General features: G+C 72.6%; 30 protein-coding genes. 19 read left to right on the forward strand and 11 right to left on the reverse strand.

Translation table 11 applies throughout. The features are described from left to right. Nucleotides 1-316: 316 nt before the first annotated feature. A complete protein-coding gene (locus tag AB0J10_RS30680) occupies nt 317-1,342 on the reverse strand; it encodes a Ku protein (protein WP_363066186.1) in 1,026 nt (341 codons plus the stop codon). A gap of 49 nt (nt 1,343-1,391) precedes the next feature. Between AB0J10_RS30680 and ligD the strand changes: the two genes are divergently transcribed. The 8 genes from ligD to AB0J10_RS30720 all read left to right on the forward strand — a co-directional run bounded on the left by ligD (nt 1,392) and on the right by AB0J10_RS30720 (nt 11,648). Beyond that, on the forward strand, nt 1,392-2,276 hold the full coding sequence (gene ligD, locus AB0J10_RS30685) for a non-homologous end-joining DNA ligase (protein ID WP_363066188.1): 885 nt from the start codon (nt 1,392-1,394) through the stop codon (nt 2,274-2,276). 29 nt (nt 2,277-2,305) lie between these two features. Beyond that, a complete protein-coding gene (locus AB0J10_RS30690; RefSeq protein WP_363066242.1) occupies nt 2,306-3,205 on the forward strand; it encodes an ATP-dependent DNA ligase in 900 nt (299 codons plus the stop codon). A gap of 76 nt (nt 3,206-3,281) precedes the next feature. Further along, nucleotides 3,282-3,713, forward strand: a complete 432-nt coding sequence (locus AB0J10_RS30695; protein ID WP_363066190.1) for a nuclear transport factor 2 family protein — start codon at nt 3,282-3,284, stop codon at nt 3,711-3,713. A gap of 432 nt (nt 3,714-4,145) precedes the next feature. Next, complete coding sequence (locus tag AB0J10_RS30700; protein WP_363066192.1) at nt 4,146-6,170, forward strand: HEAT repeat domain-containing protein; 2,025 nt, start codon at nt 4,146-4,148, stop codon at nt 6,168-6,170. A gap of 363 nt (nt 6,171-6,533) precedes the next feature. Further along, nucleotides 6,534-7,238 (forward strand): hypothetical protein, encoded by a 705-nt coding sequence (locus AB0J10_RS30705; RefSeq protein ID WP_363066194.1) that lies wholly within the window; start codon nt 6,534-6,536, stop codon nt 7,236-7,238. Further along, entirely contained in the window at nt 7,235-8,662 is a 1,428-nt protein-coding gene (locus AB0J10_RS30710; RefSeq protein ID WP_363066196.1) for a HAMP domain-containing sensor histidine kinase, read from the forward strand. Before AB0J10_RS30705 ends, AB0J10_RS30710 begins: the two co-directional genes overlap by 4 nt. 26 nt (nt 8,663-8,688) lie before the next feature. Further along, nucleotides 8,689-10,185: an FtsW/RodA/SpoVE family cell cycle protein gene (locus AB0J10_RS30715; protein ID WP_363066198.1), complete on the forward strand. Its 1,497-nt coding sequence runs from the start codon at nt 8,689-8,691 to the stop codon at nt 10,183-10,185. Then, nucleotides 10,182-11,648 (forward strand): penicillin-binding transpeptidase domain-containing protein, encoded by a 1,467-nt coding sequence (locus AB0J10_RS30720; protein ID WP_363066200.1) that lies wholly within the window; start codon nt 10,182-10,184, stop codon nt 11,646-11,648. Before AB0J10_RS30715 ends, AB0J10_RS30720 begins: the two co-directional genes overlap by 4 nt. 37 nt (nt 11,649-11,685) lie before the next feature. Here the strand turns inward: AB0J10_RS30720 and AB0J10_RS30725 are convergent, their stop codons facing one another. Beyond that, nucleotides 11,686-12,294: a Uma2 family endonuclease gene (locus AB0J10_RS30725; protein WP_363066202.1), complete on the reverse strand. Its 609-nt coding sequence runs from the start codon at nt 12,292-12,294 to the stop codon at nt 11,686-11,688. Between the two features lie 108 nt (nt 12,295-12,402). Further along, nucleotides 12,403-13,506, reverse strand: coding sequence for a ferritin-like domain-containing protein (locus AB0J10_RS30730; RefSeq protein ID WP_363066204.1), 1,104 nt, complete (start codon nt 13,504-13,506; stop codon nt 12,403-12,405). A 129-nt stretch (nt 13,507-13,635) separates the two neighbouring features. On the opposite strand from AB0J10_RS30730, the gene AB0J10_RS30735 reads away from it, so the two are divergent. The 5 genes from AB0J10_RS30735 to AB0J10_RS30755 all read left to right on the forward strand — a co-directional run bounded on the left by AB0J10_RS30735 (nt 13,636) and on the right by AB0J10_RS30755 (nt 19,939). After that, on the forward strand, nt 13,636-14,571 hold the full coding sequence (locus AB0J10_RS30735; RefSeq protein WP_363066206.1) for a diiron oxygenase: 936 nt from the start codon (nt 13,636-13,638) through the stop codon (nt 14,569-14,571). Nucleotides 14,572-14,742: 171 nt separating this feature from the next. Further along, nucleotides 14,743-15,471: a helix-turn-helix domain-containing protein gene (locus AB0J10_RS30740; RefSeq protein WP_363066208.1), complete on the forward strand. Its 729-nt coding sequence runs from the start codon at nt 14,743-14,745 to the stop codon at nt 15,469-15,471. Between the two features lie 285 nt (nt 15,472-15,756). Beyond that, complete coding sequence (locus AB0J10_RS30745; protein WP_363066210.1) at nt 15,757-16,032, forward strand: hypothetical protein; 276 nt, start codon at nt 15,757-15,759, stop codon at nt 16,030-16,032. Between the two features lie 39 nt (nt 16,033-16,071). Beyond that, nucleotides 16,072-18,801 (forward strand): PQQ-binding-like beta-propeller repeat protein, encoded by a 2,730-nt coding sequence (locus AB0J10_RS30750; RefSeq protein WP_363066212.1) that lies wholly within the window; start codon nt 16,072-16,074, stop codon nt 18,799-18,801. 526 nt (nt 18,802-19,327) lie between these two features. Continuing rightward, nucleotides 19,328-19,939, forward strand: coding sequence for a hypothetical protein (locus AB0J10_RS30755; protein ID WP_363066214.1), 612 nt, complete (start codon nt 19,328-19,330; stop codon nt 19,937-19,939). Nucleotides 19,940-20,207: 268 nt separating this feature from the next. On the opposite strand, the gene AB0J10_RS30760 is transcribed toward AB0J10_RS30755, so the two are convergent. From AB0J10_RS30760 to AB0J10_RS30780, 5 genes are all read right to left on the reverse strand, one after another. Then, nucleotides 20,208-21,449, reverse strand: a complete 1,242-nt coding sequence (locus AB0J10_RS30760; protein ID WP_363066216.1) for a styrene monooxygenase/indole monooxygenase family protein — start codon at nt 21,447-21,449, stop codon at nt 20,208-20,210. Between the two features lie 65 nt (nt 21,450-21,514). Further along, nucleotides 21,515-22,138 (reverse strand): ATP/GTP-binding protein, encoded by a 624-nt coding sequence (locus AB0J10_RS30765; RefSeq protein WP_363066218.1) that lies wholly within the window; start codon nt 22,136-22,138, stop codon nt 21,515-21,517. Then, nucleotides 22,119-22,559 carry a DUF742 domain-containing protein gene (locus AB0J10_RS30770; protein ID WP_363066220.1) on the reverse strand — a complete coding sequence of 147 codons (441 nt, stop codon included), beginning with the start codon at nt 22,557-22,559 and terminating at the stop codon, nt 22,119-22,121. The genes AB0J10_RS30765 and AB0J10_RS30770 overlap by 20 nt, the downstream gene beginning before the upstream one ends. After that, on the reverse strand, nt 22,556-23,038 hold the full coding sequence (locus AB0J10_RS30775; RefSeq protein ID WP_363066222.1) for a roadblock/LC7 domain-containing protein: 483 nt from the start codon (nt 23,036-23,038) through the stop codon (nt 22,556-22,558). Before AB0J10_RS30775 ends, AB0J10_RS30770 begins: the two co-directional genes overlap by 4 nt. Further along, complete coding sequence (locus tag AB0J10_RS30780) at nt 23,035-26,310, reverse strand: nitrate- and nitrite sensing domain-containing protein (protein WP_363066224.1); 3,276 nt, start codon at nt 26,308-26,310, stop codon at nt 23,035-23,037. The genes AB0J10_RS30775 and AB0J10_RS30780 overlap by 4 nt, the downstream gene beginning before the upstream one ends. A 371-nt stretch (nt 26,311-26,681) precedes the next feature. On the opposite strand from AB0J10_RS30780, the gene AB0J10_RS30785 reads away from it, so the two are divergent. Continuing rightward, nucleotides 26,682-27,494, forward strand: a complete 813-nt coding sequence (locus tag AB0J10_RS30785) for a protein phosphatase 2C domain-containing protein (protein ID WP_363066244.1) — start codon at nt 26,682-26,684, stop codon at nt 27,492-27,494. Between the two features lie 54 nt (nt 27,495-27,548). Here AB0J10_RS30785 and AB0J10_RS30790 read toward each other — a convergent pair whose 3' ends face one another. Beyond that, nucleotides 27,549-27,992 carry a MarR family transcriptional regulator gene (locus AB0J10_RS30790; RefSeq protein ID WP_363066226.1) on the reverse strand — a complete coding sequence of 148 codons (444 nt, stop codon included), beginning with the start codon at nt 27,990-27,992 and terminating at the stop codon, nt 27,549-27,551. Between the two features lie 381 nt (nt 27,993-28,373). Continuing rightward, nucleotides 28,374-31,217: a M4 family metallopeptidase gene (locus tag AB0J10_RS30795; RefSeq protein ID WP_363066228.1), complete on the reverse strand. Its 2,844-nt coding sequence runs from the start codon at nt 31,215-31,217 to the stop codon at nt 28,374-28,376. Nucleotides 31,218-31,366: 149 nt separating this feature from the next. On the opposite strand from AB0J10_RS30795, the gene AB0J10_RS30800 reads away from it, so the two are divergent. Next, complete coding sequence (locus tag AB0J10_RS30800) at nt 31,367-32,398, forward strand: helix-turn-helix domain-containing protein (protein ID WP_363066230.1); 1,032 nt, start codon at nt 31,367-31,369, stop codon at nt 32,396-32,398. Nucleotides 32,399-32,622: 224 nt separating this feature from the next. On the opposite strand, the gene lon is transcribed toward AB0J10_RS30800, so the two are convergent. After that, a complete protein-coding gene (gene lon, locus AB0J10_RS30805) occupies nt 32,623-35,025 on the reverse strand; it encodes an endopeptidase La (protein WP_363066232.1) in 2,403 nt (800 codons plus the stop codon). 437 nt (nt 35,026-35,462) lie between these two features. Here lon and AB0J10_RS30810 point away from each other — a divergent pair, with 437 nt between their 5' ends. The 4 genes from AB0J10_RS30810 (at nt 35,463) to AB0J10_RS30825 (ending at nt 42,166) form a co-directional block, all read left to right on the forward strand. Then, nucleotides 35,463-36,158, forward strand: a complete 696-nt coding sequence (locus AB0J10_RS30810) for a spermidine synthase (protein WP_363066234.1) — start codon at nt 35,463-35,465, stop codon at nt 36,156-36,158. 83 nt (nt 36,159-36,241) lie between these two features. After that, nucleotides 36,242-36,985, forward strand: coding sequence for a response regulator transcription factor (locus AB0J10_RS30815; protein WP_363066236.1), 744 nt, complete (start codon nt 36,242-36,244; stop codon nt 36,983-36,985). Next, nucleotides 36,982-38,073, forward strand: a complete 1,092-nt coding sequence (locus tag AB0J10_RS30820; protein WP_363066238.1) for a HAMP domain-containing sensor histidine kinase — start codon at nt 36,982-36,984, stop codon at nt 38,071-38,073. Before AB0J10_RS30815 ends, AB0J10_RS30820 begins: the two co-directional genes overlap by 4 nt. Before the next feature lie 292 nt (nt 38,074-38,365). After that, on the forward strand, nt 38,366-42,166 hold the full coding sequence (locus tag AB0J10_RS30825) for a multifunctional oxoglutarate decarboxylase/oxoglutarate dehydrogenase thiamine pyrophosphate-binding subunit/dihydrolipoyllysine-residue succinyltransferase subunit (protein WP_363066240.1): 3,801 nt from the start codon (nt 38,366-38,368) through the stop codon (nt 42,164-42,166). Nucleotides 42,167-42,283 lie beyond the last annotated feature (117 nt).

The raw sequence follows: 42,283 nt of genomic DNA on the forward strand, positions 1-42,283 counted from the left end.
TGGGGGTTTATGGCGTGCGCCGTAATGGTGCTGTCGGTCCCGCGGGGGGGGGGGGCCGCGGCCGTGCTGGGGGGTTGCGGGGCCCCGCCCGCGCACCGCCGGGCGGGAGCGCGGCGGGCGCGGGAGGTGGCTCGGCCGGCCGTCCGTGCCGGTGCGCCCTGCGCCGACGGGCGCGCGGGCCCGGGACCCCTTCGCCGGCGGTGTCCGCGCCCGGGTGCCGCTCTCCCCCACCCGAACGAGCCGGACCCCGACACGCGTGGCCCGAAGCCGTGCCCCGGGTGGCCGCGTCCGGCCGCGAGCGTCCGGGACGGAGCTCTCAGGACGCGCGCTTCCTGGCGGCGGTCTTCTTCGCCGCCGTCTTCTTGGCCGAGGACTTCGAGGACGCCGTCCTCGACTTGGCCGCGGCCGTCCTCTTCGCCGCCGTCTTCTTCGACGCCGGACCGGCCGCCGTCTTCTTCGCCGCAGCCTCCTTCGCCGCGGCCTTCTTCGGCGCCGCCTGCTTCGACGCGGCCTTCTTGCGCGGCTGCAGCTCCGTGACCGGCGCGGAGACCTCCGCGGCCTCGTCACCGCGGGCCTCCTTCGCCGCGCGCACGCTGCTCTCCAGTGCGGCCATCAGGTCGATGACCTTGCCGCCGCCCGCCGGAGCGGGCTGGGGCTCCAGTTCGACGCCCTCCGCCTTCGCGGCGATCAGCTCCTCCACCGCCTGCCGGTAGTCGTCGTGCAGCGAGTCGAGGTCGACGTCGCCGAGCGTGTCCATCAGCGCGTCCGCCAGGTCGAGTTCCGCGTCGCGGATCGTGACGTCCGTGTCGGGCGCGACCCCCTCCGGCCGGCGGACCTCGTCGGGCCAGAGCAGGCCGTGCATCGCGATCACGTCGTCGACGACCCGGAGCATGCCCAGCCGCTCCCTCCCCCGGAGTGCGAACTTTGCCAGTCCGACCTTCTTGCTCCGTTTGAGGGCCTCCCGCAGCAGGGTGTACGGCTTGGCCGCGGGCACGCCGTTCGCCGCGAGGTAGTACGCGCCGTCGATCTGGAGCGGATCGATCTCCGAGGCCGGGACGAAGGCGACGATGTCGATCGTCTTCGTGGTCGGCAGCGGCAGCGAGGCGAGGTCCTCGTCGGTGATGGGGATCATCGTCCCGTCCGCGTCCTCGTACGCCTTCCCGATCTCCGCCTGCGGCACTTCCTGGTCGTCCAGCTCACAGACCTTGCGGTACCGGATGCGCCCGCCGTCCTGGGTGTGGATCTGGCGGAAGGAGACCGAGCGGCTCTCCGTGGCGTTCACGAGCTTGATCGGAATGCTGACCAGCCCGAAGGAGATCGCGCCGTTCCAGATGGATCGCACGTTTCATCCCTTTCATCCGACATATAGGGATTCATGGGATTCTCATCGTATGACGCCCATCACCGAGGTGGAGGGGCGGCGTCTGGCCCTCAGCAATCTGGAGAAGGTGCTCCATCCGGCCACCGGGACCACCAAGGGCGAGGTGCTGCACTACTACGCCACGATCGCGGACGCGATCCTCACTCATCTGCGGGACCGGCCGCTGTCCTTCCTCCGCTATCCCGACGGCCCGGACGGCCAGTTGTTCTTCACCAAGAACCCGCCACCCGGCACCCCCGACTGGGTGGAGGTCACCGAGGTGCCGCGCTCCTCCCGCGATACAGGCGAGCAGGTCGTCGTCCGGGACCTGCCGTCCCTGATGTGGGCGGCCAACCTGGTCGTGGAGTTCCACACGCCCCAGTGGAAGGCGGACCGGCCCGCCTGGGCCGACCGGATGGTCCTGGACCTCGACCCCGGGGCTCCCGCCACCGTCGTGGAGTGCTGCGACGTGGCGCTGTGGCTGCGGGAACGGCTGGCCGCCGACGGCCTGGACGCGTACGCCAAGACCTCCGGCTCCAAGGGCCTGCACCTTCTGGTGCCGCTGGAGCCGACCCCGTCCGGCCAGGTCTCCGCGTACGCCAAGGGCCTGGCCGTGGAGGCGGAGGCGGAGCTCGGGGAACTGGTCGTGCACCGGATGGCGCGCGCCCTGCGGCCGGGCAAGGTCTTCGTCGACCACAGCCAGAACGCCGCGGCCAAGACCACCGCCACGCCCTACACCCTGCGCGCCCGCACCGAGCCGACCGTGTCCGCGCCCGTCACCTGGGACGAGGTCGAGGGCTGCGGGTCGCCCGACGACCTGGTCCTCCGTCTGGGCGACATCCCGGCGAGGCTCGACCGGTACGGGGACCTGCTCGCACCCCTGGCCGACCCCGCCGCGGCGGGCGCACTGCCATGACCGCCGCCCGGGGGGCACTGCGGCCCCCGATGAAGCCCGCGCTCGCCGAGCCGGTGGCCACGCTGCCGCGCGGTGAGGAGCTGGCGTACGAGCCGAAGTTCGACGGCCACCGGATGCTGATCTTCAAGATCGACGGCACGGCCGTGCTCCAGGCCCGCTCGGGACGCATCGTGACCGCCGCCTTCCCCGATCTCGCGACGGCCGCGCTCGCCCTGCCGGACGGGACCGTCCTCGACGGCGAGGTGGTCGTCTGGAGCGGGGGCCGGATCGACTTCGCCGCCGTGCAGCGCCGGGCGGCCGCCACCGCGGCGCGGGCCGGGCTACTCGCCCGCCGGATGCCCGCCTCCTACGCCGCGTTCGACCTCCTCGGGGAGGCCGGCGAGGATCTGCGCTCCGCTCCCTACGAGCGGCGCAGGCAGCGGCTGACCGCTCTGCTCGCCCCCCTCGGGCCACCCCTCCAGCCGGTGCCGATGACCACGGACCCCGAGGTCGCCGCGGCCTGGTTCGAGACGCTGCCGGCGGCGGGGATCGAAGGGCTGGTGGTGAAGCACCTGGGTCGGCCGTACCGGGCCGGTGCCCGCGACTGGCGCAAGCTCCGCCACACGGAGGTGCACGACGCGGCGGTGACCGGCTTCACCGGCCCCCCGGCCCGCCCGGCCGCACTGGTCCTGGTGCTCCCCGACGACGACACCCCGGTGGTGTCCAGCCCGCTGCCCCCGGCCCTGCGCTCCCACGCGGGACGACTGCTCGCGGGGCGTGCGGCGGAGCAAGGGGAGGGGGAGCCCCGAACGGCGACGGCGATCGGTATCGGCGAGGTGCCGTACCGCGCGGTGGAGCCCGGGCTGGTGGCCGAGGTCGAGCGGGGCACCACCCGGCACACCGTCGTCACGGTCCACCGGCTCCGGGACGATCTCATTAATCAAGTTTGACTAAAGGCGCCACCGGGGATACCGTATCCACTAGTCAAGCTTGACTAGCCTGTCGTCCCTGCGCGAAGGAGCGTGTGTGCCCCAGCTTCCCGACACCGGTTATCTCCCGACCCCCGACGAACTCGCCGCGATCCGGGCGTGGTTCACCGAGTACGACGCGGCGGCAGCACGTCGCGACATCGAGCGGATGGCGGACATGGCCGTCTTCCCGCTCAATCTGGTCAGCGACGACTCCTCGGGCAGCGGTGCCTCCGCCCAGTGGGACCGCGAGCAGTTCGTCCGGACCATGACCCGGGTCATGGGGGACGGATCGGAGGACATCGCCTTCGAGTCGGTGCGCACGCCCGTCTTCCTCGGCCCGGCGATGGTGGTCGTCTTCACCGACTCCGCCATGACCGCGGGGGGCACGACCCAGCAGCTGCGGTACGCGGACGTCCTGATCAAGCGGGACGGACGGTGGGCCTTCCAGACCATGCTGCAGAGCGGCTGGGGTGACAACCTGCGCTGAGCCGTCACGCACGCACCGCACGGCCGCACCCGCAGCCGCATCACCGGCTGGGGGTGCGCTCGTGCGGCCGGGTGCGGACGGGGCGCACTCCTCTCACCCGCGCGCGGCCGCGGGCCCCACGCGCCCCGGAGTTCGGCACCCGCCGGGCTGCCGGCAGAAGGACGAGGGGGCGTGAACGCCCGTACGCACCCTTCGGTGTGACGCGCGGTCCGATCGTCCCGCCGGCACCACACCCACCCGCGCCCCGCCCCACTCCACCGGCCACCCGCCCGCTCACCTCGCCGGTCACCGTCGACCGGCGATGCCCGGCGGGTCCGACCCTCCCCGCTGCCCGTCCGACGAACGTGTTCATCCGGCTCACTTGCGCGGGGTGGGTTACCGCCGTCCTGGTGCACACTCTCCCCAGGCATCCGGCTCACGGAAGGGAACGGCGTGTTCACGGGGATGGACGAGGTCGACTGGGCCTCGATGGGGCATGCGTACGGTCCGGCTGACGACGTACCGGGACTGCTGAGGGCGCTCGCCTCCGCGGATCCGGCCGAGCGGGAGACCGCGCTCGACGGGATGTACACCGCGGTGCACCACCAGGGCGACGTGTACGACTCCACGCTGGCCTGTATCCCCTTCCTCCTGGAACTCGTCGCCAGCCCCGAGGTGCAGGACCGCGGCGCCATCGTGGAGTTGCTGACCAGCATCGGCGGCATCGACCTCGACGACGACGAACTCGACCCGGAGGACGAGGAGTTCGAGGACGCGGCGAACTACGCGATGGCCGCCGCCGCGGTGGCCGCGGGGGCCGACGTCTTCGTCGGGCTGCTGGGCGACCCGGACGCCGGGGTCCGGCTCGCGGCGCCGTGCGCCCTCGCGATGCTCCACGGCGACCCGGCACGGGTGCTGGCCCTCCTGAGGGACCGGCTGGAAGGGGAACGGGACACCGAGGTACGGCTCGCGCTCGTCGAGGCCGTCGGGCGGATCGCGCTGCGCCACGAGGCGCTGCGGGCCGAGTCGGTGAACTGGCTGACCACACTGCTCACCCCGGGCCGGCCGCCCGGATTGCGGCTGTCCGCGCTGACCCAGCTGGCACGCTGCGCGCCCGGCCTCCTGCCCGACGACGTGGCGTCGACGGCGACCGCGCTGCTGCGGGCCACGGACGAGGCCGCGGCAGGCTCCGGCGCCGGGGCGCGGGCCGGATCCGGGGCGGAGGCGGCGGGGGGTGCCGGCGGGCCGGGCGCGCCCTGGGCGGACGACCTGCTGCGGACGCTCCACTCCGCGCTCGGTGACCGCGTCGACGACCGGATCGCGCTGCTCACCGGCCAGCTGACCAGCGCCGATCCCGACCAGCGCACGGACGCCGTGTGGATGTGCCACGGGCTGATCCGGGCCTGGCGCGGGCCGTACGACGAAGTGGTACGGCTCGTCGGCGCGCAGCTCGACGACCCGGATCCGCTGTTGCACGGCGCGGCGGCCAGCCTCCTGGAGAGCCTCTTCGGGCTGGCGCTGCCCGCGGCCGACGCGCTCGCGGAGCGGGTGAGGTCCACCGGCGCGGAACGGCCGGCGGACCGCCGCGCCCTCGTCGCCCTCGCCCGGCTCGGTGACGCGCGCGCCGTCCCGGCGCTCGCCCGCGCACTGGAACAGCCGGATCCGCCGCGCGACGCGGCGTTCGCCGTGCCGTACCTCGGCGCACGGGCCGCGCCTCTCGTGCCGGTACTGCGGCGACGGCTCGGCGAGGTGGCCCTGGACGAGCAGCTCTACGACCGGGCGGCACCACTGCTGACCGGACTCGCCGGTGTGCGGGCGGCCGAGGCGCTGCCCGAGGTGCTGCGGGTGCTGCGCGGCGCGCCGGCGCGGGGCGGCGAGTGGGTGACCGAGGCGGCACTGCGGGCCCTCACGGCCTTCGGGACCGCCGCCCTTCCGGCCGCGCCGGAGCTCCGCGCACTGCTCGGCGGCGCGTCCTCGCCCCCGTCGTCGTCCGTCGTCGCGGCCGCGGCGCGGGCGCTGTGGGCGGCGACGGGGGACGCGGCCGCGGTACTGCCGGTGCTCCGCGAGCTGCTCACGGCGGACGGTCCGGACGAGCGACGCGCCGCCGCCGCGGCGCTCGGCGCGGTCGGCCGCCCGGCGGCCGACGCGGCGCCCGCGCTCAGGGCCCTGCTCGCCTCGCCGGAACGCTGGCTCCGGATGGACGCGGCGATCGCGCTGTGGCGGGTCACCGGCGAGGCCCGGGAATCCCTGCCGGTGCTGCGGACCGCATGGGAGGAGAACCGCTACGGGCGGGTCGAGATCGCCGAGTGCCTCGCCGAGATGGGGCCCTCGGCGGGGCCGGCCGCGCCCCTGCTGCGTGCGGAGCTCGCGCGGCCTCGGCGGCACAACGTGCTGGACGGGGGATCCGGGAGCCACGACATCGAGCAGGACGAACGCCTGCTCACCCTCTGCCGCGCGGCGCTGCGCCCTCGCGCGTGACGCCGCGCCCCGGCAGCCCCGCCGGTGGTGCCTGGCGCCGTACGTCTGTGCGGAGCTCCCGCGGCCGAGGTCCCGGCCCGTGTGGGGTTAGCCGTGATCGAGACCGCCGCCGGGGGCGGTGCGGGCTCCCGACCATCGCGGCCGGCCCCTGCGGCAAGGACGGCGGGGCCGGGCACGCGGCAGGTCCGGCGTACGGCGTCGCGGGCCTTGGGGCGCGTTTCGGAGGTCCTGAGCGGGCCCGGAGCGTCCGGCCCGGACGGACGCGTCACCCCAAAACAACCTGAGGCCACCCGCAAGGCGCAAAAAGGACTTCCGTACCCTGGGGGACGGCCGTATTCGAACCGACTTCTCCCAGGACTCCTGTTGCCACGCCGTCGCACCCCCCGCCCCGCGCTCGCCGCCGTCGCCGCAGCCACCGCGCTGCTGCTCGCCGGCTGCGACGACGCGGGCGGACTGGAGAGCGCCGGGGCGACGCCGACCGCCGTCGGACCGGTGCGGCTGTGGCCGGAACTGCCGGAGATATCGGCACCGCCGGTCGACTACGGCGAGAGCGACACCGAACACGTCCCCGGAATCGCCGTTCCCGGCGGTGACGTGCACGCCGTGGACCCGATCGCCGTCGTCCAGGCGGAGGTGGCCGCCCACCCGGGCCGGGTCAGCGGCCCCGAGGGGCTCTACGAGCAGACGGCTCGGCAGATCCGCGAGTGCCGGACGAAGCCGTCGAAGTGCCCGGTGCTGAAGCCGTACTACCGCGATCTCACCGGCGACGGGAAGGACGAGCTGATCGTCGGCATCTCGATGCCCGAGCAGCAGACGGCGATCCGGGTGTACATGCCGGAGAAGGGCGGGCTGACGCGCATCATGTCCGACGCGGAGGCGATCGTCGGCGTCGAGCTCGCCGGCCGGGACCTGATCCTGCGGGCCGTGTCCGCGGGCATTCCCGGCTACGAGTACCGCACGGCATGGTCCTGGGACGAGCAGCAGCGGGCGATGCTCCCCGCGCGCGACGAGATCGTCCGGATCAAGCCGCCCCGGCCCGCGACCGAGTCGTCGGCGGACGCACGATGACCGACACCACGCCGGTCCGCCGCGGACGGCCGCGGCGCCGCCCGAGGCTGCGCAGGCCCGCCTGGACCGCCACGCTCACCTGGAAGGCCGCAGTCTTCATCACGGTGATGTGCTGCGCGCTGGCGGCTCTGCTCGGTGCGCTGGTGCATGTGTCGGTGACCCGCCAGACCGTCGACCAGGCGCGCGAGAAGGCGCTGTCGAGGCTGGAGGACGTGACCGAGGCGTACGAGGCGGGCGAGCCGATGGGGCGGTACGGCGCCCTCGACCCGCAGGGACTGCCGTCCGGACTGCGGGCGCTGGCGCTGCGCGGGCAGCGCGGCACCGTGGTCTCGAACGTCGACGGCCGGCCGACGATGTGGGCCGCGGGCCCGGCGGACGGCCGTGCCCTGGCGGTGCGGATCGACTACACGCTGAGCGCCCAGACCATCATGGGCCTCGACCGGGCCATCGTCGGCTCCTCCGCGCTGGCCATCGGCGTGACACTGCTGGCGGGAGCCTTCTCGGTGACCCGGGTGACCCGCCGGCTGCATCTGACCGCACAGGTGGCGCGGCGGATCAGCACGGGTGATCTCGACGCGCGCGTCAACGACCCCCGTACGAGGGACCCCGCGCGCTGCGAGGACGAGGTGGCCACGGTCTCCGGCGCGCTGGACGCCATGGCATCCACCCTCCAGGGCAAGCTGCTGAGCGAACAGCGCTTCACCGCCGACGTGGCACACGAGCTGCGCACCCCCCTGACCGGCCTGTCCGCCGCGGCCGAGCTGCTGCCGCCTGGGCGCCCGTCGGAGCTGGTGCAGGACCGGGTGCGCAGGATGCGGGCGCTGACGGAGGACCTGCTGGAGATATCGCGGCTCGACGCCGGCCGGGAGAAGGTCGACCTCGACATCCACGAACTGGCGCCGCTGACCGAGCGGGTGGTGCGGATGGCGCGCTCCACCGGCTCGGAGACGGATCTGCTGGTCGTCCGCGGCGCGAGAGTCGAGACGGACAAGCGGCGGCTGGAACGGGTGCTCGGCAACCTGATCACCAACGCCCACAAGCACGGCGCGGGACCGGTGGTGGTGACCGTGGACGGGCCGGTGGTGTCGGTCCGGGACCACGGCACGGGATATCCGGAGTACCTGCTGGAGCACGGGCCGCAGCGGTTCCGTACCGAGTCGGGCGGCAAGGGCCACGGTCTCGGTCTGACGATCGCGGTGGGGCAGGCGGCGGTGACGGGGGCGCGGCTGGAGTTCCTGAACGCTCCGGGGGGCGGGGCGCTCGCCCGGCTGACGCTGCCCGAGTACGTGCATCTGGCCGGCCATCCGGACGCCGGGTCGCGGGCCGCGCCCGACACGGACGGCGAATCCCCGGCGGTGCCCGGCACGGACGCCGCCCCGGGCATCGACATGCAGCACTCGAAGTCCATGGATAAGCGGACATAAGACCCCTGCTTGCTACGTTGCGTCGCATGACCGCAACGGCAGCGGAGGCTCCCCCGCCCGAACGACCCCGTCCGGCGCGACGGCGGGGCGTCGAGCTCTCGCTCCTCGTGTGCGCCGTCCTCATCTCCGTCCACGGCTACGCCGAGGTGGGCCTGGCCAGGAGCGGAGCCGTTCCGCCGGACGCCCTCGCCTACGGTGCGGGGCTCGGTCTGCTCGCGCTGCTCGCCCACCTCGCCGTGCGACTGCGGGCGCCCTACGCGGACCCGCTGCTGCTGCCGATCGCGGTCCTGCTCAACGGGGTCGGACTCGTCCTCATCTACCGCCTCGACCTGGAGACCCCGGCCGACCGCGCCGCCCCGGCCCAGCTGATCTGGTCCACCCTGGGCGTCGCGCTGTTCATCGCGGTCGTCGTACTGCTGCGGGACCACCGCGTGCTGCAGCGCTACGCGTACCTCTCCGTCGTCACCGCGCTCGCCCTGATGATCGTGCCGATTCTCTTCCCCGCGGTGAACGGCGCCCGGATCTGGATCCGGATCGAAGGTCTCTCGTTCCAGCCGGGCGAGTTCGCCAAGATCCTGCTGGCGGTGTTCTTCGCGGCGTACCTGGCCGCGAACCGCCATGCACTCGCCCACACGGGCCGCCGGATCGGGCCCGTGCGACTGCCCGCCGGCCGGGTGCTCGGTCCGGTCGTGGCCATCTGGTTGATCAGTGTGGTCGTACTGGTGCTGGAGCGCGACCTCGGCACCTCGCTGCTGTTCTTCGGGCTCTTCGTGGTCATGCTCTACGTCGCCACCGGCCGGACCGGCTGGATCGTGGTGGGGCTGCTGCTCGCGGGCGTCGGGGCGTTCGCCGTCGGCACCCTGGAGCCGCACGTGCACAGCCGGGTCGAGTCCTGGATCGATCCGTACGCGTCCATCGCGGCGGGCGACGGGCCGAGTCAGCTCGCCCAGTCGCTGTTCGCCTTCGCCTCGGGAGGGGTCCTGGGCACCGGTCTCGGCGCGGGGCACTCGATCCTGATCGGCTTCGCCGCCAAGTCCGACTTCATCCTGGCGACGGCCGGCGAGGAACTGGGGCTGGCCGGGCTGACGGCCCTCTTCCTGCTCTACACGCTGCTGGTGGCGCGGGGCTACCGCGCCGGGCTCGACCTGCGCGACCCCTTCGGCAAACTCCTCGCCGTGGGCCTCGCCGCGATCGTCGCCGTACAGGTCTTCGTCATCGCGGGCGGGGTGACGGGCCTCATCCCGCTGACCGGTATGGCCATGCCGTTCCTGGCACAGGGAGGTTCGTCCGTCGTCACCAACTGGATGATCGTGGCGCTGCTGATCCGGCTGAGCGACTCGGCCCGTGAGCCGCACCCGGAGCCGGTGGAGGCCGGGGTGATCGCAGCCACCGCGGCCCCGGCGGGTCCGCCGGGGCCGCCTGGGCCGGAGTGTTCGGCAGGAACAGAGGCGGAGGCGGCGGGGGCGGCGGAGGCGACGGCACGGACGGATCCGCCGGAACCTGCCGCGGAGGGCGCGCGATGACGCGGTACATCCGGCGCGCGGCGGCGCTGAGCCTGTTCCTGCTCGCCGCGCTGTTCGTGAACGCCGTGCGCGTCCAGGTGCTGCAGGCCGACGGCCTCAACGGCAGCCCCGCGAACCGCCGCCCGGCCATCGCGCGCTACGACGAACCGCGCGGGAACATCGTCGTCGGCGGCCGGCCGGTCACGGGTTCGAAGGACACCGGCGAGCAACTGCGCTACGAACGCACCTATCTGGACGGCCCCCTGTACGCGCCGGTCACCGGCTACTCCTCGCAGACGTACGGCACTACCCTGCTCGAGCACGCGGAGGACGGGGTGCTGTCCGGCACCGACCCGATGCTGGCCCCGCTGCCGTTCTGGAACGAGTTCACCCGCTCCGAGCGGCCCGGTGGCAAGGTCCTCACCACCATCCGTCCCACCATGCAGCAGGCCGCGTACCGGGGGCTCGACGGCAGGCGCGGGGCGGTCGCGGCGATCGAGCCGTCGACGGGGAGGATCCTGGCGCTGGTCAGCAGCCCCTCGTACGACCCCGGGCTGCTGTCCGGCAACAGCGCCGAGGTCACCGCGGCGTGGCGGCGGCTCAACGGGGCGGAGAGCCATCCGATGCTCAACCGGGCCATCCGGCAGACGTATCCGCCCGGCTCCACGTTCAAGATCGTGACGGCCGCGGCGGCGCTGGAGGCGCGGGTGGTCACGGACTCGGACGCCCCCACGGACACACCCGACCCGTTCGTCATCCCCGGCACCAGGACGACGCTGCCCAACCCAGTGCCGGGCTGCCGCAAGGCGTCCCTGGTGTACGCGATCAAGTGGTCGTGCAACACGGTGATGGCCAACCTGGGCGCGAAGGTGGGGCTGAAGGGGATGCTGGAGGCGGCGGGCCGCTTCGGCTTCAACGACGATTCGCTGCGGATCCCGTCCGGCGTGGCGGCGTCCAACTTCGACCGCCGCATGAGCGTCGACCAGCTGGCGCTCTCGTCCATCGGCCAGTTCGACACCACGGCCACACCCCTGCAGATGGCGCTGGTGGCCGCGGCCGTCGCCAACGGCGGCGAACTGGCCCACCCGTACCTGGTGGAGCGCACGACCACCTGGGACGGGGACACGGTCAGGGAGACACCGCGCCGGTCCTACCGTCGCGCGATGTTCCCGGCGACCGCGCTGGAACTGCGGCGGATGATGGTCGAGGCGGCGGAGCGGGGCACGGGGACCCGGGCCCTCATCGACGGGGTGACCGTGGGCGGCAAGACCGGCACGGCGCAGCACGGCGTCGGCAACGCGGGTACGCCGTACGCCTGGTTCATCGCCTGGGCGCAGCACCCTGACGCGCCGCGGCCCGCCGTGGCGGTCGCGGTGGTCGTCGAGGACCCGGAGGCCGCGGGCGGCGAGATCAGCGGCGGCGGCGACGCGGCACCGATCGCGCGGGCGGTGATGGTCGAGGCGCTGAAGGCGGCGAAGCCCTGAGCGACGGGCCCGGCGGCCCTGACCGGTGCGGGGCCGCTCAGGCGCGGGGCCCCCGTTGGTTGATCGCGGTCAGGTCGATCTCGATGGGAAAAGGACGATCGACCTTGAGTGTCTGGTAGAAGATGTCGACCGGCACATACGCCGCGGTGGCCGGGTCGAGTTCGTACACGTACACCACGGGCAGTCCGTCGCTCTGCTCGACGCGCCAGGAATGCGGAACGCGGGCCTGGGCGTACTTGCGGGGCTTGACCTCACGATCGCGCTCCAGCGAGTCGGCCGAGCCGACCTCGACGGCGAGGACGACGTCCTCGGGCGTGAACCACGTCTGGCCGGGACCGCTGTCCGCCTCGACCGGAACCACGAGGACATCCGGCTCCGGCCGGTTCCGCCGGTCCAGTTTGATCGTCATCTCCCGGAGGGCCTCCAGGTGGTCCGGTGCCTGGTCCATGAGCGCGTTCTCCAGAAGACGCACGGCGCGCGAATGGAATCGGGTCCGCGGACTCAGGGAGACGAGGCTCCCGTCGATCAACTCCGTGTGCGGAGGAAGGTCGGGAAGCCTGTCCAGGTCGTCCGCCGTCCAGCCGTCCGCCGGCGGGCGGGCCCACTCGTACTGGTCGTCCAGCCCGTACTCGCGTGCGGCGCTCATGATCGCTCCCATGCGGCGGAGTCCGCCTGGTACGACCGGCGTGCCCAGGCGGTTTCCCGGAGCATCGTCCGAGCGGGTGATCGACGGCCGTGGCACGAGCGGCCGCGCTCAGTCCGCCCCGTCCGCGATCGCCCCCTCCACCTCGGCCACCCGCTCCGCCTCCTCCGCCGCGAAGCGCTCCCGGTCCAGGCGCTCCGCGAGCTCCTCGTCCTGGGTCATCAGCAGATCGAGGTTGGAGTCGCCGAGTTCGAAGACGCCCATGTCGACGTACGCCTTCTGGAGCCGTTCGCCCCAGAGACCGATGTCCTTGACGCAGGGCACGATCCGGCTGAAGAGCAGCTTGCGGAAGAGGTGCAGGAACTCGGACTGCTCGGTGTACTCCTCGGCCTCCCGGCGCGGGATGCCGAAGTCCTCCAGGACCTCCAGCCCGCGGATCCGGTCCCGCATGAGGTAGCAGCCCTCGATGACGAACTCCTCGCGCTCGCGCAGCTCCGCGTCCGTGAGCTGCTTGTAGTAGTCGCGCAGAGCCATGCGCCCGAAGGCGACGTGCCGGGCCTCGTCCTGCATCACATAGGCGAGGATCTGCTGGGGAAGCGGCTTGTCGGTGGTGTCGCGGATCATGCCGAACGCGGCGAGCGCCAGGCCCTCGATGAGCACCTGCATGCCGAGGTACGGCATGTCCCAGCGGGAGTCGCGGAGGGTGTCGCCGAGCAGGCCCTGGAGGTTGTCGTTGATCGGGTACAGCATCCCGATCTTCTCGTGGAGGAAGCGGCCGTAGATCTCGGCGTGCCGGGCCTCGTCCATGACCTGCGTGGCCGAGTAGAACTTGGCGTCGAGGTCGGGAACGGACTCGACGATCCGCGCCGCGCACACCATCGCGCCCTGCTCGCCGTGCAGGAACTGGCTGAACTGCCAGGAGGAGTAGTGCCGGCGCAGATCGCCCTTGTCCTTCTCGGTCATCCTGGCCCAGTGGCGCGTTCCGTAGAGGCTGAGGGCCTCGTCGGGGGTGCCGAGGGGGTCGTAGGGGTCGACCTCGAGATCCCAGTCGATGCGCTTGGCGCCGTCCCACTGCTTGTCCTTGCCCTTCTGGTAGAGGGCGAGCAGTCGGTCTCGGCCGGAGCCGTACTCCCAGCTGAAGCGGGCGGCACCGGTGGCCGGGACGGACCAGACGGGTTGCTGGGGCGGGCTGGTGTAGTGGTCATACGTCGACACGAAAGGCTCCCTCGCCTCGCACTGACGAACTGACGGTCTGTCGGCAGACTCACACGTTGGTAGACGAGCAGTCAACAAGTCCCGCGCAGGGGATTGACGGGCTTACTGACACGCAGTCTCATAATTGCCATGACGACTGTGACCGAACGCGATCTCACGCTCCTCCGCGACGCCCTCGGGCCCCTGCGGGACCGCGAACAGGTCGCCGCGCGCCTGCTCGAGTCCTCGGCCAAGCACTCCTTCGACCCCGATGAGGAGCTCGACTGGGACGCCCCGATCGAGGAGGGCAAGTGGTTCTGGCCGCCGGAGCTGGTGTCCCTCTACGACACCCCGCTGTGGCGGCGGATGCCGGAGGAGCAGCGGATGGACCTGGCCCGGCACGAGGCGGCGTCCCTCGCCTCGCTCGGCATCTGGTTCGAGATCATCCTGATGCAACTGCTGGTGCGGCACATCTACGACAAGCCCGTGACCAGCAATCACGTGCGCTACGCCCTCACCGAGATAGCGGACGAGTGCCGCCACTCGATGATGTTCGCGAAGATGATCCAGAAGGGCGGGGCCCCCGCCTACCCGGTACCGCGGGTCTACCACAACCTCGCCCGCGTCCTGAAGACCGTCTCCACGACCCCGGGCTCCTTCGCGGCCACGCTGCTCGGCGAGGAGATCCTCGACTGGATGCAGCGCCTGACCTTCCCGGACGAGCGCGTCCAGACCCTGGTCCGCGGAGTGACGCGGATCCATGTGGTGGAGGAGGCGCGGCACGTGCGGTACGCGCGTGAGGAACTGCGCCGCCAGATGGTGACCGCGCCGCGCTGGGAGCAGGAGTTCACCCGGCTCAGCTGCGGCGAGGCGGCCCGGGTCTTCTCCGTGTGCTTCATCAACCCCGAGGTCTACGAGAACGTCGGCCTGGACCGCCGCGAGGCCGTCGCCCAGGTGAAGGCGAGCGGACACCGCCGCGAGGTGATGCAGTCCGGCGCCAGGCGGCTCACCGACTTCCTCGACGACATCGGCGTCCTCCGGGGTCCGGGCCGCCGGCTGTGGAAGAGCTCGGGTCTCCTCGCCTGAGGGCGGCCGGGGAGCGGGGCGGGGCGGGTTGTGCCCCCGGCGCACGCTCCCTCGCCCGGGACCGGCACGCCCGTCCGGCGCAAGCGGCCCTCCCCGGCCACACCCGTCCGGACTCCGGCCACCGGTCCGGACGGCACCCCGGCTCCGGGAACCGGCGGTTAGGCTGCCCGTATGACCTCCAGTGCTCCCGCGACGCGCGCGTACCGGCGCCTGAGTGTGGAGGAGCGGCGCGGCCAGCTCCTCCGCGCCGCCCTCACGCTGTTCGCACACCGGGCGCCGGAGGACGTGTCGCTCGACGACGTGGCCGAGACCGCCGGGGTGTCCCGGCCGCTCGTGTACCGGTACTTCCCCGGCGGCAAGCAGCAGTTGTACGAGGCCGCGCTGCGCAGCTCCGCCGACGCGCTCGTGCTGTGCTTCGCGGAACCGCCCACCGGGCCGCCGACCGAACGGCTGGGCCGGGTACTGGACCGCTACCTCGACTTCGTCGACGAGCACGACACCGGGTTCAGCGCGCTGATGCGCGGCGGGAGCGTCGCCGAGACGTCCCGGACCAGCGCGATCGTGGACGAGGTGCGCCGCGCGGCCGCCGAGCAGATCCTGGTCCACCTCGGCGTACCGCAACCCGGCGCGCGCGTGCGCATGATGGTGCGCACCTGGATCGCCGCGGTGGAGGCGGCCTCGCTGATCTGGCTGGACGAGGACAAGCGCCCGTCCGCCGGGGAGCTCCGGGACTGGCTCGTCGACCATCTCGTCGCCCTGCTCGCGGCGACCGCGGCCACGGACGAGGAGACCGCGGGCGTCGTCCGGGAACTGCTCGCCCTGGAGACCCCGTCCGGCCCGGTGGGGACGCTCGCCCGGCGTGTACTGCCCCTCGCGGGCGGCGCGGGTCATTTGCTCTAGCGGGCCGCCCGCTCCAGTCGTCCCGGCCAGGCGGGGGTTGCCGGGAGCGTCGCGGAAGCCGGTGTCGCGTGGCGGAGGATCGCCCTCCTGAGGGGCTGCCCGGGTGGCCGCAACGCAGTGAGGCGCCGGGCGGGGCGTCGCGCGGCTGTGCACCCGGCACTGGTGTCCCGACCCCTCCTGCGCGGGTTCCCGACACGTCCGGCGCAGGTCCGGGACCGGTCCGGCACGGGGCCCGGGCCCCGCCCCGGAAGGGACGGGACGTCGCCCCTGCGCGAGACTGGACGGGTGAGAAGCGAGAACACCCCCTTCGTCGGCGGCCCGCTCGACGGGCGGGTCCTGCCCGTCCTGGTCGGTCCCACCGGCAACCCACCCCTCTGGTACGAGGTACCGGTGCCGGACGAGGACGGCGGCCCGCGCACCGTGCACGCCTACCGCCGGGTCGCCGCCGGGCACTCCAGGCGGCTCGGACTGCCGCGCGGCTGGAAGTACGAGTACGCCCCGGAAGGGCGGGAGCGCCGCAGGCTCAACTGGCCCTGGTCGAAGCCGAAGCGGGCCGAATAGGATCAACGGCGTTCGACGACCACGGGGGGAGCTTCGCCGATGGAGGCACTGCGGGAGGCGCTGCAGGACGGGGATCCACGCCGAATCGGCCCGTACACGACGCTGGCGCGGTGCCGCACGACCGCGATCGCCGTCCAGTACCTGGGGCGCGACGAGACGGCAGGCGGTGAACCGGTGGTCCTCTCCCTCGCCCGCCCGGAGCTCGCCGCGCTGCCGGTGTTCCGCTCGCGATTCTCGGCGGAGGCGCGCACGGCGGAGCGCCTGGCGGGAGGATGGGTCACCGCCCCCCTCGACGCGTCCACGGACGCCGAGCTGTGGACCGCATACGCGTACGAGCCCGCAGTGACACTCGACGAGGCGATCGTCCTCGCCGGGCCGCTCCCGGAGCGTGCCGTACGGACGCTGGGCGCGGCGCTCGCCGAGACCCTGTCCCGCGTCCACGCGACGGGCGCGGTGCTGCACGGTCTCACCCCGGAGACCGTCCTGCTGGCCTCCGACGGGCCCCGGCTGTCGGCCTTCGGAGCCCTGGGCGCGGCCGCGCACGCGGAGCCGGCCCCCGGCGGCGGGCTGTCCGTACGGCTGGGCTACCTCACCCCCGAGCAACTCGCCGGCGAGCCGCCCGGCACGGCCTCCGACATCTTCGTCCTCGGCCTCCTCCTCGCCTACGCCACCACCGGGACCACGCCGTTCCCGGACGGCCGGGCCATCGCCGACGCGGCACCCGAACTGGGCGGCGTTCCCGAAGGGTTGCGCGACGTGGTGGCGTCCTGCCTCGCCAAGTCCCCCGCCGACCGGCCGACCGCGGACAGCGCCGCGGCGACGCTCGCCCCGGAGGGCGCGGCCGCGCAGGCGAAGGAGGGCTGGCTGCCGGAGCCGGTGCTCACGGCCCTGGCCGGTCAGGCCGAGGCGGTGAACCGGCTCGCCCGGGGCGGCGCCGCGCCTCCCGAGCCGGACACAGCCGTCGAGCACGCGGTGCCGCCCGGCGACACGGAGGGCACGAGGGCTTCCCAGCGGGACCCCGGCACAAACGAGTGGGCGTCCGCCACGACACCCCACGGCACCACCGGCGCCGCGCCTCCCGAGCCGGACGCGGGCGGGAGCGGCCGCGCGCTGCCCGCCGCCCCGTCCGGCGACGCGACCGGCGCCAGCCCTGACTCGCAGGACTCCCCGGGCGCGGGGCCCGAAGACGACCGCGGCCGGAACAACCCGACCCTCTCCCCCGCCGATGTGCGCCGCGTCGGCAGCGTGACGGCGGCGCCGGCCGTCCCCCGTGGCCGGAGCGCCCCGGAGGATGCCGCGGCCGGCCGGGCGGGCTCGGTCGCGCCGGGTGCCTTGCCGGTCGGCGAGCCCCGTCCCGCGACCACCACCGTGCCGGATGCCCCATCGGCCCACGGCATCGAGCCGGTCGCCGCCGAGCGGAGTGCTCTCCCTGCACCGGCTCCTCCGGCACCGGGGGCGCATGCCGGATGGGCGCTCCGGCTCCCGGACACGGCGCCTGCCACGCCGGACGGCGGCGACGCTCCCAAGTCCGCCCTCACCGCGTCGGTGCTCGCGGCCAAGGCCGGCGCGGAGCGGCGGGCGCTGGTTCTCGGAGCCGCCGCGGGCGCCGTCGGGCTGCTGGTCGGGGGTGGCGTCGGCGCGGCACTCGCGGGCGGGGACGAGAAGGCCCCGGTCTCCCGGCCCGGGCCGGCGCCGGCGGCGAAACCGCTGCCCGGTGTGCCGCCGACGCCGCTGTGGGTGTACCGCCATGCGGGCGCCGGCTCGGCACAGGTCACCGCCTGGCGCGACCGGGTGCTGGTCGTGTCCGACGGCAAGGGCTGCACGGGTGTGGATCTGCGCACGGGCCGCCGGTTGTGGACCCAGCCCGCCGCCGCGAGCGCGGGACACCGGCCCGTGGTCGCGGGCGACGGCCTCTTCGTCGTCGGTGCGACGCACTTCCTCTGGCTGTCGCCGCAGGACGGCACGGTCCGCCATCGGATCGCGGCGCCCGCCCACGTCAGCACAGTGACGGCCACCGAGGGACCGGTGGTCTGGTTCACGGGCACGGCGGGCGCCGGGACGTTCCTCGTCGCCTACGACGCCGTCGCCCGGAAGGAGCTGTGGCGGGCCCAGGTCCCGAACGGCCGCGGCCGGAACGCCGTACCCCGGTACCAGGGCGTCGCGGTCCGTCCCGACGGGCTCCTCGTCCGGCAGGACGCCGGCTCGCTCACCCCGCAGCAGCAGAAGGCGAACAAGGGGCGCGGGCTGTTCGCCCTCTACGACAGAACCGCCGGCAAGCGCCTGTGGGGCAGGTACTTCGGCACCGTCCCCCAGAACGCACCCGTGTTCGGCGACCCCGCGGGCCGGCTGTTCGCACTGGTGGGGCCGGATCTGCACGCCTACGACACCCTCAGCGGCAGGCAACTGTGGCGGGCCGCCGGCGCGGCGGGCGAGGGGAACGCCCACGACGGCACCCTCTTCGTCCCGACGGTCGGGCACCGGCTGTTCGCACTCGACGCGGCGTCCGGCGCCACGCGGTGGACGCGGTCCACGGAGGCCGGCGGCGGGGGCGCCCGGCCGCGTGTGCTGCTGTCCGCGGGCGGGCGTACCGCGCTGGTGCTGGAGTCCACGCAGGTCACGGCGTTCTCCACGACCGACGGCACCCGGTTGTGGAAGTTCCAGGACGCGGGCGGCGCTGATCCGGTGACCGACTACCAGGGGGTGGTGGCCGGTGGCACCGCCGTCGTGTGGCGCGACCGGGCCTTCTACGGACTGCCCCTCGGTCGTTGAGGACCGGGCGGGGCGGCCAGCCGACACGCCGCGCTGCGGACGGGACCGCCCGCAGCGGGTGACGGTGTTGGTCCGGTCCGGCCACTCGGGCGGCCCTTGTACCGGCCGCGCCGCATCATCGCCGAGGAGTCCGTGGACAACCGGAGGTGATGAGGTGTCAGACAGCACGCTGCGAGCTCTCCGCGTGACGGCACTGGTCGCGGTGGCGGCGCTCGGTGCCACGGGACTCGGGCCGGCCCCACCCGGTCCGGCGGCCGCCGGACCGACGGCCGCCGGGGAAGCGTTCCCGGGAGGTGCGGCCGCGGCACCCGCCGCCGTACCGGAGCCGTCCTGGAGGCCGTCCGCACCGGGGCCGTCCGCGGGACCGGGTGCGGCACGGGACACGGGTCAGGACGACGAAGGCACGCAGCCCGGCGGCACCGCACCCCTGCCAGGGGCACCAGGGAACCCCGCCCGGGCACCTGGAGGACCGGCCGCGGTACCCGGAGAGCCCGCATCGGCACCGGGGAGGCCGGCGATCGGGCCGGTGGTCGGTGCGGTACCCGCAAGGGTCTCCCAGGCCCTCACCCGGCTGCAGGGTCTCTTCCGGCAGGCGGCGGAGGCGAGCGAGGCGTACAGCGCCTCCAGGGACATGCTCGTCGAACAGGCCGCCGAGACCAGACGGCTCAGCACCGCCCTGGCCGATGCGCGCGGCGCCCTCGCCCGCAGCCGGGACGAGGCGGGGAGGCTGGCACGCCGCCAGTACCAGGGCAGGACGGAACTGTCCCCGTACCTCCGGCTCCTGCTCGCCCGCGACCCCCGGAGCGCCCTGGAGCAGGGCCGTCTCCTGTCGCGCGCGGCGGACGGCAGTCGCGCGACGATCGCGCGGCTGGAGAGGCGAGCGCGCCGGGCGGACACCCTGGCTGCGGCCTCCCGACGGGCCTTCGACGAGCATCGCGCCCTAGCCGAGCGGCAGCGCGCACAACGGGACGCGCTGCGGGACCGCCTGAACGACGTGGAGGAGGTGCTGGCCTCGCTCTCGCCGGAGGAACTCTCCGTCCTGGCTGCACCGGACCGCCCGGCAACGACGCCCGCGCCGGTCACTGCGGCGCCGCCCGGTTCACCGAGCGCGTCCCGGCCCTACAGCGGAACGCCTTAGCCCACCACGGAGTCCGCACCTGGTGGCCGGCCGATCCGTCGGCACCGGCTCCGCCGTGCGGGGCGTGCTCGCGGGGAACCGCCGAGAGACGGACACGGGCCGCGGCGGACCGGGCACCGGCCCGACCCGGCCGGCGCCGAACCGGGCGCTCCGGCCCTCACGGCCGGAGCGCCACCGGCTCCGGAGAACCGCCGGGAGGCCATGGTGGCCCGCGGACGGGCTCCGCCCCGGTCCCGGGTGTCCGGGACCGGGGCGGAGCCGTCGGGCATCAGGCCGTCGCGCCGCCGACCGAGGCCAGGTACGCCGAGGTCTTCTCCGGGTCGAAGAAGAAGTTCTCGAAGTCCGACGGGTCGTTGAAGCCGTTCGCGAAGCGGTCGGCGACCGGCTGGAGCTGCCCCGCCGCGCCGATCAGGTCGAGTACGTGCTCCGGCGGGACGCCCAGCATCGCGTTGGTCCACTTGGTGACGTGCTGAGCCGTCTCCCAGTAGCGGTCGAACGTCGTCCGCATCCAGTCCTCGTCGAACGGCTCGTCGCCGCGCTCCACGATCGAGTCGAGGTAGGAAGCGGCGCACTTCGAGGCCGAGTTGGAGCCCTGGCCGGTGATCGGGTCGTTCGCGACGACGACGTCCGCGACGCCGAGCACCAGGCCGCCGCCGGGCAGCCGGCCGATCGGGTTGCGCACCGTCGGGGCGTAGCGGCCGGCCAGCGTGCCGTTGGCGTCCGTCAGTTCCACCTTCGTCGCGCGGGCGTACTCCCACGGCGTGTACTTCTCCATCAGCTCCAGCGTGAGGGAGAGGTGCTCGGCGGGGTCCTTCACGCCCTGGAAGACATCGAGCGGGCCGCCGGGGATGCCTTCCCAGAACAGGATGTCGGCCCGTCCTGAGAGGGTCAGTGTCGGCATGATGAACAGCTCGCCCACACCCGGGACCAGGTTGCAGCGGACCGCGTCGAACTCGGGGTGCTCGGGGCGCGGTCCGAGACCGTGGACGTAGGAGACGGCCAGGGCGCGCTGGGGCTCGCTGTACGGGGAGCGCGAGGCGTCGCGGCCGAACATGGAGACGAGTTCGCCCTTGCCCGCCGAGACGAGCACCAGGTCGTAGGTGCGGGCGAAGTAGTCGAGGTCGGAGACGGCCGCGCCGTGGATCACGAGCTGGCCGCCGCGCTGGGCGAAGGTCTCCATCCAGCCGGCCATCTTCAGCCGCTGGTCGACGGACTGGGCGTAGCCGTCGAGCTTGCCGACCCAGTCGATCAGCCGCTGGGACTCGGGACCGGCCACGGAGACTCCGAGACCCTCGATCCGCGGGGCCTGCGACTCCCAGAAGTTGATCTGCAGATCGCGCTCGTGCTGGAGCGCGGTGTGGAACATGCACTGCGTGGACATGACCCGGCCGGACCGGATCTCGTCCGCCGTGCGGTTGGACATCAGGGTCACTTCGTAGCCCTGGGACTGGAGGCCGAGGGCGAGCTGGAGTCCGGACTGACCGGCGCCGACTATGAGGATCTTCCGCATGGCGCGTCTCTTTCTGGACGTACGGGGATGGAGACGTACGGGAATGGGGGGGGGACGACGGGGAGCTATTCGGGAGTGACGTCGAGCGCGTGTCCCACGAGTGCGAGCAGTGACTCGATCACCGTGATCCGGTTGCGTGCGTCCATGATCACAACCGGGACGTGCGGGGGTACCGTCAGGGCCTCCCGTACGTCCTCGGCCTCGTAGGACGGAGTCCCCTCGAAGTGGTTGACGGCGACGACGTACGGGATCCCGCAGCTCTCGAAGTAGTCCAGGGCCGGGAAGCAGTCCTTCAGCCGCCGGGTGTCGGCCATCACGATCGCGCCGATCGCACCGCGGACCAGGTCGTCCCACATGAACCAGAACCGCTGCTGGCCCGGGGTGCCGAAGAGGTACAGCACGAGGTCGTCGTCGAGCGTGATCCGTCCGAAGTCCATCGCGACGGTCGTGGTGAGCTTCTCGGGCGTGGCGGTGAGATCGTCGGTCTCCTCGCTCGCCCGCGTCATCAGCGCCTCGGTCTGCAGGGGCGTGATCTCGGAGACCGAGCCGACGAAGGTCGTCTTGCCCACGCCGAAGCCCCCCGCGACAACGATCTTGGTGGCGATCGGTGCACGGGTGTGGTCGTTCTGCCAGGCCTGTACGTTCTCGTCCTCCGCGGCGGTGGGGAGGTCAGAGACGGCGGAGTCCACTCAGCACCCTTTCGAGCAGCGCGCGGTCCGGGCGGCCGTCGCCGTGCCCGGTGCCGTACACGCGTATTCTTCCTTGGTCCGCGAGGTCGCTGAGCAGCACCCGGACCACGCCCAGGGGCATCTTCAGCAGCGCGGAGATCTCGGCGACCGTCCGCATCCGGCGGCAGAGTTCGACGATGGCCCGCATCTCCGGCATGACACGGGACGTGAGGTTGCCGTTCGTCAGCTCCTTGCTTCCCCTGCCTCCGGCGGGGAGACCCCATTCGTCGCCCGCCTCCAGGGCCGCGACGAACGTCTCGACGAGGAGCACGTGGCCGAAGCGGGTGCGGCCTCCGGTGAGCGAGTACGGGCGGACGCGGGCGGGGCGTTTGCCCTCACCCCGCACAGGAAGCCTGGGGGCCGGTTGGGCGGCGGACGTCACTTGGCGCTCTCCAACGATTTGCGCAGCTCACTGCGGACTTCGGGGGTGAGTACGTGTCCTGCGCGGCCCACGAAGAGCGCCATGTGGTACGCGACGACGCTCATGTCGCAGTCCGCGGTGGCGTCCACGCCGAGCAGCGAGCCGTCGCTGATCGACATCACGAAGAGGCTGCCCTCCTCCATCGCGACCATGGTCTGCTTGACACCGCCGCCGTCCATGAGCTTGGCCGCGCCGATGGTGAGGCTGCCGATGCCCGAGACGATGGTGGCGAGGTCGGCGCTCGAACCGCGCGGGCCGTCCTGACGGGATGCCGCGGTGGGGGCGGCGTTGTGGGCCGGGTCCGAGGAGAGCAGGAGAAGCCCGTCGGACGAGACGACGGCGACGGAGCGTACTCCCGGCACCTCCTCGACGAAGTTGCCCAACAGCCAGTGAAGGTTACGGGCTTCGCTGCTCAGCCCGAAGGTTCCTGTCGCGGTCAACTGTGTGCCTCCTCGACGGTGTCCCCCGATTCCTCGCTCTGCGACTGCTGTTCCGTGCCGTGCGTCCGGGTGGTGTCGGCGAACTCCGCCTCCACGTCGCGGCGGCCGTCCTTGGCGCCCTGGTGGAATCCGCCGAGCCGACGGCGCAGTTCCTCGGCGTCGACGGACCTGCGGCGCTCCTTCTGGACACCGAGCGGGGCCACGACCTTGGGAGTCCGCTTGGGCAGCCCCTTGTCGGTGACGGGCTCGGCGGGGTCGGCGGTCTCCGCGACGGCACCGGTCCCGGGCGTCCCGTGTGCGGCGGCGTCCGAGCCGTCGGCGGCGCTCCCGCCGTGCCTGCGGCCGGGGGCCTCCCCCGTCTCGTCGCGCTCGTGGGCGTCGGGCTCCGGCACGGGGTGGGGCAGCCGGACCTGCAGGGTGGTCTCCGGGGTGGAGGCGACGTGTTCGTGGGTGCGGTCGTCCTCGTCGGCCGAACCGGAACCGGCCTCGGGTCGGAAGCCGCTCGGGGCGTCCGCGGGCCCGGGGGCGAAGGGCGAGCGCCCGGGCGCGGCACCACGGGCTTCGGGGGCGGAGGCGCCCTCGCCGGAGGGAGCCGTGAAGCCCTCGGGGCCGGACGGATGGTCGGCCCCGGAGGCGCCGGGCACATGCGCACCGGTGCCCGCCTCGGGGGCGAAGGGCGAGCGCCCGGGCGCGGCCTCGGCGGCGCCGCCCACCGGCGAGGCCCCGGGCTGCGGCTCGAAGGCCCCGGTTCCGGACGTGGTCGTCCCGGTGCCGGACGTGGCCCCGGCGCCGGTGCCCGTCCCGGTCTCCGCCTCCGGCGACTGCCGGGGGCCCGGCACGACGGGCGCGGCCTGCGGTACGACGGGCGCGGTCGCCGGCTCGCCGGCACCGGCGTCCTGGACGGCCTTCTCCGCGGCGGCGACCAGCGGATCGCCGCCGGCGGCGGTGCGACGGCCGGGCAGTGCGTTGGAGTTGGCCTCCGCGACCGAGCCCGGGAGGTTCACCGCCGAACCGGCTCCCGGCACCGGGGCCGTCTGCCTCGTGGCGGTCGCCGCGCCCTCGGGCAGCAGACCCTGCGGGAGGACCACGACGGCGGCGATACCGCCCCCCTTCTGCTCGCGCAGCTGGACGCGCACACCGTGGCGGCGCGCGAGCAGACCGGCCACCTTCAGGCCCAGCCCCTCGCCGCCCTCACCGGGATCGAGGTCGTCGGCCCGCTCGGCGGACGCCAGCCGCGCGTTGAGCTCGTCGAGCCGGTCGGGGGCCATTCCTATGCCCTCGTCCTGGACGGAGAGCATGATCTCGCCGCTCTCCAGCAGCCATCCGGAGAGCTGGACCTGGGCGTCCGGGGGCGAGAAGGAGGTGGCGTTCTCCAGCAGTTCCGCCACCAGGTGGCTCAGGTCGTCGGCGGCGAACCCCGCGACATGGGCGTGCGGCGGCAGCGACTGGATGGTGACGCGCTCGTACCGTTCGATCTCGCTGACCGCGGCCCGCATGACGTCGACGAGCGGCACCGGGCCGGGGTGGCTGTGGCCGTGCTCGGCTCCGGCGAGGACCAGCAGGTTCTCGCTGTGCCGGCGCATCACCGTGGCCATGTGGTCGAGCTTGAAGAGGGTGGCGAGCCGGTCCGGGTCCTGTTCGCGCTCCTCCAGGCTCTCGATGACGCCCAGTTGGCGCTCGACGAGACCGAGGGTGCGCAGGGAGAGGTTGACGAAGGTGTGGCCCACGGTGCGGCGCAGCTTGTCCAGCTGCTCGGTGACCTCGGCGGTGCGCTCCTGGAGTTCCGCTCGCTGGGCGGCGAACTCCTCCCGTACGGCCGCCAGTTCCCCACGCTCTGCGTCCAGGTGCCGGCCGCGGGCGGCGAGGTCCACCAGTCTGCCGTGCAGGGTGTTGAGGGACCGTACGACCTGGGCGAACTCGTCGTTGCGGCCGGTGAAGCGGATCGGCTCCTCGCCCTCGGGCGCGCCGGCGAGGCGGGCGGCGCCGATACGGAGCACGGCGAGCGGCCGCGTGAGGGTGCGGGCGACGGCCGCGGAGATGCCGACCACGACGAGGAGGCAGCCGCCGAGCAGGGCGATGCGCAGTTCCAGGGCGGTGACGTCGTCGTCGCGGAGCTGCTCCAGACGCTCGACCTGGGCGGAGGCGAGTGCCGACTCGACGCCGCGCATCTGCTCGATCCTGGCGGACAGCGATGAGTCGAGCTTCGCGCGGTTGGACCTGCGGTCCTTCTCCGAGAGCTCAGGCTGGTCGGTGAGCCGCGCGAGATAGGCCTCGGCCGTCTTGACGTCGGGGCCGGTGACGGTGCCGGTGAGTCGTCCGCGGGCCGCGGCGCTCGCGGCCTGGTCGAAGTCGGCGAGTGCGGCGAGCTCGCGGACGCGGGCCTGCTGGGCGGCGGAGCTGAGGACGGTCCGGGCGGCCTCGGACCCGGCGTCGTCCTCGGCCTCCACGGGCAGCCCCGTGACCGGATCGAAGGAGGGGCCGTCACTCGCGGGGCCGGGCACGGAGAGGGCGGCGAGCAGCAGACCGCGGGTGGCGGACGCCTGCTCGACGGCCAGGCCGAGGGCCGCGGGCGCGCGGGTGGCTTCGGCGGCGCGGGCCGGGGTCTTCTGGGCGAGCTCGTCGGCCAGCGCGTGCAGCCCCTCGACGATGTCGGTGTACGCCTTGTGCGCCTCGAGCGCGGTGCCCTTGCCGGTGAGCGCCGTGCGCCGGACGGAGTTCACGGCGCCGAGGTCGCGGCGCAGGTCCGCGTGCGCGGCCGGGACGTTGCCGCGGATCTCGTCTATCTGCCGGTCGACGCGGGCGCTGCGGTTGGCGGAGACCTCGCGGCGGTCCTTCTTTTCGCCCTGCTGGTCATCGCGGCCGGCCGCGATGTACGCGGTGACCTCGTCGCGCTCGTCGGCGAGGGAGTGGGCCAGGGTCACGGCCTGCCGGTTGAGCTCGGCGAGGGTGACGAGCCGCTGGGACTCGGTGAGGTCGTTGGAGGCCAGGAGGATCGCCGGAGCACCGGCCGCCGCGACCGTGAGGGTGACCGCGGCCACGCCCGCGACCAGCCGGCGGCGCACGCGCACGGGCCGCCCGCCGGGGAGGAGCGTGGGGTCGGAGGCCGCGCGGGCCTGGGCCGACGGCTCGGTGTACGCCGGAGGCACGGGGTTCGTGTGGCCGTCCGGGGTCGACGAGGGGATCGCGGGCGCCGGTGGCACCTGAGGTGCCACGGGCCCCGAAGAGGCCGTACTGCCCATGCTGCCCTTGCCCCGAGGCCGCTTCTTCTGCACCGGTGCTCGCATTCCTGACTCGTCCGCCCATGAAGCAGAGGTGACGGCCGGTCATCATGAGAGTCCCCCACCCCTGGCACGATCCACGACCATTCCAGCGGCTTCAAGAGGGGGACGCGCATCGGCCACTCCGCCACACGAACGAGTGAACATCACTCCGGAGTTGGCAAACAACTCATTCGCGATTGCACTTTCCGTCCGCGCGGAGGGTCGGTTGGACCTTCGGCCCAGGCTTTGGCAAGATGCCCGCCCGCAGCTCGACGGGTAGTTCTTTCCACGGAGAAGCCCCAGGTCGAACCGGTGGTGGAGACCAATTGGAGGCCCTGGCAGGCTTCGTGAAGGAATCGTGTCGGCTCATGCAGACTGGGATCATGCGCTTCGAACTCGCCTCCGCGCCCGGCGCTGCCGAACGCCCGAACGAGGACTGGGCGTCACTCGCCCTCCCTGCTTCGGGCCAGGGCGGATCGCTGGTCGTACTGGACGGGGTGACGCCGCCCCGTGGCGGCGACGGTTGTGTGCACGGCGTCCCCTGGTTCACCTCGCACCTGGGCGGAGCACTGCTCGAACTGTCCGGTTCGCGGAGGGATATGCCCCTGACCGAGGTCCTGGCCCTCTCCATTCGGCGCACCGCCGACACCCACCGCGGCACATGTGACCTTTCTCACGTCCGCACGCCCCAAGCAACCGTCGTCGTCGTGCGCTGGGGCACGGAAGCGGTCGAGCATCTGGTCCTGTCGGACTCGACACTGCTGATGGAATCGCCGGACGGACGCGTGCACGCCGTGCTGGACGACCGCCTGGACCGCATCCCGCGGGAGGTCCTCCGCTCGCTCAGCGCGACGGACGCCCTGCGCAACCAGGACGGCGGCTTCTTCACCGCGGCCGCGGACCCGGAGGTGGCGGTGCGCGCGGTCACGGGCACGACCCCGCGCGGGCGGGTGCGGGCGGTGGCGGCACTCACCGACGGCGCGTCCCGCTGGACCGACCTCTTCGAGGAGGGGAGCTGGGCGGACCTCATGGCGCTGCTGCGCACGGAGGGACCGAACGGGCTGGTCGAACGGGTGCGGGCGCTGGAGGTTGCGGACTCGCTGCGGGGCGGGGCAACGCGCTGGAAAACCCACGACGACGCGACGGCGGTGTACGCGGAGCTTCAGGGCCCGGTCACCGAAGGCCCGCGGGCCTGACCACACGCGGGCGGACCGCCGACCGGCCGGGGACATCGCCCCGGCTCGGTACGGTCAGCCCTCCTCGGCTCGGGTGTTGAGCTGGTGCAGCAGACGGGCCAGTTCGGCCACCTCCCCGCGGTCCCAGCCGGCCAGCTTGCGCACGTACCGGTCGCGCCGGGCCTTCCGCACCGCCCGGAACCTGGTCAGCCCCTCCTCGGTCAGCGCGACGAGCGAGGCACGCCCGTCGGCAGGATCGGGCTCGCGGGTGACCAGCCCCAGCTCATCCAGTGCGCGGAGCTGCCGGCTCATGGTGGCCTTGCCGACCCCGAAATAGCCGGCGAGATCGGTGGCGCGCTGGGCTCCGGACTCCTCCAGCCGTACAAGCAGTCCGTACGCGGCGGGCTCCAGTTCGGGATGGACCTCGCGGGCCATCTCGCCGGAGCTCGCCCGGGCCCGGCGCAGGAAGACGGCCAACTCCCTCTCCAGAGCCAGGAATTCCGAGACCTCCTGGTCCATGCCGCTCCCTCCCCTCGGCTCGGGTCCACTCCCCGTACCGCTTCCGTGCACGTCAGCACCCTTCGTGCGCTTTCCCGGCGATGAGAAGTTCCTTCGGCGGCCGCCGTCGCCGCAGCTCGACCAGTATTTCGCAGGCGGGTGCCAACGGCGGGCACCGCCTCCCCGTCCGCTGCCGTCCCCTGCCGTCCCCGACACCTGGTGCCCATCTCCGGCCCGTCCGCATCGTGACGTGTCCGCCCCTCACCCGCGGTCCCCGCAGCACACGAGCGCCGGACCGCGTCGCTCGCCGACGGCCGCCGCCCCGGAGCCGGGCCGCAGCGGTCCGTGCGCGGAGCCCCGGTGCGGCAGTGCCGCACCGGGGCTCCGGTCGAACGGGGTCGATCAGCCGCAGCGGCCCGCGGGACGGGTGCGGGTGACCAGGTCCGTGAAGCCGGTCGTGCCGTCCAGCCACACGACCTGCCTGCCGGACACCGCGGCGGGGGAGATCTGCTCACCGCGGTTGCAGGAGACGCGCTCCAGCCGGCTGCCGTCCGTGGTCAGCTGCCACAGCTTCGACAGCGTCTCGTTGCGCCACTGGTTGTCGGGCGTCTGGCTGCTGACGGTGACGGCGTCCTCGGACGCGGTCAGGTCGACGCCGTGCAGCGCCCGCGGCTTCGCCTCGGGGGCGATGTCGAAGACGTTGCGGCCGTCGAGATCCGCACGGCGCACACCCGTCTGGCCGGTGTCGTTGAGGTTCTCGTCGGTCAGCCAGAAGACGTGCTTGCCGTTGATGCCGGTCTGGCCGAGGCTCTGCGGCTCGCCGAGCTGCCCGGTCAGCGTCTTGGTGCCGGTCTTGAGGTCCAGCACCTCGACGCCGAGCAGGTAGCGGGTCTCGCCCGGGTAGAGCTTGGCGTAGGCGATCCTGCCCTGCGAGATCGACGGGAGCGCCGTGGCCAGGAAGAAGCTGCCGCCGTCGGCGTAGGTGGGCCGGGTGTCGCCGGGACGGAGGTAGGCGACGTGGCGGTCGCCGAAGAAGCCGAAGCTCTCGAAGACCACGACGCCGTTCTCGACCCGCAGCCCCGAGATGTCGCTGGTCGAGGTGTACAGCTTCTTGATGGGTCCGCCGGCGAGCGGACGGGAGAGGATGTCCAGGCTCGTGGCGCCGTAGGCCGCCCAGACGACGTTCTTGCCGTCCGTCGCCGGGTACACGTGGAAGCGTCCGTCGTTCGGGCTGATCAGCTTCGGGTGGCCGGAGCCGTCCGCCCTGCCCGCGTAGACCGAGTACGGCTCGGAGCCGTCGTCGTTCGACTGCGACGCCGTCCACCAGCCGCCGCCCGCCTGGACTCCCGTGCCGCTGATGTTCAGCTTGCCGAGGAGCTGGTCGGTGTCGACGCCGAGCGCGTCCTCCCAGCCCGGCACGATGCCGTGGGCACTGAAGGATCGTTTCACCACGTTCTGCTGCTTCGCGGTGACGCCGAGGTCCTTCGCCGCGGCCAGCACCGCGTTGCGGCCCTCTGTGAAGCCGTCGAGCGGCGTCATGTACTCGGACAGCGCCTTGTACACGATCCGGTCCGCGATCTCCCCGCCCAGGTCCTGGCGCATGTCCCACAGCGCGCCGGAGAAGATGGTGGAGTTGAGGTGGACGCCGCCGTTGTCGGTGCCGAACGTCACCCCGAGGAAGTTCTTCGAGGTGGTGGCGCCGTCGTCGAGGTCGCGCAGGGCACAGTCCCGCGGGCCCTTGGTTCGGCACAGGTCCTCGCCGATGAGGCCCGCGTCCGGGTCGTCCATCGACAGGCCGGAGGCGGTGACGTCGATGGCGTTGCCGAAGTAGTCGGCGACGGCCTCGTTCAGCGCGCCGGACTGCCCGGCGTAGACGAGGTTGGCCGTGTTCTCCACGACTCCGTGGGTCATCTCGTGGCCCACGACGTCCAGATCGGCGGAGAGCGGTTTGAACTCATCGTCGCCCGAGCCGTACACCATCTTCTGACCGTCCCAGAAGGCGTTGACGTACGAGCCTCCGAAGAGGGTCACGCCGACCAGCGAGTTCACGGTGGAACCCCGACCGTCGAGTCCGTTACGGCCGTGCTGCTTCTTGTAGTAGTCGTAGACCTGGCCTGCCGCCCAATGGGCGTCGACGGCACCCGCTTCGGTGGCCGCCTTGCCGAACTCGGCGGTCGGGGACTCGAACACCTTGATGCCGCTGGGCCACTGGCCCGCGACGTCGCCGACGTCCTGGCTGGAGGCGTCCCAGGTGCTGAGTGTGTTCTTGCTGGTGTCGGCCATGCGGGCGTGGTCGGTCATGCCGTACCGGCCGGTCACCGCGTCGAAGCTGAGCTCCAGGTCCACCTTCCCGCCGTCCAGGCGCAGTCCGCTGCCCTTGGCGGAGGGGGCGGCGGGCTCGTCGGCCGCGGCGCCCGCCTGCGCGGTGCCTGCCCGGGCCGGCCGGGCGGACGCGGCCATCGGCCCGGTGACGGACTTGATGCCGCTGTACTGCAGCACCGGGAAGCCGGACCGCGCGTCGACGTACACCTCCTCCAGCACCGGCTCGCCGGTCACCGGGTTCGTGCCGCGCACCGTCACATGGCGGGCCAGGACTCCGTCGCCCCTCGGGATGACGACGAGGCCGCCCGCGGTGCCGGTGAGCGCCTGCGCCTTCTGCGACTTCTCGCCCTCCTTGCGGATGGCGTCGGCCTCGGTGAGCCGGGAGTTGCCGAGCCGGGCCGCGGTGGCGCTCACGGCGCGGCGCACCGCCACGTCCTCGGCGACCGTGGCTTCGGTGCCGGTGGTCAGCCCCGTGAAGTACTTGCCGGAGGTGCCGGTGACGACGCGCTTGCCGCCGGAGGTCTCCATCCGCACCACGTACTGGCCGCCGAGGACCGGTATCCCCCGGTGCTTCTGCTGGAGCCGTACGGTCTCGTCGGCGCCCCGCTTCAGCGTGCGGACGGGTGCGAGGTCCCGTCGCGGTTCGGCGATGCGGTAGCGGCTCTCCTTGGCCTCGAGGTGCCCGCGGGCCGCGTCCGCCGGGGCGGCCTTGGCGTCCACGGGCTCGTGCAGCCCTTCGACGAGAGCGGGTGTCGCGGTGTCCTCCCCGGGGACGACCTCGACGGGCGGTGCCGGCGGCGGGGTCGCCGCCTGGGCCGGGACCGCGGTGATCAGGAGACCGGCAGCGGCCAGGAGCGCCGCGGCCCCTGTCCCCCTGGTGATGCCGGATGCCGGTCTTCCCTGGTTGTGCCTGGGCTTGCGCACAGTACGTACCCCTCCCACGTGCTGGTAAGCCGGTTCAGGTGGTCATGGCCATGCAACCCGTGAGGCGTCAACCGATCAATGCGGCGGGTGCGTTGAGAAGTGGACATGCCCACTTGTGTGTCCTGTGAAGGCGGAGTGAGAATCCCCGCATGATCGAGGCGGAGTTGCACTACCTCGGTTTGGGGGCGACCGAGGAGCGCGCGTACGAAGCCCTGCTGGAGGAACGGGCGGAGGGGGCCGAGGACCTGGCCCTGCACCTCCGGTTGCCGAGGGACGAGGTGGACGCGGCGCTCGACCGGCTGGTGGAGCACGGGCTCGCACTGCCGCCGCGCGGAGGCGGGACGTTGCCCCGCCCGGCCGCACCGGCCGCCGCGATCCGCACCCTCATCCACCGCCGCCAGGCCGAACTGCACATGAAATCGGCCGAACTGGAGCGATTACGGATGACCGCCGATCAGCTCGCGGGACGACTGACGGCGGGAGCACCGGCCGTTCCGGGAAGCGGCATCGAAGTGATCACGGGGCAGCGCGCGATCGGGGAGCGCGCCGACGACCTGCTCACGTCCGCGGAGCGCGAAGTGGTCGTCCTGGACCGCCCGCCGTACGTCAAGGGCCGACCGGGATACGGAACCTTCCACATGCCGGGACCCGGCATCGAGGCACTGCTCGACCGGGGAGTGAGCGTGCGGGCCGTGCTGGACCGGGACGGCCTCGCCGCGCCGGAGCGCATCCGGACGCTCAAAGCGCTGGTGGAGCGGGGGCTTCGGGCCCGGGTGGCCCCGGCCGTACCGACCCGGCTGATCGCCGTCGACCGGCGGACCGCCCTGCTGCCTCCGGGGGACGCGGCGGACCCCAGGGCTTCCGCGCTGGTGGTCGGGGACGCGCTGCTGCGCCACGCGCTCTTGCCGCTCTTCGAGACGGTGTGGGACCGGGCGGCCCCGCCGGGCGGGGCGCTGCCCCCGGAGCCTCCGCCGCCGGGCGGGGCGCTGCCCGCCGAGCAGAAGGAACTGCTCGCCCTGCTGGCGGCCGGGCTCAAGGACGAGGCGATCGCACGCAGGCTGGGCGTCCATGTGCACACCGCGCGGCGGCGGATCAGCAGACTGCTGGAGTCGCTCGGCGCCGAGACCCGCTTCCAGGCCGGGGCGCGGGCGACCCTGCGGGGCTGGCTTGACAGCTCGTGAAGAAACGCGGCCCGGGGTGGTGAGAACTCGTCCGGGGTCCGGCCGACGGCGGGTTCCGCCCGGCCGGAGTACCGCGCCGGTCCCCGGCCCGTGTCCGACACCTCACGCCCGGCGCGTCCCGCCCGGCGCGCTCCACGCGGGCCCGGAAACGGAGGTCGCCGTACCCGGGCCCGCGTGGAGCGGGCCGGCGTACGGCGACCTCGTGCAGGGCCGTGCCCCACGGCTCATGCCGCGGCCGGCACCGGCACCTCGGCGGGGGACAGGGCGAGCTCCAGGACCTGGCGGACGTCCGTCACGGGGTGGACCTCCAGTTTCTCCAGGACCTCGGCGGGGACGTCGTCCAGATCGGCCTCGTTGCGCTTGGGGATCACCACGGTGGTGATCCCGGCGCGGTGGGCGGCGAGCAGCTTCTGCTTCACGCCGCCGATGGGCAGCACCCGTCCGGTCAGCGACACCTCACCCGTCATGGCCACATCCGTGCGGACCAGCCGGCCGGAGAGCAGCGACGCCAGCGCGGTCGTCATCGTGATGCCCGCGCTCGGCCCGTCCTTCGGGACCGCACCCGCCGGGAAGTGGATGTGCACCCCGCGGTCCTTCAGATCGCCCACGGGCAGCTCCAGTTCCGCGCCGTGCGAGCGGAGGAAGCTCAGCGCGATCTGTGCGGACTCCTTCATGACGTCGCCGAGCTGACCGGTCAGGGTCAGTCCGGAGGCGCCGGTCTCCGGGTCGGCCAGCGACGCCTCGACGTACAGGACGTCCCCCCCGGCTCCGGTGACCGCCAGTCCCGTGGCCACGCCCGGCACCGCGGTGCGGCGCTCGGCCGGGTCCTGGGCGGACTCGGGCACGTGGTGCGGGCGGCCGATCAGCGCGCGCAGATCGCCGTCGGTGACCGTGAACGGCAGTGCGCGCTCGCCCAGTTCGTGCTGGGCCGCGACCTTCCGCAGCAGCCTGGCCACCGCGCGCTCGAGGTTCCGCACGCCCGCCTCGCGGGTGTACTCGCCCGCCAGCCTGCGCAGCGCGGACTCGTCCAGGGTCACCTCGCCCGGTTCCAGACCGGCCCGCTCCAGCTGGCGCGGGAGCAGGTGGTCCCGGGCGATGACGACCTTCTCGTCCTCGGTGTAACCGTCGAGCCTGACCAGCTCCATCCGGTCGAGCAGCGCCTCCGGGATGGCCTCCAGGACGTTGGCCGTGGCCAGGAAGACCACGTCCGACAGATCGAGCTCGACCTCCAGGTAGTGGTCGCGGAACGTGTGGTTCTGCGCCGGGTCCAGGACCTCGAGCAGCGCCGCCGCCGGGTCGCCGCGGAAGTCGGAGCCCACCTTGTCGATCTCGTCCAGGAGGACCACCGGGTTCATGGACCCGGCCTCCTTGACGGCACGGACGATCCGGCCGGGCAGCGCGCCGACGTAGGTGCGCCGGTGACCGCGGATCTCGGCCTCGTCCCGCACGCCGCCGAGCGCGACGCGGACGAACTCGCGTCCCATCGCATGGGCGACGGACTCGCCGAGCGAGGTCTTGCCGACGCCGGGCGGGCCGACGAGCGCGAGGACCGCGCCGCCGCGCCGGCCGCCGACCACGCCGAGCCCGCGGTCGGAGCGCCGCTTGCGGACCGCCAGGTACTCGGTGATCCGTTCCTTCACGTCGTCCAGGCCCGCGTGCTCGGCGTCCAGGACGGCCTTGGCGCCCCGGATGTCGTACGAGTCCTCCGTGCGTTCGTTCCACGGCAGTTCGAGGACGGTGTCGAGCCAGGTGCGGATCCAGGAGCCCTCCGGGCTCTGGTCGCTGGAGCGCTCGAGCTTCCCGACCTCCTTGAGGGCGGCCTCTCGGACGTTCTCCGGGAGTTCGGCGGCCTCGACGCGGGCACGGTAGTCGTCGGACTCGTCGTCGGCGGACTCGCCGCCCAGTTCCCGCAGTTCCTTGCGCACGGCGTCCAGCTGGCGGCGCAGCAGGAACTCGCGCTGCTGCTTGTCGACGCCCTCCTGGACGTCCTTGGCGATGGACTCGGCCACGTCCTGCTCGGCGAGGTGCTCGCGGAGCTGCTCGGTGGCCAGCCTGAGGCGGGCGACCGGATCACCGGTCTCCAGCAGCTCGACCTTCTGAGCCGTGCTCAGGAAGGGCGAGTATCCGGCGTTGTCGGCGAGCGCGGGAACGTCGTCGATCTGCTGGACCCGGTCCACGACCTGCCAGGCTCCGCGCTTGCGCAGCCAGCTGGTGGCGAGGGCCTTGTACTCCTTGACGAGCTCCGTGACCGAGCCCGGCAGCGGGTCGGGCAGGGTCTCGTCGATGAGGGTGCCGTGGATCCAGAGGGCGGCACCGGGGCCGGTCGTGCCGGCTCCGACGCGCACCCGGCTGTGGCCCCTGATCAGGGCGCCGGGGTCTCCGTCGGAGAGCCGTCCCACCTGCTCGACGGTGCCGAGCACACCGGTCGCGGCGTAGGTGCCGTCGATCCTGGGGACGAGCAGCACCTTCGGCTTCCCGGGCGCCGCTCCGGCTGCCGCCTGGGCGGCTTCCACCGCGGCCCGTACGTCGTTGTCGGACAGGTCGAGCGGTACCACCATCCCCGGCAGCACGACCTCGTCGTCGAGTGGCAGCACAGGCAGGGTGAGCGGTGTGGGCGTCGAAGCCATGATCTCCCCTTCGGCAGTCAAGTTGAGTTACACGGACTCAATGCAAAGGCGGCCGCCGATGTTCCCCCGGGGGTGTTCGCCGTGAGCGATACCGCCTGCCGCATTCACCGGTCCACCGAGCGTAATGAGCGCATTGCGGATGCATCTCTTACACAAGCCATTCGGGTCTGGGCGGACGGCTGGATGGTGCGGTCTCCCGAGCCGATTCCGGCGCCCGGAAGCGTCGCACGAAGACTCCCGCGTCCCGGCCGCCCTCGCCCTCGGTCGCGCCATGGCGACCGGCCGGTGCGCCGGCCCGCCCGGGCAGCGCGATCATTCCGCACCCGTCCACGACCTGCGCCATTCGGCCGCCCGGTCGCAGCACTGGTGCCGCGCCGGCCGAGGTTCCCCCTCGTGACGGGCGGACAGCCCCCGGCACGGCGCTAGCCTGAGGGCCCATGGAGCCTCTCCGCCACGCCGCCGCCCCACGGACCCTCGACCGGCGCGCTGGACCGTACGGCGAGGTGGTCCTGCGGGAACGAGGCGGCCCCGACGGGGAGATCCACGAGATCATCGCCAATGGCTGCTTCCTGATGGACACATCGGACGGCCGCTCCGAGCGGCTCCTCATGGACGTCGCGTACGCGGCCCTCGACGGACGGCCGGACCCGTCCGTACTGATCGGCGGACTGGGAGTCGGCTTCTCCCTCGCCCGTGCGGCAGCCGAGCCCGGCTGGTCCCGGATCGCGGTCGCCGAGCGGGAACAGGCGATCATCGACTGGCACTCGTCGGGCCCGCTGGAGCGCATCTCCGCCGCGGCACTGGCAGATCCACGCACGAGCGTCCTGCACACGGACCTCGTGGGGTATCTCCATAACACTTCGGACACGTATGACGCGCTCTGCCTCGACATCGACAACGGCCCGGACTGGACCGTCACCGAGGGCAACGGCAGTCTCTACTCGCCGGTCGGACTGGCCGCCTGCGCACGGTGTTTGAGCCCCGGAGGAGTCCTCGCCGTCTGGTCGGCGCAGCCTTCCCGGATTTTCGAGGACTCATTGCGGAATGCCGGATTCAGCGGGGTAAGAACCGAAGAGATCCCGGTTGCCCGAGGCGTACCTGACGTGGTCCACCTGGCAGTTCGCCCTGCGTAGCCGGGACCTGGTCGGTGCCTTTACGCTGCCTACCTGACACACCGATCTACACGCAGCTCGCAGTGCGCGACAGGGGCGGGGCGATGGAGCAGACACACACCAGCAGCAACGGCGCGGCGGCACAGCCGACCGGAAGTGCCCAGCGCCGGGTGCTGGTCGTCGAGGACGACACCACCATCGTCGACGCCGTCTCGGCCCGTCTGCGCGCCGAGGGCTTCCTCGTCCAGACCGCGACCGACGGCCCCGCGGCCGTCGACGCGGCCGAGGCCTGGCAGCCGGACCTGATGATCCTCGACGTGATGCTGCCCGGCTTCGACGGCCTCGAGGTGTGCCGCCGGGTGCAGGCCCAGCGGCCCGTCCCCGTGCTGATGCTCACCGCCCGCGACGACGAGACCGACATGCTGGTCGGACTCGGCGTGGGCGCCGACGACTACATGACCAAGCCGTTCTCCATGCGCGAACTGGCCGCCCGGGTGCACGTCCTGCTGCGGCGGGTGGAGCGCGCCGCGCTGGCCGCCGTGACGCCCCGCAGCGGCATCCTGCGCCTCGGCGAGCTGGAGATCGACCACGCCCAGCGCCGCGTCCGCGTCCGGAACGAGGACGTGCACCTCACTCCGACCGAGTTCGACCTGCTCGTGTGCCTGGCCAGCACCCCGCGTGCGGTCCTCTCCCGCGAGCAGCTGCTCGCCGAGGTCTGGGACTGGGCGGACGCCTCCGGCACCCGCACGGTCGACAGCCACATCAAGGCGCTGCGCCGCAAGATCGGTGCCGAGCGGATCCGTACCGTGCACGGTGTCGGGTACGCCCTGGAGACCCCGGCGCCGTGATCCGGCGGAGCCGGCTCGGGTCCCGGCTGGGGGCGGTGGAGATCTCGATCAAGACCAAACTCGGTGCGCTGGTCGTCGCGGCCGTGCTGATCACGACCGGGCTGGCGCTGGTCGCCTTCCGCACCGGGGCGGAACTGCGCTACATCACGGTCTTCGCCATGATCACCACGCTGCTGATCACCCAGTTCGTGGCCCACGGACTGACCGCTCCGCTGGACGAGATGAACACCGTCGCGAAGTCGATCTCCCACGGCGACTTCACCCGCCGGGTACGGGGCGACGGCCGCCGCGACGAGCTGGGGGACCTCGCCTCCACCATCAACCGCATGGCGGACGACCTGGAGGCCGTGGACCAGCACCGCAAGGAGCTGGTCGCCAATGTCTCGCACGAGCTGCGCACGCCCATCGCGGCGTTGCGCGCGGTGCTGGAGAACGTCGTGGACGGCGTCTCGGCGGCCGACCCCGAGACGATGCGTACCGCGCTGAAGCAGACGGAGAGGCTGTCCCGGCTGGTCGAGACGTTGCTCGACCTCTCCCGGCTGGACAACGGCGTCGTGACGCTCAAGGCCCGGCGCTTCGAGGTCTGGCCCTATCTGTCCGGAGTGCTGAAGGAGGCCAACCTGGCCGCCGGGCAGCGCAGGCTGTCCTCCGGATCGGGCAGCCACACCCGCAAGGACGTCCATCTGCACCTGGACGTCTTCCCGCCCGAACTGACCGCGCACGCGGACGCCGAGCGGCTGCACCAGGTCGTGGCGAATCTCATCGACAACGCGGTCAAGCACTCACCTCCGCACGGCAGGGTCACGGTCCGTGCCCGCAGGGGCTTCCAGGCCGAGTCCCTGGACCTCGAGGTCCAGGACGAAGGTCCCGGGATCCCCGAGTCCGAATGGCACAAGGTCTTCGAACGCTTCAACCGGGGCAACACCCCGTCGAAGCAGGGCTCGGGCAGCGACGGGGGCACGGGTCTGGGCCTGGCCATCGCGCGCTGGGCGGTGGAGTTGCACGGCGGCCGCATCGGCGTGGCCGAATCGACACGGGGCTGCCGCATCCGGGTCACCCTTCCGGGAAACCCCGTGGCGCGCGGTTGACGTAGGGTTCGAAGAGGAGCGAAGCCCGTGGCGAACCGGACAGGCGCGTCCTGCGTCCATGTGTCCGGGGAGCAGGACAAGGGTGCGGCCCGCGGGGCCGCAGCCGCGTTCCGCCGTACCCAGTCCGTAGGGGAACCACGCTTGTTTCCCGCCATTTCCTACGCCGAAACCGGTTGTCAGGTGTGACTTAGGCGACGATGACCACGCCCGGCCTGCACCTCCCTGCCGCGTAGGCGTAGCCTTTATTTCCGCTGTCCATCACCTTGTGAAGCGGAAGAGGGCGGTTGCCGCCGTGTCGTCTCAGTCCCCCAGTAACTCGAGTACTTCGACCGACCCCGACGGGCAGGGGAAGAACCCCGCCGCCGCGTTCGGGGCCAATGAGTGGCTCGTCGACGAGATCTACCAGCAGTACCTCCAGGACCCGAATTCGGTCGACCGCGCCTGGTGGGACTTCTTCGCCGACTACAAGCCGGGCGGCGGGGCCGCCGGCGAGGCCGCCCCGGCGGCGCCGGCCGCGACGGCCACGGAGACGCCGGGCACCGCACAGGCTCCGGCTCCCGCGGCCCCCGCCGCGCAGTCCCAGGCGCCGGCCGCGCCCGCGAAGCCCGCCGCCGCGGCACCGGCCCCTTCGAAGCCCGCCGCTCCCGCGAAGCCCGCCGCCGCTCCGGCGAAGCCCGCCGCCAAGGCCGCTCCGGCGGCCGGGGCGCCCGACGGCCCGGAGATGCTGCCGCTGCGCGGCCCCTCCGCCGCGGTCGCGAAGAACATGAACGCCTCGCTGGAGCTGCCGACGGCCACATCCGTCCGCGCCGTCCCGGTGAAGCTGCTCTTCGACAACCGGATCGTCATCAACAACCACCTGAAGCGCGCCCGTGGCGGGAAGATCTCCTTCACGCACATCATCGGGTACGCGATGGTGCAGGCGATCAAGGCCATGCCGTCGATGAACTGGTCCTACGGCGAGAAGGACGGCAAGCCTGTCCTGGTCAAGCCCGCGCACGTGAACCTCGGCCTCGCCATCGACCTGGTGAAGCCGAACGGCGACCGGCAGCTCGTCGTCGCGGCCATCAAGAAGGCCGAGACCATGAACTTCTTCGAGTTCTGGCAGGCCTACGAGGACATCGTCCGCCGCGCCCGCAGCAACAAGCTGACGATGGACGACTTCAGCGGCGTCACCGTCTCGCTGACCAACCCCGGCGGCCTCGGCACCGTCCACTCCGTGCCCCGGCTGATGCCCGGACAGTCGGTGATCATGGGCGTCGGCTCGATGGACTACCCGGCCGAGTTCCAGGGCACCTCCCAGGACACCCTGAACAAGCTGGGCGTCTCCAAAGTCATGACCCTGACCTCGACGTACGACCACCGGGTCATCCAGGGCGCCGCGTCCGGCGAGTTCCTGCGGATCGTCGCCAATCTCCTCCTCGGCGAGGAAGGCTTCTACGACGACGTCTTCGAGGCGCTGCGCATCCCCTACGAGCCGGTCCGCTGGCTCAAGGACATCGACGCCTCGCACGACGACGACGTCACCAAGGCCGCCCGGGTCTTCGAACTGATCCACTCCTACCGGGTCCGCGGCCACGTCATGGCCGACACCGACCCGCTGGAGTACCGCCAGCGCAAGCACCCCGACCTGGACATCACCGAGCACGGGCTCACCCTGTGGGACCTGGAGCGCGAGTTCGCGGTCGGCGGCTTCGGCGGCAAGTCGATGATGAAGCTGCGCGACATCCTCGGCGTCCTGCGCGACTCGTACTGCCGCACCACCGGCATCGAGTTCATGCACATCCAGGACCCGAAGCAGCGCAAGTGGATCCAGGACCGGGTGGAGCGCCCGCACGCCAAGCCGGAGCGCGAGGAGCAGCTGCGCATCCTGCGCCGGCTGAACGCGGCGGAGGCCTTCGAGACCTTCCTGCAGACCAAGTACGTCGGCCAGAAGCGCTTCTCGCTGGAGGGCGGCGAGTCCGTCATCCCGCTGCTCGACGCGGTCATCGACTCGGCTGCCGAGTCCCGCCTCGACGAGGTCGTCATCGGCATGGCCCACCGCGGCCGGCTGAACGTCCTGGCGAACATCGTCGGCAAGTCGTACGCGCAGATCTTCCGCGAGTTCGAGGGCAACCTCGACCCGAAGTCGATGCACGGCTCCGGCGACGTGAAGTACCACCTGGGCGCCGAGGGCACCTTCACCGGCCTCGACGGCGAGCAGATCAAGGTGTCGCTGGTCGCCAACCCGTCGCACCTGGAGGCCGTCGACCCGGTCCTCGAGGGCGTCGTGCGCGCCAAGCAGGACATCATCAACAAGGGCGGCACGGACTTCACCGTCCTGCCGGTCGCCCTGCACGGCGACGCGGCCTTCGCCGGCCAGGGCGTCGTCGCCGAGACCCTGAACATGTCGCAGCTGCGCGGCTACCGCACCGGCGGCACGGTCCACATCGTCATCAACAACCAGGTCGGCTTCACCGCCGCCCCGGAGTCGTCGCGTTCGTCGATGTACGCGACCGACGTGGCCCGCATGATCGAGGCGCCGATCTTCCACGTGAACGGCGACGACCCGGAGGCGTGCGTCCGTGTGGCGCGGCTCGCCTTCGAGTTCCGCCAGACGTTCAACAAGGACGTCGTGATCGACCTCATCTGCTACCGCCGCCGCGGTCACAACGAGGGCGACAACCCGCAGTTCACCAACCCGCAGATGGTGAACCTGATCGACAAGAAGCGCTCGGTGCGCAAGCTCTACACCGAGTCGCTCATCGGCCGCGGCGACATCACCCTGGAAGAGGCCGAACAGGCGCTGCAGGACTTCCAGGGCCAGCTGGAGAAGGTCTTCGCGGAGGTCCGCGAGGCCACCAGCCACCCGGCGCCGGCCCATGTCCCGGACGCCCAGGCCGAGTTCCCGGTGTCCGTCACCACGGGGATCTCCCAGGAGGTCGTCAAGCGGATCGCCGAGTCCCAGGTCAACGTCCCCGACAACATCACCGTCCACCCGCGTCTGCTGCCGCAGCTGCAGCGCCGCGCGGCCTCGGTCGAGGACGGCACGATCGACTGGGGCATGGGCGAGACCCTCGCCATCGGCTCGCTGCTGATGGAGGGCACCCCGGTCCGGCTCGCCGGCCAGGACACCCGCCGGGGCACCTTCGGCCAGCGCCACGCGGTGCTGGTGGACCAGGAGACCAACGAGGACTACACCCCGCTGCTCTACCTGTCCGAGGACCAGGCCCGCTACAACGTCTACGACTCGCTGCTCAGCGAGTACGCGGCGATGGGCTTCGAGTACGGCTACTCGCTGGCCCGCCCGGAGTCGCTGGTCATGTGGGAGGCCCAGTTCGGTGACTTCGTCAACGGCGCCCAGACCGTCGTCGACGAGTTCATCTCCTCCGCAGAGCAGAAGTGGGGCCAGACCTCCGGCGTCACGCTGCTCCTGCCTCACGGCTACGAGGGCCAGGGACCGGACCACAGCTCCGCCCGCCCGGAGCGCTTCCTCCAGCTGTGTGCGCAGAACAACATGACGGTCGCCATGCCGACCCTGCCGTCGAACTACTTCCACCTGCTGCGCTGGCAGGTCCACAACCCGCACCACAAGCCGCTCATCGTCTTCACCCCGAAGTCGATGCTGCGTCTGAAGGCCGCAGCGTCCAAGGTGGAGGAGTTCACCACCGGCGGCTTCCGCCCGGTCATCGGGGACACGGCGGTCGATTCGGGAGTGGTGAACGCGGCCGACGTCCGCAAGGTCGTCTTCTGCTCCGGCAAGGTCTACTACGACCTCGAGGCCGAGCGGCAGAAGCGCGGTGCCACGGACACGGCGATCATCCGCCTCGAGCGTCTCTACCCGCTGCCGGGTGCGGAACTGCAGGCCGAGATCGCCAAGTTCCCGAACACCGAGAAGTACCTGTGGGTCCAGGAGGAGCCGGCGAACCAGGGTGCCTGGCCGTTCATCGCCCTCAACCTGATCGACCACCTGGACCTGGCGGTCGGCGCGGACATCCCGCACGGCGAGCGCCTGCGCCGCATCTCCCGCCCCCACTCGTCGTCCCCGGCGGTGGGCTCGGCGAAGCGGCACCAGGCGGAGCAGCAGCAGCTGGTCAACGAGGTCTTCGAGGCCTGACGCCGCTGAGGCGGTACGCACGGGACGGAGGGCGCGGCCCCGCGAGCGATCGCGGGACCGCGCCCTCCGGCGTGTGCGGCCGGCGGACGGCTCGCGGCAGGCGTGCACGCCTGCCGC

The sequence above is a fragment of the Streptomyces sp. NPDC049887 genome (genome assembly GCF_040656535.1).
In the GTDB taxonomy this organism is placed as follows: domain Bacteria; phylum Actinomycetota; class Actinomycetes; order Streptomycetales; family Streptomycetaceae; genus Streptomyces.

Bases quoted from the DNA above. Each gene is read 5' to 3' on its own strand.
- AB0J10_RS30785 (WP_363066244.1), top strand. From the start codon at position 26,682: ATGCGCTTCGAACTCGCCTCCGCGCCCGGCGCTGCCGAACGCCCGAAC.
- AB0J10_RS30735 (WP_363066206.1), top strand. From the start codon at position 13,636: ATGACGACTGTGACCGAACGCGATCTCACGCTCCTCCGCGACGCCCTC.
- AB0J10_RS30715 (WP_363066198.1), top strand. From the start codon at position 8,689: ATGACCGCAACGGCAGCGGAGGCTCCCCCGCCCGAACGACCCCGTCCG.
- AB0J10_RS30790 (WP_363066226.1), bottom strand. From the start codon at position 27,992: ATGGACCAGGAGGTCTCGGAATTCCTGGCTCTGGAGAGGGAGTTGGCC.
- AB0J10_RS30710 (WP_363066196.1), top strand. From the start codon at position 7,235: ATGACCGACACCACGCCGGTCCGCCGCGGACGGCCGCGGCGCCGCCCG.
- AB0J10_RS30800 (WP_363066230.1), top strand. From the start codon at position 31,367: ATGATCGAGGCGGAGTTGCACTACCTCGGTTTGGGGGCGACCGAGGAG.
- AB0J10_RS30815 (WP_363066236.1), top strand. From the start codon at position 36,242: ATGGAGCAGACACACACCAGCAGCAACGGCGCGGCGGCACAGCCGACC.
- AB0J10_RS30740 (WP_363066208.1), top strand. From the start codon at position 14,743: ATGACCTCCAGTGCTCCCGCGACGCGCGCGTACCGGCGCCTGAGTGTG.
- AB0J10_RS30720 (WP_363066200.1), top strand. From the start codon at position 10,182: ATGACGCGGTACATCCGGCGCGCGGCGGCGCTGAGCCTGTTCCTGCTC.
- AB0J10_RS30750 (WP_363066212.1), top strand. From the start codon at position 16,072: ATGGAGGCACTGCGGGAGGCGCTGCAGGACGGGGATCCACGCCGAATC.
- lon (WP_363066232.1), bottom strand. From the start codon at position 35,025: ATGGCTTCGACGCCCACACCGCTCACCCTGCCTGTGCTGCCACTCGAC.
- AB0J10_RS30760 (WP_363066216.1), bottom strand. From the start codon at position 21,449: ATGCGGAAGATCCTCATAGTCGGCGCCGGTCAGTCCGGACTCCAGCTC.
- AB0J10_RS30725 (WP_363066202.1), bottom strand. From the start codon at position 12,294: ATGAGCGCCGCACGCGAGTACGGGCTGGACGACCAGTACGAGTGGGCC.
- AB0J10_RS30810 (WP_363066234.1), top strand. From the start codon at position 35,463: ATGGAGCCTCTCCGCCACGCCGCCGCCCCACGGACCCTCGACCGGCGC.
- ligD (WP_363066188.1), top strand. From the start codon at position 1,392: ATGACGCCCATCACCGAGGTGGAGGGGCGGCGTCTGGCCCTCAGCAAT.
- AB0J10_RS30690 (WP_363066242.1), top strand. From the start codon at position 2,306: ATGAAGCCCGCGCTCGCCGAGCCGGTGGCCACGCTGCCGCGCGGTGAG.